The following is a 56,242-nucleotide window of genomic DNA, read 5'->3' as shown; positions in this document are numbered from 1 at the left end:
GCCGGTCAGCACGAGCAAGCGCGGATGACGCTCGACAAACGTGTGCAGCGCGTCGAGCGCGGTCGGCTCGACACAAGCGGATGAGGGGTCGTGCAAGGCTTGATCGTTCATGTTGGCAACGCGTGAGCGGGCGCGCCGGCCAGCCGTGCGACCGCACGAGCGGCCCGCGCGCCAGCACATGATACAGAACGTCGCGCGATCCGGCCGGCGGCCCGCACGATAAACCCGCGCACAAAAAAAGACGCCCATCAGCCGCTCGGCGATGGGCGCTTCAACAATTGATCCATCGGGGTAGTGGATCAACTGACAGCACAATATTGCGGTGTCCGCCGCGCCGAGAATGGCGAACGCTTCCCCTGGACTACGCGTGTTCCGCGATGCCGCACGCATCGTTGCGCCACCGGCTTTCCCGTGCGATCAGGTTCTTCGGGCCCGTCACGCCCACGCAATGCGCGGCGCGCGAACGCATCCGCCGCACGACGACTCGCGTTGCGCCGCGAAATGACGATCCGGGATCCAGGCCGGGGCCATCCGCATGCATTCGCGGTTCATCCCCGACGGGCCGACCGGCACCGGTCGGCCTCGTGCGTCACGCATGCACGCCGTCGTTCGGAACGAACCCGATTGCCCGGATGGAACGGAAAGCCGCGCGCTCACGTCGCCGCGATCAACGGCGAAGCGAATACCCTGGCAGGTCGGCGATTCATATTTGCAACATGACACGTTGCGGTTCGGTCTCTTTTCATTCTCTTGTCCCCGTATTCGATACGTCCGACCCACTGAAGCGATCGCCGGGCCCGACTGCGCCTGCGATCGCGCTCACGGCACGCACAGATATGCAAGGAGCGCACCATGCTTCATGCCGCAAGGCCGCGCGGGCGGATGCAAGGCCGTCGACAGGGATCGCGCACCGGCGAGGAACGCGAACGTTTCGAAACTGAAACGCCCACCGGATCGACGACGGGCGGCCTTGCCTGCCGGCTTGCCACACCGGCCCGGGCTGGCATCGCGGCGTTGTTCCTGCGCGCCGCCAGCAGTCGCCTTACAATCGCCCGACAGCGGCGGTGCACGCATGACAGGACGCGAGCCCTTCGGACGGCTCTCCGCCGCCTGACCGGAAACCCATCCTCGACGCATGCCTGACGCAAAAGACTGGCTGGATATCGACTACCGCACGCTGTTCTACAGCACCGACAGCGACAACCGCGCATCGCAACGCGTGGCGTCACGCCTGGGCCTCGCGCTGCGCGGCATGACGCTGCGGATCGCGTAGCGCCGTGCTCGGCCCGGGCCGCCCCGCTCCTGCCTGGCGCAAACACGCTAGCATTCGGACACGGAACGCCGCGCGTTCGCCTTGCACCGCCTCCAGGGATTCGACATGACCACGCAAGCCCTCGCCCGCGCCGACGTCGCACGCCGCGTCTTTTCGGCCGGGCAGTTGTCGATCGGCCTCACGCTGCCGCTGCTTCGCAGCGGCAATATCGTCGCCGACTTCAACGAACAGCTCGAACTCGCGGCGCTTGCCGATACGCTCGGCTTTCGCGCGCTGTGGATTCGCGACGTGCCGCTGAACAGCGCCGACTATCCCGACCCGGTCGGCCACCTCGACCCGTGGGTGCTGCTCGGTGCACTGGCGTCGCGCACGCGCCGGATCGCGCTCGCCAGCGGCGCGATCGTGCTGCCGCTGCGTCATCCGCTGCATATCGCGAAAGGCGCGCTGTCGGTCGCGACGCTGTCGGGCGGACGCTTCATTCTCGGGCTCGGCTCCGGCGACCGGCCGCCTGAATACGCGGCGTTCGGCGTCGATGCGGAAACGCGGCGCGACCGCTATCGCGCACACTGGGACGTCGTCGCGGCCGCGCTCGGTCTGCCGTCGCGCGTGCTGCCCGACGAAGCGCCGCCCGACGCGCCTGAATTCACGCTGCTGCCGCGCGGCGACGACGCGGCGCCGATGCTCGCGGTCGGCTCGGGCGGACAAAGCGTCGACTGGATCGCGCGGCACTCGATCGGCTGGATGACGTACCACCGCGATCCGGACACGCAGCGCGCCCGTTATTCGATGTGGCGCGCGGCGGTCGACCGGCTCGCATCGCCGGCCTTTCGCGCGTTCGGCGTGTCGATGCGGCTCGACCTCGCCGCGCATCCCGATGCGCCGGCTACCGCGCTGTCGCTCGGTTATGCCACCGGGCGCCGCGCATTGGTCGACGTCCTGCGGGACATGCGCGCGGCGGGCACGCATCACGTCACGCTGAATCCGGGAGCGGACCGGCCCGTGCGCGAGGTCATCGAAGAACTCGCCGAGCATGTGCTGCCGGTTTTCCACGACGGGCCGGCGTGATTCATCAGGAATGCGAAGCCATCACATACGACATGCGTGTCGCGATGATCGTCGTTTGTTCACGATCGGGCGAACGCTCGCGTAACGACGCGCCATTCGCGTTCAAAAACCGTTCCCGGTTCACATCCGCACGCCGGGGCACCAACAAGTACGCGTTACAGGACGCTTACGATTCGATAAAAAAGACGTGTCCGCATATCGGACTGTCTATAGGCACGAACAAGCCGCAAACGCCCGCGCCGCCTCGCGTATGCCCGATTCAAATATTCGTCGATGGAACTATTCGGTTCCGATCGCGATCATGTTAACTTCCGTCCATCGTTCAGCTCCGCGGGCCGCGCGCCGATGCGCGCCCGCATGCCTACCCATGCGACATTTCCTCCTCGGCTGGCTACTCGCCGCCGTCGTCTCGGCCGCGCATGCGGCCGCTCCCGCACCGGCCGCCGCATCGGCCGCTTCCGGCACCGCGCCCGCGCTGACGCCGCAACAGGCCCGGCAGGCACTCGACGTGCTCGAAAACCCGCGCGATCGCGCCCAGGTCGAAACGACGCTGCGTGCGATCGCGGCCGTCGGCGCATTGAGCGCGCCCGCGGTCACGGCAAGCGAAGCGGCTGCGGCCAGCGGCGCGTCGGCTGCCTCCGCGCCTGCCGCGCTCACGTCGAACGGGCTCGCGTCGATGCTCGTCCGCCAGGGGGCGCGCTGGACCACCGAAATCGGCAGCGCGCTGAAGGAATCGCTGCGCTCGCTGCTCGATGTCGGCTCGGTCGGAAGCTGGTGGCATGACAAGCTGGTGCGCGCCGACGAGCGCGCCGATCTCGCGCACGCGATCTGGCTCATCGTCGCCGTGCTCGTGCCCGCGTTCCTGTTCGAATGGTTCGCGAAGCGGCTGCTGCGGCGCGCGCTGGCCGCGCTGGCCGCACGGCGAGCCGACTCGTCGCGCAGCACCGCGCCCGATGCCGTCACGTCCGACGACGACAACGCGCCGCCGCCGGAATCATCCGCTCCGCCCGACGCCGCCCACGCTCGCGACACCGCACCCACCTCATCGCAAGGCCGCGGCGACGCGCAGCGCCACACCACGCTGCTGCACCGGATGCCGCGCGCGCTCGTCAGCCTCGCGCTGCGCGCGGCGCCGCTGCTCGTGTTCGTCGGCGTCGCGAGCCTGACGATGTCGATGACCGGCGACGCAGGCACGCCGATCGAATCCGCGCTCGAATCGCTGATCGACATCTACGTGATCGGCCGGCTCGTCACGATCGTCAGCCGGCTGTTCTTCCAGCCCGATGCGCGGCAATTGCGGCTGCTGCACATCAGCGATGCATGGGCCGACTTCGCGCAACGCTCGATCGCGCGGATCGTGATCGTGGTCGGCGTGTGCACGGCCGCGGTCGAGATCGCCGCGAACATCGGCCTCAGCGAGGCCGGTCACGTCGCGCTGCTGAAAGCGGTCGCGCTCGTCGGGCACGTGATGATCGCGGCGCTGATCCTGCAGTGCCGCCGGCCGGTCGCCGTGCGGATCCGCGCAGCCGGCGCGGACCGGCCGACCTTTGCGGTAATCGGCAACGCGCTCGCGGACGCTTGGGCGCCCGTGTCGGTATTCATCGTGATGGCGCTGTGGTTCGTGTGGGCGCTCGACGTCCACAACGGCTACCGCGTGCTGATCACGCTCGGCGGCCGTTCGATCGCCGCGATGATCGGCATGCGGATCGTGTCGATCGTCGTGTTCGGCGCGCTCGCGCGGCTGTTCCAGCGCCGCGACGAAGACCGCACGCTCGTCCATCTGCATGCGTACCGCTACTACCCGCTGCTGCGCCGGATCGTATCGGGCGCGCTCGGCATCGTGACCGTCGTGCTGTTGCTGCAGATCTGGGGCGTGCCGATCTTCAGCGCGTTCGAGACCGGCACGATCGGCCACCGACTCGCGTCGGCGCTGGTGACGATCGCGATCGCGACCATCGTCGCGCTCGTCGTATGGGAAGCCGCGAACATCGCGATCGAGCGCCGCCTGCAGCGCTGGACCCGCGAAGGCAATCTCGTGCGCGCGGCGCGACTGCGCACGCTGCTGCCGATGCTGCGCTCGCTGCTGTTCGTGATGATCGCGCTGGTCGTCGTGCTGACGGGGCTCAGCGAACTCGGCGTAAACGTCGGCCCGCTGCTGGCCGGCGCCAGCATCTTCGGCGTCGCGCTCGGCTTCGGCTCGCAGAAGCTCGTGCAGGATTTCATCACCGGGATCTTCCTGCTGATGGAAAACGCGATGCAGGTCGGCGACTGGGTCACGCTCGCCGGCGTGTCGGGCACGGTCGAATACCTGTCGATCCGCACCGTGCGGCTGCGCGCGGGCGACGGATCGCTGTACACGATTCCGTTCAGCTCGGTGACGACCGTCAACAATACGAATCGCGGGCTCGGCAACGCGGCCGTCAAGGTCAGCATCGCGTACGGCGAGGACATCGATCGCGCGATCGCGACGCTCAAGGAGATCGGCACCGCATTGCGCGACGATCCGCAGTACCACGACGGCATCCTGTCCGACTTCAGCTACTGGGGCATCGACCAGGTCGACGGCGCGGCCGTTGCGCTCGCGGGGCAAATGCAGTGCACGGACTCGACGCGCTGGAGCGTGCAGCGTGAATTCAACCGGCGGATCGCGGAGACGTTCCGCGAACGCGGCATCCGGATCGCCAATCCGCAACGCAGCCTCGTCGCGTACGCGGATGGATCGCGGCCGGAAGGCAACGGCGAAAGCGAGGACGAAGGCGAAAGCGGCCGCAGCACCCGCAACGGCAATGCCGCCGCAACGGCGGCCCGGCCGCCGTCGGCCGGCGAACCGGAGCGCAAGCCGAGCTGACCGGCAACGGCTAACGGCGCGCCGCGCTCAACGCGCGGCGGGCTTCTTCACGCGCCGCGTGCTTGCCGCCGCGGGCGTCGACGCACCCGGCTTCGCCGTGCGTTTCGCCGCAGCACGCTGCCCGCGCTTCGCACCGGCTTCAGCAGCGGCACACGCGTCGCGCTGCGCATGCCATTGTTCGAGCAGCACGCGCGTCTGGTCGGCGATCGTCTCGATCAGCAGCACCGCGCGCTCGCCGTCGAACGCTTCCCATTCGAGCAGTTGAAGCGCCGAACGCTGCGCGATGTGGAATACCGTGATCTGCCCGAACAGGCTCAGCGCGCGCAACCGCGTGACGGGATCGTCGGCCGGCCGCCCCGAGATGCGGCCTATCAGTTCGGCGCTCACGTCGTTGAGCGGCTTGCGCATGCGCTTCATCAGGATTTCGCTCGCACTCGCCGGCTCCTGGCCGCCCTGCTCGCGTGCGAAGAACATCCGCTGGTTCATCGTCTTCGGCGCCGTGAACATCCGGTCCGACAGCGCGCGCAGCAGCGCGACGAACGCGTCGATCAGCACGTCGACGTCAGCGTCCGCATCGAGCATCGCCCACGCATGGCCGACCGCCGGCGCGAACACCTCCCAGCCGTGCTCGGCGATCGTCTCCACGCACGCGCGGTAAACGCCTTCCTTGTTCTCGAAGTAGTACTGGAGCGCCGGCGCGTTCACGCCGGCCATCGCGGCGATCTCGCGCGTCGACGCACCCGCGAACCCGCGTTCGCCGAACAGCTCGATCGCCGCCTCGATGATCCGCTGGCGCGTCTCGTCGCCGCGCGCGTAGCCGCCCGCCGACGTGCGGCGCAGCTTCTTCGCTTCGTTCATGCCTTCCTCGTCATCCGATCGACCGACATTCTACTTGACACAATTTTATCAACTGGAATAATTCTTCCACCCGGAATAAATTGGATGCCCGCATGTCGACGTTGCAAGATCCGCCACAGAAAGCAAATCGTCAGGAAACCGGAACAACACCGCGCAGCGGAACCAGCGGATCGAAGCGACGCATCCTGCTCGTCGTCGCCGTGCTCGCTGCCTTCGGCGCCGCCGTCTGGCTCGGCCGCTGGTGGACGGTCGGCCGCTTCATCGAAAGCACCAACGACGCTTATTTGCAGGCGGACAGCATGACTGCCGCGCCGAAGGTCGCCGGTTACGTCACCGACGTCTACGTCCGCGACAACCAGGCCGTGAAGGCCGGCGATCCGCTCGTGCGGCTCGACGTCCGCCAGTACCAGGTTGCGCTCGCGCAATCGCTCGCGACCGTCGACGCGCGCCGCGCCGATATCGCGCGCGCCGAAGCCGACATCAACCAGCAGCACGCGAATCTCGACCAGGCCGATGCGCAGGCGAAGGTGTCGCAGATCAATGCACGTCACGCAAGCGACGAATACGCGCGCTATGCGCCGCTCGCGGCGACCGGTGCCGAAACGCACGAACGCGTCGCCGACCTGAAGAGCACGCGCGACCAGGCAGCCGCGACGCTCGCCGCGAACAATGCGTCGATCGCCGCCGCACGCACGCAGATCGCGTCGTTCACCGCGCAACTCCAGCAGGCACGCGCGCAGCTCGAGGCCGCGCAGGCCAGCGCCGCGCAGGCGCAGCTCGACCTCGACAACACGGTCGTGCGCAGCACGCTCGACGGCCGCGTCGGCGATCGCACGGTGCGCGTCGGTCAATATGTGCAGCCCGGCACGCGCCTGCTGACCGTCGTGCCGGTCGACGCGATCTATCTCGTCGCGAACTTCAAGGAAACGCAGATCGGCCAGATGCGCATCGGCCAGCCTGTCGCACTGCACGTCGACGCGCTGCCGGACGGCGTGCTGTCCGGCGTCGTCGACAGCTTCGCGCCCGGCACCGGCGCGCAGTTCGCGTTGCTGCCGCCCGAGAACGCGACCGGCAACTTCACGAAGATCGTCCAGCGCGTGCCGGTGCGCATCCGCCTCGCCGCGGATGCCCGCGCGCAGCGCATGCTGCTGCCGGGACTGTCGGTGACGGTCGACGTCGATACGCGCTCGGCCCGCGACGAGAAGCGCCATGGCTGACACGCCCGCGACGACACCCGCGCCGCCGCACGAAGGCCGCGCGAGCGTGACCGACTGGATCGCGGTCGCGGCCGGCGCGCTCGGCGCACTGATGGCGACGCTCGACATCTCGATCACGAACTCCGCGCTGCCGCAGATCCAGGGCGAAATCGGCGCGACCGGCACCGAAGGCACGTGGATCTCGACCGGCTACCTGATGTCGGAAATCGTGATGATCCCGCTTGCCGCGTGGCTCACGCGCGTGTTCGGGCTGCGCAATTTCCTGCTGACGAACTCCGCGCTCTTCATCGCGTTCTCGATGATGTGCGGCTGGTCGCATTCGCTGCCGATGATGATCGCCGGCCGGATCGGCCAGGGCTTCACGGGCGGCGCACTGATCCCGACCGCGCAGACCATCATCCGCACGCGGCTGCCGCTGTCGCAGCTACCGGTCGGGATGACGTTGTTCGGCCTGATCGTGCTGCTCGGGCCGCTGTTCGGCCCCGTGCTCGGCGGCTGGCTCGCGGAGAACGTGAACTGGAGCTGGTGCTTCTTCCTGAACCTGCCCGTGTGCCTGCTGCTGATGGCGCTGCTGTGGTTCGGGCTGCCGTCGGACCGCCCGCAATGGACTACGTTCTTCAACGCGGACTGGCTCGGGATCGCCGGCCTCGCGATCGGGCTGAGTTCGCTCACCGTCGTGCTCGAGGAGGGCCAGCGCGAACGCTGGTTCGAATCGCAGATGATCGTCACGCTGAGCGCCGTGTCGCTCGCCGGGATGATCCTGATCGCGCTGTCGCAGCGCTTCGCGAAGCGGCCGATCATGCGGCTGTCGCTGATGCGCAACCCGCGCTACGCGAGCGTGATCGTGATCGTGTCCGCGGTCGGCGCCGGACTGTACGGCGTGTCCTACCTGCTGCCGCAGTTCCTCGCGATCGTCGCCGGCTACAACGCGGAGCAGGCCGGCGCGATCATGCTGCTGTCGGGGCTGCCGGCCTTTCTCGTGATGCCGATCCTGCCGCGCCTGCTCGGCAAGGTCGATTTCCGCATCCTCGTGATCTCGGGGCTGCTGCTGTTCTGCCTGAGCTGCATGCTCGACATCGGCCTGACCGCGCAGAGCGTCGGCCACGACTTCGTATGGTCGCAGCTGATCCGCGGCGTCGCACAGATGCTCGCGATGATGCCGCTCAACCAGGCGTCGATGGCGGCCGTCGCACGTGAGGACTCGGGCGACGCGGCCGGGCTCTACAACATGGCGCGCAATCTCGGCGGCTCGATCGGGCTCGCGATCATCGGCACCGTGATCGACCGGCGCACGACCTTCCATACGGCCGCGCTCCGCGAATCGGTGAGCGCGAACTCGCTGATCGGGCAGGACCGGTTGTCGGCCTACGCGGCCAACTGGCTCGCTCACACCGGCGATCTCGCGTATTCGAACATGCGTGCGCTCGGACAGCTTGCGCAGCAGATCCAGATCCAGGCGGTCGTGATGACCTATTCCGAAACCTTTTATCTGCTGGGCCTCGCGCTGCTCGCGTGCGTGCCGCTCGCGCTGCTGCTGAGAACGCCACGCGGCCCGCAGCCGATGTCGTCCGGCCATTGAACCGTCTTACGCGATGAAATCCTTCTCCCCGCCCCGCCGCCCTGCACTCACGCTGTGCGCGGCCGCGTGCCTGCTCGCCGGCTGCACGGTCGGCCCCGACTACCGCGGCGCGCCCGCCGCGCCGGATGCGCCGACCTTCGTGCGCGCGCCGGCATCCGGCGTCGACACCGCCGCACCCGCACCGAGCGCGTGGTGGCACGCGCTGAACGATCGCCAGCTCGACGACCTGATCACCGCCGCGCTCGTGTACAACCCCGATCTGCACGCCGCGCAGGCACGTTTGCGCGCAGCGCGTGCGCAGCTCTCGCAACAGCGCGCGGCCCAATTGCCGAAATCGTCGGCCACCGTTGCGGCCATCCGCATGCGCGAACCGGACGTCAGCGCGCTCGGCTCGCTGCTGCCGTCGAACGGCTCGAACCAGTCAAGCGGCGCATCGCCGTCGCTTGGCGGCTCCGGACCACTGCAACTCTATTCGGCCGGCTTCGACGCGACCTGGGAAATCGACCTGTTCGGCGGCACACGCCGTGCGGTTGAAGCCGCATCCGCGCAGGCAGAGGCCGTCGACGCCGATCTCTCTGACACCCAGGTGTCGATCGCCGCCGAAGTCGCGACCGCATACGTCGACCTGCGCGACCGGCAGCAGCGTCTCACGCTGTCGCAGCGCACGGCCGAACTGCAGCAGCAGATGCTCGAACTCACGCAGCAGCGCCGCGCGCGCGGCGTCGCGGCCGATGTGGACATCGAACGCCTGACGACGCTGGTCGAGAACACGCGTGCATCGCTGATCCCGCTCGACGCGCAGGTAACGGAATCGCTCGACCGGCTCGCGATCCTGACGGGCCGCGCGCCGGGCGCGCTCGACGCCGCGCTGTCGACACCGGACACCCCGCTGCCGACGCTGCCCGGCAGCGTCGCAATCGGCGATCCGGCCGCACTGCTGAAGCAGCGCCCCGACATTCGCGCGGCCGAGCGTCGGCTCGCGTCGAGCCATGCGCAGATCGGCGAGCATGTCGCCGACTATTTCCCGAAGGTGACGCTGCTCGGCGATCTCGGCTTCAGTGCGACGGACCCCGGCCATCTGTTGCGCAAGCAGAACTTCACGTGGGTCGGTGCGCCGTACCTGCAATGGAACATTCTCGACTTCGGACGCACACGCGGCGCGGTGCGCGCGGCCGAAGCGTCGCGCGACGAAGCGGAAGCGAATTACCAGAAGGCGGTGCTCGGCGCGTTGCAGGATGCGAACACCGCACTGCAGCGCTATGGGCACCAGCGCGAACACGTCGTTGCGCTCACCAAGGTGCAAACGTCGGCCGTGCATTCCCGATCGCTGATGGACGAACGCTATCGCGCGGGCGTCGCGTCGATGATCGACCTGCTCGACACGCAACGCGAAGCGCTGTCCGCGCAGCAGAACGTGATTGCCGGGCAAGCCGAACTGATCAAGGATTACGTGTCGCTGCAGAAGAGCCTCGGGCTCGGATGGCAGGCGGACGTGGGTTGACGGCGGGTTGATCGTTGTCGCGCGGCTGCTTCGGCGGGCGGCCGTCTCGCGCGATGACCGGTAACCATGCCGACCGGTATCGATGCTTGAAATGCAGTTCGTCAAGCACATGAAGGCATCGCGCGTTCGATCGTCCGCAGCATCGCCTGAGCGATACATGCACGATAGCGTCGCCATACGCACTACTACGAAATCAGCGTGGGGCGCGCAGTGACCGTGCCGGCGACGATGTCGAGCACTTCCTCGATAACGCTCGGCCCATTACAGAACGAATCGGAAATGATTGGCGAATCGCCTCCGGCATTACCTGCGAAGGCGACCTCTAAAATTACAAAATACTGCCGATCTTTTCAAAAACATTGCACGTTATTCGATTTAATTTTGTTTCATATAATCAAAAAAAGTTTGACACTCCGCTTTCGTTCTTGATACCGTCCGATTCAAGCAATTGGACGAATTGTTCACCACGCAATCGATTCCGCTCTACGTTTTTTCGCTTCCGCCGCACCGAAGTGCTCGCCGCCGGCCGTGTCGTTCGCGCACCGGCGCATGCAATATCCCGATGCATCTCATTGGACGACTGCCATCCGGCAGCGGGCCGAAGGATCGAATGAAATGAGCAGGATACCGAAGCTGTTGCTCTAGCAATCCCGCCCGCGCCATGTCCGCGCGGCTGCCCCGCATCGCGGCGCAGCCCTTCCGCTACCGCGTTTTCCGTATTTCGCCCCCGGGGAGAAACCACCTTTCCGGATCGGGCGAAAGGCCCTGTCGCGTCCGCGCCAACCGCGCGAGCGCGACAGAATGCGGCGATGCACGACCCGCACCGCCGTCGACCGTTGTTGTTCGTGCCGTTCGATGTTCAACCGGAGGGGTAATTCAAATGAATCAGGTTGCAGACAAGAAACAAAAGCACATTCGCATCGTCAAGCTCGCATGCGCCGCCGCGGCCGCTTCGTTCGGTATGGCGACCGCCCACGCCGCGCCGGCAACCGGCTGGACGGAAACGCGCACCAAAGGGTTCCTGCCGCTCGTGCAGCAGAGCGAAGCCGGCGCGCCTGCCGCGAGCACAGCCGCGGCCATCGACATGGCGCCCGGCGAATCGGTGGACATCGTGCTCGGGCTGAACCTGCGCAACGAAGCGCAACTCGACAAGTACCTGCGCGACCTGCATACGCCCGGCTCGCCGCACTACCGGCAGTTCCTCACGCCCGCGCAGTTCGCCGCGCAATATGCGCCGACCGACCAGCAGGTCGCGTCCGTCGTCGCGCACCTGCGCAAGGAAGGTTTCGTGAACATCGTGGTCGCGCCGAACCGGCTGCTGGTGTCCGCATCCGGCACCGCGGCGACCATCGAGTCGGCGTTCCGCACGACGCTCAAGCGCTTCACGCGCAACGGCCGCAGCGTCTATGCGAATACCGACGCCGCACAAGTGCCGAACGCGATCGGCGGCATCGTGGGCGCGGTGCTCGGCCTGCAGAACGTCGAGCTGATGCATACCGGCGCGGGCAGCAAGCCGCAAGGCAATACCAGCAACCTGACGATCCCGGCCGGCGCGTCGGCGGTGCCGCACAACCCGACCGAATTCTCGTCGCTCTACGGCGGCGACGGCACGCCGACGGCCTCGCAAACCACGGTCGGCATCATCTCCGAAGGCGACCTGTCGCAGACGGTGAGCGACCTCAATACGTTCGCCGCGAACAACGGCCTCGGCACGATCAGCAGCAGCATCGTGCAGACGGGCCCGGCAGGCAGTTCGTATACCGATACGTCCGGCACCGTCGAGTGGAACCTCGACAGCCAGTCGATCGTCGGCGCCGCCGGCGGCAGCGTGAAGCAGGTCGTGTTCTACGCGGCGCCGTCGATGACGCTCACGGCGATCACGGCGGCGTACAACAAGGTGGTGACGGACAACGTCGCGAAGGTGATCAACGTGTCGCTCGGCGTGTGCGAATCGTCCGCAAACAGCACCGGCTCGCAGGCGACCGACGACACCATCTTCAAGCAGGCGGTCGCTCAAGGGCAAACCTTCTCCGTATCCGCGGGCGACCATGGCGCGTACGAATGCGCGAGCGGCACGCCGTCGCGCTCGACCTACACGGTGAGCGAACCGGCGACGTCGCCGTACGTGATCGCCGTGGGCGGCACGACGCTGTTCACCAACACGTCGACCAACGCGTACAACAGCGAAATCGTCTGGAACGATCCGAGCTGGCAGCCGGGCACCGTGTGGTCGACGGGCGGCGGATACAGCAAGTACGAGGCCGCGCCGTCGTGGCAATCGTCGAGCCTCACCGGGTCGACCAAGCGCGCGCTGCCGGACGTCGGCTTCGACGCCGACCTGCGCACCGGCGCGATTCTGGTGGTGAGCGGCCAGACGTCCGACACGCTGTGGGGCTCGGGTTACCTGAACAACGAAGGCGGCACGAGCCTCGCCGCGCCGATCTTCACGGGCATCTGGGCGCGGCTGCAGTCGGCGAACAACAATGCGCTCGGGTTCCCCGCGTCGAGCATCTACAAGTACTTCCCGACCAACGCGGCGCTGCTGCACGACGTCACGTCCGGCAACAACGGCAGCGGCACCTACGGCTACAAGGCGAAGGCCGGCTGGGACGCGACGACGGGCTTCGGCAGCGTGAACATCTCGAAGCTGAACGCGTTCATCCAGAGCACGTCGGATTTCGCGCGCTGATGGATCGATGACCGACGCCGTTCCGGGTGCGCGCCGTTTCGCGCACCCGGAAGCGCATGCAACTGCGTAAAAAACCCGCGAAGCCTCGCGGGTTTTCTGCGAAACATCCCGATCTTGCCGCGATACTCAATCGGCCCAGTTCCGGACGTAGTCCGGCACGGGCACGCTGCCGCTCCCGTCGGCATGAACCGGCGTACCGCGCGTCGTCTTCAGCGGCAGAATTCCCGTCCACACGGCGAGCGCGAGGTCTTCTTCCTTGTCGGACGGCAGCGAATCGCTGACCTTCACGGCCGCTTCCTCAAGGGAAATCCGCAGCACGCTGGTTGCGTTGAGTTCCTTCGAATTGCCCGGTCGCGCTTCATGCTTGCGGCCCGCGGCGATCTTGTCCATGAAGGCATCCAGCGCCGCGAGTTTTTCCGCAGTACCCTCCACCATGTCGAACTGCCCGTAGATCACCGCCGATCGATAATTCATCGAATGACTGAAGGCCGACTTGGCCAACACGAGACCATCCAGCAACGTAATCGCCACGGATGCCTGCGCGCCCGCAGAAAGCGCCTTGATCATCCGGCTTCCGTTGGATCCGTGAATATAGAGATCATCGCCCATTCTCCAGTGCGCGGTCGGGATGCAGTGCGTGTCCTGTCCGTCGCTGAACGCAATGTGACAGACGTACGCATCGTCCACTATGCGGTAGAGCATCGTGCGATCGTGATTCGCCAGTTCGGGCAGGCGGCGAATGGTGGTACGGGATGCGGAAGAGATGAGGGTATGGTCTTTCATGTCTGGTTTTCCTGTTCGTGCGCCACCTGGCGCGCATCGAGCGGTCCGCGTTTCGGCAACACGCGGAATTCGATCGAAAACATCTATGCACTGCGAAATGAATCGAATCGGAATCGTGCAGCATCCACGCTCGAACGACGGGTCGATCGACTTATCGACAGTCGCGCGCCGAATCGATCAAAATACGCGATTGCAACGATCGTCCGACGTACCGGCAATCCGCCGCGAATCGCCCGGCACGGGACTGCGCCGCGAGAACGCGAACAATACGATGTGCGTTGATTCTTAAAAAGAACCAGCCCAAGGAAAAATTCTGGAACCAGCCTATGGATCTCGCGCTGCTCATCTCGTCGCTTTCCAGACAGGACGGCACGACAAGACACAGCCAGCAGGAAGCCCTGTACCGGAGCCTGCGCAACATGCTGCTGGACGGGCAGATTCCGCCCCGCACGCGGCTCGTGTCGACGCGCGTGCTCGCAGCGGAGCTGGGCATCGCGCGCAACTCCGCGGTCTATGCGTACGAGCGTCTTGCCGAGGAAGGCTTCGTGGCGGCCACGCGCAACGGCACGATCACGCTGTGGGACGGATGCGGCCGTTCGAGCGCCGGGAATGACGACAGCCCGGCCCCGGTTCGCCTGGCCGAGCGCGTGCACGGCCTGGAGAACGCCCATCCCGAGCCCGAATGCATGCTGCCGTTCGTCCCCGGCCTTCCTTCGCTCGACGAATTCCCGGTCGCCCAGTGGCGCCGTTGCATCGAGCGCGCATGGAAAGCCGTCAAGCCCGCCCAGCTCGCGTATGGCCCGGTCGAAGGGCTGCCAGAATTGCGGCGCGCCGTAGCCGCCTACATCCAGGTTTCGCGAGGCGTGCGCTGCGAAGCTGGCCAGGTATTCATCACCGACGGCACGCAGGGCAGCCTCGAGTTGTGCGCGCGCATGCTGGCCGATCCCGGCGAATTCGGCTGGCTCGAAAACCCTTGCTATAACGGCGCCAGGACGGCATTCCGCTCGACCGGCCTGAATATCGTGCCGATCGAGGTCGACCACGAAGGCATGGCGCCGACCGACGAACAGTGGCGCGCCCACCCGCCCCGGCTGATCTATACGACGCCGTCGCACCAATACCCGCTCGGCGCGCTGATGAGCCCGCGGCGACGTGCGGCGCTCGTCGAGCATGCGCGCGCATGCGGCGCGTGGATCATCGAGGACGACTACGACAGCGAGTTCCGACATGGCGGCCAGCCGCTCCCGGCGATCCAGGGCCTCGATGCCGACGCGCCCGTCTGCTATCTCGGCACGTTCAGCAAGACGATGTTTCCCGCGCTCCGGCTCGGCTTCATGGTGGTGCCGCCGGTGCTGGTCGACCGCTTCACCAGGACGCTGCGCGAACTCGTCCATCGCGGCCATTCGGCCGATCAACTGGCGATGGCCGAATTCATCGACACCGGCCTCTTTGCGCGGCACCTGCGCCGCATGCGGACGCTGTATGCCGCGCGGCGCAGCAGCCTCGAAGCGGCACTCGCCCGCCATCTAGGCACATCGTTGCGCGTTCGGGAAAGCCCGGGCGGCATGCATCTGTCGGCGGATCTCGCGCTGCCGCTGCACGATACCGAAGTCGCGCGCGCGGCGGACGCGCATGGCTTGCTGCTTCAGCCGCTGAGCAGCTACGGCGTCGGCGACGGCCGCCGGTACAACGGCTTCGTGCTCGGATATTCCGGGCTAAGCGACGCGACGATCGAAACAGCGACGAGGCAGTTCGCGGACGTCATTGAGCAGTACAGCCGATCGCGGTGCTGAGCCCAGCACGACGCATCGCCGCTCAGAGTTGCGACTCGATCGGAAACAGCCCGAGAAACCAGACTTCCATCCGGCGCGCAGCCGACACTTCCGGTTCGTGATCGAGCTCGACGACCTTGCCGTCCGAATCGGTCTGAACCCACTTGAGCTGCCCTTTGCCCGTCGGATCGGTCCTCGGCTCGACACGCCACGCGATACGGTCGAGTCGCGATTCCAGGTCGTTTGCAACCTGCGACGCAATCGCCGGACTCTCGCAGTAAGCGCCGATCTCCGTATTGAGGTTCAGCGAGCGCGGATCGAGGTTCATCGACCCGATGAAAATGCTCTTGTGGTCGAACACGTAGGTCTTCGCATGCAGCGACGCTCGCGACGACCCGATGATGACCTGCTTCGAAATGCTCTTGTCGCCCGACGGCCGCCGCTCGTAAAGCCGCACGCCGGACGCCACGAGATCGCTTCGGTAGCGCCGGTAGCCGGCATGCACGGCCGCCACGTCGGTCGACGCGAGCGAATTGGTCAGCACCGTCACGCGCACGCCGCGCGCCGCGAGCGCGCGCAGCCGCTCGACGACGGCCTCGCCCGGCACGAAATACGGCGACACGATCAGCAGGTCATGTTCGGGCTGCAATGCGAGCGCGCGCAACTGCGGCATCAGATGCCCGTCGCTGTCCTTCGGCGAATGCGCGATCTTCGACGGATCGTCGTACAGCACCGTCGCGCGCCCCCACGACAGTTCCGTGCCCTGCCCATGAACGATCCGGTCGAGCCGTTGCCTCGCTTCGAGCACGTAAGGATTGTCCTCCATCGCCCTCAGGTAGTCGCGCAACCGTTCGCGCTCGCGGTCCAACCCGCCCGGCGCCGCGTCGTGCCCGACCAGCGCGTCGATCGGATACGCATACGGGGAATTCCAGAACGTATCGAATTCCGTCGAGATGTCCTTCACGACCGGACCATGGACAACGACATCGAGATCGCCGAACTCCAGCATCGACGATGCGCCGAAGTATTCGTCTCCGATATTGCGGCCGCCGACGATCGCCGCCTGGTTGTCCGCGATCATCGCCTTGTTGTGCATGCGCCGGTTGACGCGCGAGAACTCGAACACCGTGCCGATCTTCTTGAACGTACGCGTGGCAACCGGGTTGAACAGCCGGATCTCGATGTTCGGGTGCGAGCTGATCTCGAGCAGCTTGCGGTCGTCCGCGTTCGTGCCGAGATCGTCGAGCAGCGCGCGGACGCGCACGCCGCGATCGGCCGCGCGAATGATCGCGTCGGCCAGTTCGTGCCCGGTCAGGTCGTCGTGCCAGATGTAGTACTGAAGGTCCAGCGACCGGTCCGCGCGGTCCGCAAGCAGCACGCGCGCATCCAGCGCATCGACCGGATCCGTCAGCAGATGAAACGCGTCCTGCCCCGGATGCATGCCGGCCTGCTGGCGGAACGCAACGCCCAGCCGCGTGTTTTCCGTGTCGGCGAACGCATGCGTCGGCGCGCGGTCGGCCTGCGGCGGCAGGCTGGCGCACGCGACGAGCGCCAGCAACGAAAGAATCGCACCCCACGAACGCAGCATGATCATGATTACCGTCGCCACTCCCGGGCGAAGCATGTTTATTCCGGCCGCCGGATGGATCTCGGGGCTCGACGGCTGCCCGGGCGCCCGACAGGCATCGCGCGCGGACCGTGCCGCGCCACAGCATACTTCGATTGCCATCGGGACGGCACACTCCCATGTTTTCCCGGTGGTGGTGTTCCGAAGATGCGCGACATGCCGCCGACGCAGTGTTCGCGATAACGCCACGCCTGCGGGCAGCGCGCTGCTCAAGTTGCCGAAGCCGGCACATACGACGCCCCGGGCGGCGCGTAATCGGATGAAGACCAACCGTCCGGCACCGAACAGACATGCGGAGCGAATAGCCGCATTGGTGAGAAGCGAGCCGGCCCTGTCAGTCAGACCAACACTGCCGCCACACGTCTATTCCCCGCCGAATCCTCCAGGAGATCCCTCATGAAAACATCCGCGTCCTTAATGCGCGCTTTCCTTCTAAGTGCCACGTTAGTCGGAATCGCCCCGGTCGCAGCCGACGACAACCTTCCTCCGATACAGCACACCGATCAGGTTACCTATATGTCGGGTGGCATCGGACTCGATCAATCGGTCGCCATCAAGGGTGCCATGCGCGACTACGCACTCGTGCTCACCTTCGTCCGCCGGGCCCGAAGCGGGAACGAATATTTATCCGACGTACTTGTGACTATCACGGACATGAAAGGCAATACGGTCCTGGAAACGCCGTCGGACGGCCCGTTCATGCTGGCCAATCTGAAGAACGGACGTTATGCGATCAACGCGAGCTACAACGGCCAATCGGAGCGGTACATCGTGGACATTTCGGCATCCCGGCACGCGCGTCATACGTTCATCTGGTTCATGTAGACATGAGCCCCCGCCCCTCTGCGCACAGTCGGCTTTCGGCGCAACGGCCTCTCGAGCCGGCAGGACGCCGTCAGTCCGCCCTGTATAGCGTCCGGCTGCAGTACCGGTAAAGCGACATTCCCCACTGCGATTGCGGAATCAGCGGCCAATACGCGCTGTCGAAGCCTGCATCGTCGGCTTCACATCACGTCTCCCCGGGAATGTTCCAGTCGATTCGTTATCCTGATCCGCGTCGACCCGACAGCCCCATGTCCGATCCGGCACACACTTTGTACGCTTTCGTACCGCGTCGGCAGTCCGTTGCCAGTATCGTGAAAGCATGCCGGAATCCGTCACGACGAAATATCAGACTGTGGCACCACGAGCATGAACGGGATCGGTACGAATCGCTCGGCATCCACGGGCGAGCGACTGGACGCCACCGCACGGCACGCGGTTCAGCCGGATCATCGACATGCCGCGCATCGATCTGACGAGAACATCATGCTACGAAGCATCAAGGAATTGCACGGAAGCGCGGTCCGCGCGAAGGACGGCGACATCGGACACGTCATTCAAGCCTACTTCGACGACGACAACTGGTGCATCCGCTACCTCGTCGTCAAGACGGGCGACTGGCTGCATGAGAGGCGGGTGCTCATCTCGCCCTACTCCGTCAAGCACACCGACTCCCGATCCAGCACGCTGCATGTCGACCTGACGCGCCATCAAGTAGGAGACAGCCCGAATCTGGACACACGCAAGCCGCTATCCCGTCAACACGAGGTCGAATACCTGCGGTACTACCATTACCCGCCCTACTGGGGTGGCCCGAACCTGTGGGGCATGGGCGCATACCCTGCGTTCCATTCTGCCGCCCTGTCGCAAGATTTCGAGGCTGGAAGTCCGCTGCCCACTCGCGCAACGCCGGCCGACGCGGGGGCCGACGCGCCCGCAGACACACCGACGGATACGCATCTGCGCGGCACCGGCCGGGTCAAGGATTATCGGCTCGAAACCACGGCCGGACGCATCGGCCGCGTGTCCGACTTCATCTATGACGATGAAGCCTGGGTGATCCGCTATCTCGCAATCAGTACGCGGAACTGGTGGTTGACCAACAAGGCAGTCCTGATCGCGACGCACTGGCTCGACCGGGTGGACTGGGCCAGGGAAACGGTATCAACCGCGCTCAACCGCGACTCGATTCGCCAGAGCCCCGAATACGACGATTCGCAGCCAGTCTATCGAAGCGACGAGATTGTTCTGCATCAGTTCTACGGCAAGCACGGCTACTGGTTGAATACCGAATTGTCCACGGCCCGCGGTACGCTTTGATGCCGCGGCCTCTGACTGCGTGAAACCCTGCGACGCTCACGCTTGCCCGTCCTGAACGCTTTATCAGTTCGTACCGGAGAAGATCCATGTCTGCTTTCATGCCCGTGATCTCGGCCACGCAATTCATCGAACTGGTCAATCAGCGTCTGCCCTCGCATCACGTATTCAAAGCCGGAATGCGCGTGTTTCTCGTGAGGCCGGCATCCGCCGACGCCGATGCGACCGAGTTCGACTATTCACCGAGGACGCGCCGGGCGAGCGGCGTGGTCATCTATGTCGTCGATCATGTGAAATCCCAATTCCTGGTCGAGCCGAACCTGAGGCTGGCCGGGCCCGGATAGCGCCGTTCGATGCGGCCGCCGGTCGAAGCCGACCCAGATTCCATCTCGTCCGTTGACCCGCTGCCTCCGAGCGCTTCCATCAACTCCACCGCGTCGCCCATCCTCTCCGCCTGCCCGCTCAATACCGACAGCGGAACCGTCGGCGCCGCTTGCGTCAGTACGACCACAATCTGAAGCCAGAACAGGCAGTGCAGTTGAAGGAGTTGCTGGCCGCCAATCAGTCGCTGTTATGCGTCTACGTGCTACGCGACGAGCTCAAACGGCTCTGGTTCTACCGAAAGCCAGCCTGGGCGGACAAGGCTTGGGGGCAATGGTTCGAACAGGCTCAGCAAAGCGGGATCGCCGCCTTGCAAAAGTTCGCCGAGCGATTGCAGGGCTACTGGCACGGGATCGTGACCCGCTGCCGCCATCCGCTCAATACCAGCGTTGTTGAAGGCATCAACAACACCATCAAGGTCATCAAGCGCAGGGCTTACGGGTACCGCGACGAGGAGTACTTCTTCCTAAAGAGCCGCGTCGCCTTCCCCGGAATTTCGCGTTGAATCAATAAAAAACCCGCGAAGCCTTGCGGCTATCGCGGGTTTGCGGCAATCCATGAAACACCGTAGAAGCGAATCTGGTGGGCCCGGCGGGGTTCGAACCCGCGACCAATCGATTATGAGTCGACTGCTCTAACCGCTGAGCTACAAGCCCTGATGAGATACGACGCGTGCTACACGCAGCCCCGGCAAGGAAGCCGGGCCGGCATTGTAACAACAAAGGAGACGAACGCCACCGGCATCACGCAGATGCCGGCGGCGTTCGCGGGAGAAACGCTGGAAATCAGTTCCCTTCGAGGAACGACTTCAGCTTGTCGGAACGGCTCGGGTGACGCAGCTTGCGCAGCGCCTTGGCCTCGATCTGACGGATCCGCTCGCGCGTGACGTCGAACTGCTTGCCGACTTCCTCGAGCGTGTGGTCCGTGCTCATCTCGATGCCGAAGCGCATCCGCAGCACCTTCGCCTCGCGCGGCGTCAGCGAATCGAGCACGTCCTTCACGACGTCGCGCATGCTTGCATGCAGCGCGGCATCCGCCGGCGCGACCGTGTTGGTGTCCTCGATGAAGTCGCCGAGATGGGAATCGTCGTCGTCACCGATCGGCGTTTCCATCGAGATCGGCTCCTTCGCGATCTTCATGATCTTGCGGATCTTGTCTTCCGGCATTTCCATCTTCTCGGCGAGCGTTGCCGGATCCGGCTCGAGACCGGTTTCCTGCAGGATCTGCCGCGAGATGCGGTTCATCTTGTTGATCGTCTCGATCATGTGAACCGGAATACGGATCGTGCGCGCCTGGTCGGCGATCGAGCGCGTGATGGCCTGACGGATCCACCACGTCGCATAGGTCGAGAACTTGTAGCCGCGACGGTATTCGAACTTGTCCACCGCCTTCATCAGGCCGATGTTGCCTTCCTGGATCAGGTCGAGGAACTGCAGGCCGCGGTTCGTGTACTTCTTCGCGATCGAGATCACGAGACGCAGGTTGGCCTCGGTCATTTCGCGCTTCGCCTGGCGTGCCTTCAGTTCGCCGGCCGCCATCTGGCGGTTGGTTTCCTTCAGGTCCTTCAGCGGCAGCACGACGCGCGCCTGCAGGTCGAGCAGGCGCTGCTGCTGTTCGCGGATCGCCGGAACGTTACGCGACAGTACCGCGCTGTACGAATGGCCTTCGGCCATGATCTTCTCGGCCCAGTCGAGGTCGGTTTCGTTGCCCGGGAAGCGCGCGATGAATTCCGAACGCGGCATGCCGCACTTGTCGACGACGATGTGCAAGATCTGGCGCTCGACCTGACGCACTTCGTCCACCTGAGCACGCAGCGTGTCGCACAGGCGTTCGACGGTACGCGCGGTGAAGCGGATCGTCATCAGTTCGGTCTGGATCGTTTCCTGCGCCTTCAGGTAGGCCTTCGACTTGTAGCCTTCCTTTTCGAACGCGCGGCGCATCTTGTCGAACCACTCGCTGATCTGCGAGAACTTCTCGAGCGATGCGCGCTTGAGGGCTTCGAGCTGGGCGGCGTTGGCCGATGCCTGTGCGGCACCGTCATCCTCCTCCTCTTCCTCTTCTTCCTCTTCCTCTTCGGCTTCCTCGTCCTCGTTCTCGATGGCTTCCGCTTCCTTCGCGGAGAAGCCGTCCGTATCGGCGGAGTCCGAAGCATTCGGATCGAGCAGGCCGTCGACGAGCTCGTCGACGCGGATCTCTTCGTTCGCGACGCGCTCGGCCATCGCGAGGATGTCGGCGATCGTCGTCGGGCACGCGGAAATCGCCATCACCATGTGGCGCAGGCCGTCCTCGATCCGCTTCGCGATCTCGATTTCGCCTTCGCGCGTGAGCAGCTCGACCGTGCCCATTTCGCGCATGTACATCCGGACCGGATCGGTCGTGCGGCCGAATTCCGAATCGACGGTGGACAGCGCGACTTCCGCTTCCTCTTCGACTTCATCGTCCGACGACGCGGCCGGCGCGTTGTCGTTCAGGAGCAGCGTTTCCGCGTCCGGCGCCTGCTCGTAGACCGCCACGCCCATGTCGTTGAACGTGCCGATGATGCCTTCGAGGGCTTCGGTCTCGGTGAAGTTGTCCGGCAGGTGATCGTTGATTTCGGCGTACGTAAGGAAGCCGCGCTCCTTGCCGAGCTTGATCAGCGCGCGCAGCTTCACGCGGCGCTCTTCGAGCTCCTCGGCCGTGCCCGGCGTGCTCGTCGCGAACGCTTCCTTCAGCAGCGCCTTTTCCTTGGCGCGACGATCGCGCACCTTGGATTTGCCCGGTGCAGCCGCGGCTGCGGGCTGCTCGTCGCTCTGATTTGCGTCGTCGTCGACGGATACTTCGTTCAGCTTTTTGGTCATGGAGTTCGCCGTACCGGCTATATCGACTCGCGGCTGCTGGACGACAGCCGGTTGAACCGTGGGTGCATGAGTAGTACGTACTGCCGTTTCGTCCGCGGCGGCAGTCGTGTCCCTTGCGCTTTTCGCACTTGCCCGCTTCGCCGCCGGCTTGGCCGGCCCGGAGTCGGGTCTGGCGGCAGCCCGTGTTCTGGCTGCCGGCGCCGGCGCAGCCTGAGCAGTGCCGGCCGCGGTTTTCTTTCCCGCAGGGGCTGACGATGCTGAAGACGTTGTCCTGGTGGAAGAAGCAGACTTGGCCGCTGTGACCTTCTTGGTCGGCTCCGTCGAGCCCTTGCCTGTTGCTTTCTTTCCGCCTGTCGTCTTTGCCATCGCGATTCTCGCCTCTGCTTGGAAAACAAACCGCTGGAAACCTTATATTATAGCACGCTGGGGAACCCTCTCTAAGCGCCCCGGCCGCCTACAGCCCGAGCCGACGCTTCATGTCGGTTCGCTGCTGGTTCAATTCCGTCAATTCGGCCAATTCCTCGGGTGTGAAGGTGGATTGCCGCGCCAGCCGATCGAGCCGGTCGCAGCAGGCGTCATAGCGCATCTTGAGCACCGCCGCCTGCAACTCCTCCCCCGCGATCCGTTCCTGTTCACGCTGCCGCTCGGGCACCGTCTCGTCTTCCGGATTCTGTAACAGCAAATCGCGGACGTTTTCATCATAGTCCAGAATTTCGCGGAAGATTTCCTCGTAAGTCGCCCCGTTCGAGGACGTCCTCAGGACATCCGACAGCAGCCGGAACTCCGCGCCGTCGCCCAGCGCACGCGCATGATCGACGACTTCGGCGAACAGCTCGCCGATGCGCGGCAACGCGCGCAGGGTCGCAATCTGTTCGTCGTCGAGCTGCGATGCGATACGCGGATGCATCACCAGCGTGCGCAACGCACGCTTTTCGCTGTCCGTCACGCGGCGCCGCTCGCTGCGCGCGGGCGCCTGGCGCGGCGGCGCTGCGATCCGCGCGTCGACGTCGGACAAACCCGCGACCTCTTCGAACGGGATATCGAGGCGGTCCGCGAACATGTGCATGATCTGCGCGCGCAACGCGTTCGCGGGCAGTGCCTGCAGCAGCGGCTTCGCGTCGAACAGCGCCTTCGCGCGGCCTTCCGGCTGATCGAGCGCCTTGCCGGCAATTGCTTCGTTGAGCAGAAATTGCGACAGCGGCATCGCTCGCTCGACCTGCTCGGAAAACGCATCCGCGCCGAACTCGCGCACATAGCTGTCCGGATCATGCTCGGCCGGCAGAAAAAGGAACCGGATCGTGCGGTTGTCCGCCGCATGCGGCAGGCACGCCTCGAGCGCGCGCCGGGCCGCACGCCGCCCGGCCGAGTCGCCGTCGAAACTGAAAATGACCGTGTCGGTCTGGCGCAGCAACTTCTGCACGTGAATCGGCGTGCACGCGGTGCCGAGCGTCGCGACCGCGTTCGGAAAACCCAGTTGCGCGAGCGCGACGACGTCCATGTAGCCTTCGACGACCAGCACGTACTTGCGCTCGCGAATCGCGAGCCGCGCCTCGAACAGCCCGTACAGCTCGCTGCCCTTGTTGAACAGCGGCGTTTCGGGCGAGTTCAGGTATTTCGGCTCGCCGCTGCCTAGCACGCGGCCGCCGAAGCCGATCACCTGCCCCTTCACGTTGCGGATCGGGAACATGATCCGCTCACGGAACCGGTCGTAGCGGCGCGCGACACCCTGCGCATCGGTTTTCTCGCTGACGATCACGAGCCCCGACTCGACGAGCGACTCGTCGCGATAGTCGGGGAACGCGGTTTCGAGGTTCTGCCAACCGTCCGGCGCATAACCGAGACCGAAGCGCGCGGCGATCTCGCCGGTCAGGCCCCGGTTCTTCAGGTACTGGATCGCGACGGTCGCGCCGCGCAACTGCTTGCGGTAGTAATCGCACGCGGCAGTCATCGCATCGGACAGCGCGGTCGCGACGGATTTCGACACCGGCGCCGGATAATCGCCGCCCCCGCCTCCACCGCCGCCGCGCATCGACGGCTCGTGCGGGACGGTCAGTCCGACGGACTGCGCGAGCTCCTGCACGGCTTCCGGGAACGTGAGCCCCGCATGCTCCATCAGGAAGCCGATCGCCGTGCCGTGCGCGCCGCAGCCGAAGCAGTGATAGAACTGCTTGGTCGGGCTGACGGTAAACGACGGGCTCTTCTCGTTATGGAACGGGCACAGCCCCATGAAGTTGGCGCCGCCCTTCTTGAGCTGCACGTACCGACCCACCACGTCGACGATATCGACGCGGTTCAGCAAGTCCTGCAGGAACGAATGCGGAATCACCGTGGGATCGAGCGAAAAAAGACAATACGACGCCCGGCGGACGCAACGCCGCGCGCGCCGGGAACGGGTTTTACTTCGTGAGCGCGGCCTTGACCTGCGCGGAAACGGCCGTCATGTCGGCACGGCCGGCGAGCTTGCCCTTCAGCACGCCCATCACCTTGCCCATGTCCTGCGGGCCGGCTGCGCCGGTTTGCGCGACCGCCGCCTGGACTTCGGCCGCCACTTCGGCATCCGACAGTTGCGCGGGCATGTAGCCGCCCAGCACGGTCAACTCGGCCTGCTCCTTCGCGACGAGGTCGTCGCGGCCGGCGGCCTGGAACTGGCTGATCGAATCCTTGCGCTGCTTGATCATCTTGTCGATCACGGCCGTGATGCCCGCGTCATCGAGCGTGACCCGATCATCGACCTCGCGCTGCTTGATCGCGGCCATCAGCAGGCGAATCGTCGCCAGGCGCTCGCTTTCCTTCGCGCGCATCGCGGCCTTCATGTCTTCGCTGATCTGCTCTTTCAAACTCATCTTTCACCCGGGATGGAAACGTGAATCCGACGCCCGCGAACGGGCGTCAACACAAAAACCCGCTTGGGACAGTGTCTCAAGCGGGTTGCTCGAATCCGGCATCGGCGACTCGCCGCCTGATCGGCTGCGCGATCACCCGATCGCACGGAGTCGCCGGTGCGCCGCTCAGCGAACCGCGCGGCGCCCAATCGTTCAGTACAGCTTCTTCGGCAGCGTCTGGCTGCGGATACGCTTGTAATGACGCTTCACCGCAGCAGCCTTCTTGCGCTTGCGCTCCGCGGTCGGCTTCTCGTAAAACTCGCGCGCACGAAGTTCGGTCAACAGACCATTCTTCTCGATCGTGCGCTTGAAGCGACGCATTGCAACTTCGAACGGCTCGTTCTCTTTAACGCGAATGATCGTCATGATCCGACACGAATAAAGGTTTGCAGGGAAAGACTACCGAGTATAGCAGAGCGATTGTTCAAAGGCACGGGGCCTGGTCCCGCTAAAACGGGGCTTGCCCGGCCCGTCAGGCGCCGCGCGCATACTCCGCCGCGGCCTGCCCGGCCGCCGTGCCGGACGCCCACGCCCACTGGAAGTTGTAGCCGCCGAGCCAGCCCGTCACGTCCACGGCCTCGCCGACGAAGAACAGCCCCGGCACGCGCGCGCTCATCATCGTCGCCGACGACAGCTCCCGCGTATCGATCCCGCCCTTCGTCACCTCGGCCTTCTTGTAGCCTTCGGTGCCGTTCGGCGTCAGCGTCCAGCCGGCGAGCGCGTCGCCGATCTGGCGCAGCGTCTTGTCGGGCAGGTCCGCGAGCCGTGCGTCGGCCGCGACGCGATGCGTGTCGAGCCATGCGTGCGCGAGGCGCGACGGCACCCAGTCCGCCAGCAGCGAACCGATCTGGCGCTTCGACGAGCGCTTCGCGTCGAGCAGGTCGGCCACCGTGTCACGCTGCGGCAGCAGGTCGACGCGAATCGGGTCGCCGGGTTGCCAATAGCTCGAGATCTGCAGGATGCCGGGCCCCGACAGGCCGCGATGGGTCAGCAGCAGGTCCTCGACGAATTCGCCGCCGCGCTTCTTGTCGCCGGTCGATACGCGCACTTCGAGCGACACGCCGGAGAGCGCCGCGAACGGCTCCCAGTCGTGCTGCGCGAACGTGAGCGGCACGAGCGCGGGCCGCGTATCGATGAGCTTGTGGCCGAACTGCTTCGCGAGCCGGTAGCCGAAGTCGGTCGCGCCGATCTTCGGGATCGACAGGCCGCCCGTCGCGACAATCAGTGCGCGCGCACCGATCGGCCCGGCCTGCTGCGTATCGAGCGTGAAGCCGTTGGCCGGCGCGTGGCGCACCGCGTCGACGATGACGGGCCGGCGCCACGCGATGCCGCCCGCGTCGCATTCGTGCTTCAGCACGTCGATGATCGTGTCGCTGCCGTGGTCGCAAAAGAGCTGGCCCTTGTGCTTTTCGTGCCAGGTCACATGATGGTGCCTGAGCAGCCCGAGGAAGTCGCGCGGCGTATAGCGCGCCAGCGCCGAACGCGCGAAATGCGGATTCGCCGACAGGTAATTGTCGGGGCCTGCGTACAGGTTCGTGAAGTTGCAGCGGCCGCCGCCCGAGATGCGGATTTTTTCGGCGAGCCGCGGTGCGTGATCGATCAGCACGACGCGGCGGCCGAGCTGCCCGGCGACCGCGGCGCTCATCATCCCGGCGGCGCCCGCGCCGATCACGGCGATGTCAAAAGTTTCCATGGCGCGGATTGTACCTGCCCGGCATCGGGCCCGGGCCGCCGCCAGCGGCGGCCGGCCCTCGCCTGCTATACTTTCGGGTTACGTTTACCTTCCTTCGGCGCGCCCGATACGGCGCGCCCCGCCCGCACCCATGCTCGTTCTCGGCATCGAAAGCTCCTGTGACGAAACCGGCCTCGCGCTCTACGACACGCAGCGCGGCCTGCTCGCGCACGCGCTCCATTCGCAGATCGCGATGCACCGCGAATACGGCGGCGTCGTGCCCGAGCTCGCGTCGCGCGACCACATCCGCCGCGCGCTGCCGCTGCTCGAGGAAGTGATGGCGCAAAGCGGCACGCGCCGCGACGACATCGACGCGATTGCGTTCACGCAAGGCCCCGGCCTCGCCGGGGCGCTGCTGGTCGGTGCGAGCATCGCGAATGCGCTCGCACTTGCATGGAACAAGCCGACCGTCGGCATCCATCACCTCGAAGGCCACCTGCTGTCGCCGCTGCTCGTCGCCGAGCCGCCGCCGTTCCCGTTCGTCGCGCTGCTGGTTTCCGGCGGCCATACGCAACTGATGCGCGTGACCGACGTCGGCGTGTACGAGACGCTCGGCGAAACGCTCGACGACGCGGCCGGCGAAGCGTTCGACAAGACGGCAAAACTGATCGGCCTCGGCTACCCGGGCGGCCCGGAAGTGTCGAAGCTCGCCGAAACGGGCACGCCGGGCGCGGTCGTGCTGCCGCGCCCGATGCTGCATTCGGGCGACCTCGATTTCAGCTTCAGCGGCCTGAAGACGGCCGTGCTCACGCAGATGAAGAAGTTCGAGGCGGCGAAGCTGGCGGGCGACGCGCTCGAACGCGCGAAAGCCGACCTCGCGCGCGGTTTCGTCGATGCAGCCGTCGACGTGCTCGTCGCGAAGTCGCTCGCCGCGCTGAAGAAGACGAAGCTCAAGCGCCTCGTGGTCGCGGGTGGCGTCGGCGCGAACCGCCAGTTGCGCGAGGCGCTGTCGGCCGCCGCGGCCAAGCGCGGCTTCGACGTGCACTACCCCGATCTCGCGCTCTGCACCGACAACGGCGCGATGATCGCGCTCGCGGGCGCGCTGCGGCTCGGCCGCTGGCCCGAGCAGGCGAACGCCGACTACGCTTTCACGGTGAAGCCGCGCTGGGATCTCGCGTCGCTCGCACGCTGAACCACGACGTCCCGGACAAGAAAACGAAAAGGCCGCTCAAAAACGAGCGGCCTTTTTCATCGACGCGGCAAAACGACGCAGTGTTATGCCGCCTGCCGCTTGTCGCGCTCGATCAGCGCATACGCGCTGTGATTGTGGATCGACTCGAAGTTCTCGGCTTCGAGCACATACGCAATCACACGCTCGTCCGCATCGAGACGCTGCGCGACGTCGCGCACGAGATCCTCGACGAACTTCGGGTTCTCGTACGCGCGCTCGGTGACGAACTTCTCGTCCGGGCGCTTCAGCAGGCCCCACAGTTCGCACGACGCCTCTTCCTCGGCGATGCGGATCAGCGCCTCGACCGGCAGGTCGGCCGCGAGTTCGGCATCGATCGTCACGTGCGAGCGCTGGTTGTGCGCGCCGTACTGCGAGATCTTCTTCGAGCACGGGCACAGGCTCGTCACGGGCACGAGCACCTTCAGGAACAGGCGCGTGTCGCCGTTGCGGCTTTCGCCTGCAAGCGTCACTTCGTAGTCGAGCAGGCTCTGCACGCCGGACACCGGCGCCGTCTTGTTCACGAAGTACGGGAACGTGACCTCGATGCGGCCGGCCTCGGCTTCGAGCTTCTCGAGCATCGACGCGAGCATCGCGCGGAAACGCTCGACCGTCAGCGGCGCGCGGTTCTCTTCGAGCAGCGCGACGAAGCGCGACATATGCGTGCCCTTCTGGTCGGCCGGCAGGCGCACGTCGAGATTCCAGACACCGACGCTCGGCTGCACGTCGCCGCTTTCGGTACGCACCGTCAACGGATGCCGGACCGCCTTCACGCCCACGCGCTGAATCGGGATCTGACGGGTATCCACCGTGCTCTGCACGTCGGGCATCACGAAGGCGGGATTCATCTGGTTCATCTTGTTCAATCCTTGTAAGCCGCGCGTTCGACGACGCGCACGCCGCATCATGCGGCAGCCGGAAAAGCAACATGGGCCCGCAGGCCCATGTTTTCCGCATCAATGAAGACCGGTTGCGCCAGTCGCACCAGCGCCGCCCGCGGGCGGCGCCAGCTTATGCGACGCGCTTCGCCTGACCGGCGACATCGGCCGCCGGGTTCAGGAAGCGTTCGCGAATCGATTTCGCGATGCCCGCGCCGTCGAGGCCGCATAGCGACAGCAGCTTTGCATGGTCGCCGTGATCGACGAACTGGTCAGGGAGGCCCAATTGTAGTACGGGTCGGATAACCCCACTCTCCATCAGGGCTTCCACGCAGGCCGAGCCCGCGCCGCCCATCACGCAGCCTTCCTCGATCGTGACGAGGTAGTCGTGCGTCTCGGCGAGTTCGCGCACGAGCGCGGCGTCGACCGGCTTCACGAAGCGCATGTTCGCGACGGTTGCGTCGAGCTCCTCGGCCGCGGCGAGCGACGGTGCGACCATCGTGCCGAATGCGAGGATCGCGACACGCTTGCCTTCCGGCTGCGCCGTGTGACGACGCACTTCACCCTTGCCGAGCGGGATCTCGGTGAATTCCTTCACCGTCGGCACGCCCGCGCCCGCGCCGCGCGGATAGCGCACAGCGGTCGGGTTCGGCTGCTGCAGCGCGGTGTGCAGCATCTGGCGGCATTCGTTCTCGTCGGATGCGGCCATGATCGTCATGTTCGGGATGCAGCGCATGAACGCGAGATCGTACGCGCCCGCGTGCGTCGCGCCGTCCGCGCCGACGAGGCCCGCGCGGTCGATCGCGAACACGACCGGCAGGTTCTGCAGCGCGACGTCGTGGATCAGCTGATCGTAAGCACGCTGCAGGAACGTCGAGTAGATCGCGACGACCGGCTTCAGCCCTTCGGTCGCGAGGCCGCCCGCGAACGTCACCGCGTGCTGCTCGGCGATGCCGACGTCGTAGTAGCGATCCTTGAAACGCTTCTCGAACTCGACCATGCCCGAGCCTTCGCGCATCGCGGGCGTGATGCCGACGACGCGCGTATCGCGCTCGGCTTCATCGCACAGCCACTCGCCGAACACCTGCGTGTACGTCTTCTTCGCGGGCGTGGTCGACGGCTTGATGCCTTCGGCCGGGTTGAACTTGCCGGGGCCGTGATAGAGCACGGGATCGGCTTCGGCGAGCTTGTAGCCCTGGCCTTTCTTCGTCACCACGTGCAGGAACTGCGGGCCGCGCAGTTCGCGGATGTTCTGCAGCGTCGGGATCAGCGAATCGAGATCGTGACCGTCGATCGGGCCGATGTAGTTGAAGCCGAACTCCTCGAACAGCGTGGCCGGCACGACCATGCCCTTCGCGTGCTCCTCGAGCTTGCGTGCGAGCTCGAGCACCGGCGGCGCAACGCTCAGCACGCGCTCGACGCCCGCGCGCGCAGCCGCGTAGAAGCGGCCCGACATCAGGCGGGCGAGATGGCGATTCAGCGCGCCGACCGGCGGCGAGATCGACATGTCGTTGTCGTTCAGGATCACGAGCAGCTTCGCATCTTCCGACACGCCCGCGTTGTTCATCGCCTCGAACGCCATGCCGGCCGTCATCGCGCCGTCGCCGATCACGGCGATCGAAAAGCGGTCGTCGCCGTTCAGCTGGCTGCCGATCGCCATGCCGAGCGCGGCCGAGATCGACGTGCTCGAGTGCGCGGTGCCGAACGTGTCGTATTCGGATTCGCTGCGGCGCGGGAAGCCCGAGATGCCGTCGTACTGGCGCAGCGAATGCATCTGGTCGCGGCGGCCCGTGAGGATCTTGTGCGGGTAGGTCTGGTGGCCCACGTCCCAGACGATGCGATCGTTCGGCGTGTTGAACACGTAGTGCAACGCGATCGTCAGCTCGACCGTCCCGAGGTTGGACGACAAATGGCCGCCCGTCTTCGACACGCTGTCGAGCACGAACGCGCGCAGTTCATCCGCGAGCGGTTGCAGTTGGCGACGATCGAGGCGGCGCAGATCCGCCGGGTCGTCGATGGTTTTCAGCAAGTCGTACATCGTCGTTCCATTGTAGGAAATCAAACGCGCCCGCATTCTATTGCACGCACCGTAGCGTGTGCGCGGCGGCGGGCTTTCGCGTCAGCTGACCCGGTTCACTACCAGGTCGGCAAGTTCGGCGAGACGCTGTGCGCGTGCGCCGAACGGTTTCAGCGCGTCGTGCGCTTCGGCGCGCAGTTGCGCTGCGAGCTCGCGCGACGCCTCGAGGCCGAGGATCGAAACGTAGGTCGGCTTGTCGTTCGCCGCGTCCTTGCCAGCCGTCTTGCCAAGCGTCGCCGAATCGGTCGTGACGTCGAGAATATCGTCGACGACCTGGAAAGCCAGGCCCACGGCTCCCGCATAGACGTCGAGCGCGGCCATCGTTTCCGCCGACGGCGTCTCGCCGGCCAGTGCGCCCATCCGCACGGCCGCGCGCAGCAGTGCGCCAGTCTTCATCCGGTGCATCGTCTCGAGCTGCTCGCGCGTCAGCTTGAGGCCGACGCTCGCCAGGTCGATCGCCTGCCCGCCCGCCATGCCGAGCGAGCCGCTCGCAAGCGCAAGCTCGCGCACGAGCGCGGCCTGCTGCACCGGCGACAGCGCAGCGGCGTCGGTCAGCGCGACAAACGCCTGCGACTGCAGCGCATCGCCGACGAGCAGTGCCGTCGGCTCGTCGTACTGCACGTGCACGGTCGGCTTGCCGCGTCGCAGCGCGTCGTCGTCCATGCACGGCATGTCGTCGTGCACGAGCGAGTAGACGTGGATCATCTCCAGCGCCGCCGCCGCCGCATTGCGCGCCGCTTCCGTCGCGCCGGTCAGCTCGCCTGCTGCATGGCACAGCAGCGGGCGAACGCGCTTGCCGCCGCCGAGGACCGCATAGCGCATCGCCTCGTGGAGTTGCGCGGGCATCGCGGTTTCAGCGGGCAGATAGTGACCGAGTGCGTCCTCGACACGGTCAAGCACGGACCGCATCCATTGTTCGAATGTCATAGATCGTCGTCTTCGCCGTCCGTGGCGGCCGTTCCGGACGAAAGCGGCTTCAGCGTCGCGCCGTCGAGCACGCGAACCTGCTGCTCCACTTTCTCGAGCTGCTGTTGGCAAAATGCAACGAGGGTCGCACCGCGGCGGTACGCCGCCAGTGAATCCTCGAGGCTCAACGCGCCGCCTTCCATCCGGGCAACCAGCGTCTCGAGTTCCGCGAGCGCCATCTCATAATTGTCCGGCAACGGTTCGGTGCCATTGCCGGGCGGCGTGGCGCCTGGGGATGCGGTTTTCGCCATGGACGAGGGTGTCAAATTTCAAAACAAGTCGGACATTCTACGGCAAAAGAGAATTCTCCGATCTGCCGACTTGGGCACCTGGCACATATTCCGGCCCCATCTCCGGCACACAGTGTGCGCCTGGCGGTTGTCTCCCGACAAAAAATTGACACAAATCAGGCACTTAATCCTGGCCTTGCGAGGCGAACCGGGTATAATTCCCCGTTTCCCTAAATCGATTTTTCGATGGTTGGGTTGTTCACTGCTTTCACGCTAACACCGGGAGTGGGAATGTCCAATCTGAGCGATGCGCTTCAGTTGAAGTCGGCTCACAGCCAGCTTCCAGTCACTGCATATTTCGATGAGGCGCTACTCGAGCGCGAGATCGAAACCCTCTTCAAGAAAGGACCTCGTTACGTCGGGCACGAGTTGATGGTGCCCGAGGCGGGGGATTATTTTGCGCTGCCGTCCGAGAAGGAAGGCCGCGTGCTGGTCCGCAACCAGACGAACCAGATCGAACTGCTGTCGAACGTCTGCCGCCACCGGCAGGCGATCATGCTCAACGGGCGCGGCCACGCGCAGAACATCGTGTGCCCGCTGCACCGCTGGACGTACGACCTGGAAGGCGAGCTGCTCGGCGCGCCGCACTTCCCCGACAAGCCGTGCCTGAACCTCGGCAAGAGCCCGCTGCAGAACTGGCAGGGGCTGCTGTTCGAGGCCGAAGGCCGGAATGTCGCGCGCGACCTCGCCAATCTCGGCACGAAACATCACTTCGACTTCTCCGAGTACCACTTCGATCATGTCGAAGTGCACGAGTGCGATTACAACTGGAAGACCTTCATCGAGGTCTACCTCGAGGATTACCACGTCGTCCCGTTCCACCCGGGCCTCGGCAGCTTCGTGTCGTGCGACGACCTCAAGTGGGAATTCGGCGACTGGTACAGCGTGCAGACGGTCGGCGTGCACAACGCACTCGCGAAACCGGGCAGCGCGACTTACCAAAAATGGCACGAGCAGGTGCTGAAGTTCCGCAACGGCGTGCCGCCGGAGTTCGGCGCGATCTGGATGGTCTACTACCCGGGCCTGATGATCGAGTGGTATCCGCACGTGCTCGTCGTGTCGTGGCTGATCCCGCGCGGCCCGCAGAAGACGACCAACATCGTCGAGTTCTATTACCCCGAGGAAATCGCGCTGTTCGAACGCGAATTCGTCGAGGCCGAGCGCGCCGCCTATATGGAAACGGCCGTCGAGGACGACGAAATCGCGATGCGGATGGACGCAGGCCGCCATGCGCTGATGGCACGCGGCGAGTCGCAGGTCGGCCCGTACCAGAGCCCGATGGAAGACGGCATGCAGCACTTCCACGAGTTCCTGCGCCGCCACCTCGGCGACATCTGATGGCCGGTGCGGCGCTTTGACGCCGCACCGCATCCGGCAGACGAAAAGACGGGCTTCGGCCCGTCTTTTTTTGTTTAGACTTGGAATATCAGGCCATTCGCACTCCAGGGAGCCGTCATGCCGCACACTCATTACACCACGCTCATCTCCGCCGCCAATCTCGCCGAGCGCCTGGCCGCGGCGCCCGGCAGCGTCGTGCTGTTCGACTGCCGCTTCGACCTCGCCGATCCGGGCGCGGGCGAAGCCGCGTATGCAGCCGGCCACATCCCCGGCGCACAGTATCTTCATCTCGACCGCGACCTGTCGGGCCGCAAGACGGGCACCAACGGCCGCCATCCGCTGCCGACCCGCGATGCATTCGCCACGCTGCTCGCGAGCCGCGGTCTCAAGCAGGGCCAGCAGGTCGTCGCATACGACGCGCAAGGCGGCGCCTATGCGGCGCGCCTGTGGTGGCTGCTGCGCTGGCTCGGCCACGATTCGGTCGCCGTGCTCGACGGCGGCCTGCAGGCATGGGAAGCGGCCGGCCAGCCGCTGACGGCCGACGTGCCGCAACCGGCCGCCGGCGATTTCCGCGCGGGAGCGCCTCTTGAATCGACGGTCGACGCAGCAGCCGTGCTTGCGAACGTGACGTCGCACACGCGCGTCGTGATCGACGCACGCGCACCGGACCGCTATCGCGGCGAAAACGAAACGATCGATCGTGTGGGCGGCCACATCCCCGGCGCGCGCAACCGGTTCTTCAAGGACAACCTCAACACCGACGGCCGCTTCAAGACTGGTCACGAACTGCGCGAGACGTTTTCCACGCTGCTGGCGGGCACCGAACCGAATCTCGCGATCCTGCAGTGCGGCTCCGGCGTCACCGCCTGCCACAACGCGCTTGCGCTGGAGATCGCAGGGCTGCACGGCGCATCGCTGTATCCGGGCTCGTGGAGCGAATGGAGCGCCGATCCGTCGCGGCCGATCGCGACCGGCCCGAACCCGTAATCCGGCGCGCGGCGCACCGGTGAAGCGAAGCGGCGGCCATTCGGCCGCCGCGTTCCGTTTACATCACGCCGTACTTGTGGAACCACGCGATCGCGCGCTTCCAGCCGTCTTCGGCATCACCCTTTACATAGCTCGGCCGGTAGTCGGCGAAGAACGCGTGGCCGGCATCCGGATACACGACGATCTCCGATTCGCGCGCGAGCTTCGAGTCGCTCGTCTGGATCGCCTTGCGCATGTCCGCGAGCGAGGCCTGCGTGATGTTCGCATCCTTCTCGCCATACAGCCCGAGCACAGGCACCTTCAGCGACGCCGCATGATCGACCGGATTGAACGGCGTCATCTCGTCGGTCTTGCCTTCGACGAACCCGTACCACGCAACGGCCGCACGCACGTGCGGATTGTGCTCCGCATACAACCACGCCTGGCGGCCGCCCCAGCAGAACCCCGTCACGCCGAGACGCGCCGGGTCGCCGCCGTTCTTGCCGGCCCATGCGACCGTCGCATCGAGATCCTCGGTGACCTGCCGGTCCGGCACCTTGTTGATGATGTTGTCGAAAAGATCCTTCATCGTCGGATACTTCGCCGCGTTGCCCTGCCGCGCGAACAGGTCGGGCGCGATCGCGAGGTAGCCGAGCTTCGCGAAGCGGCGGCAGACGTCGGCGATATGCGCGTGCACACCGAAGATCTCGTGGATGAGGATGATGACCGGCAGATTCGTCTTGCCGGCCGGCTGCGCGCGATAGGCCGGCACGCTCGCGTCGCCGGAGCGGATCTCGACGGTGTCGACGTCCAGCCCGGCGCTGTCGGTCGTGACCGTCTGCGCCGAAACGGGCAGCACGGCCGCAGCGAAGGTGCCGCCCAGCGCGGCCTGCATGAACTTGCGGCGCGAGAACGGGACGTGGGGGACCAGGCTGTCTACTTCGGGTTTCAACATGAATGCACTCCTCGATAGGGCGCCGCCGTCACGATCGTGGATGCTGCATGACGGGGCATCGCGCCGGTGCACGGCGCGGATGTCGCGGCGGTTGGCACCCCGCCGCAAACGGAAACCCGGACAAGATGCCCAATAATCCGTTGTCGCGTCAACTGTCAGATGTGTAAGACTCGATTACGACTCATCGATCCAAAGCGCATCGATTGTGGCGTCGAAGCCCGCTGACGGTCCGCCGAATCGCGGCGCGGCCTGCGTGTATCGATCGCCGTTGCACGACCGGATGCTTGCGGATTGAAAAAAAACGCGTGTGCGACATCGCCCGGCCAGAACACGCGCAGCCGCCTCGCTGCCCGCAAACACAACGGGCGGAGAACACGCACGACGTACGCACTCCCCGCCCGCTCCCCGCGCGAACGCGAGGTGTCAGTGCAGCTTGACGCGCGGCAACGTCGTACGCCGCAGCCAGTGCGCGACCGTGTCGAGCATCATCCGCGGATAGCCGTGCAACGCCGCGATGTGCAGCCGGTACAGCGACATGTACATGAAGCGCGCAAACAGCCCTTCGATCAGCATGTTGCCGCCGATCAGCCCGCCCATCAGGTTGCCGACCGCGCTGAAATGGCCGAGCGACACGAGCGAACCGAAATCGCGATACGTGAATTCGGGCAGCGGACGCCCTTCGAGCCGGCAGCCGATCGCCTTCAGCAGGAAGCTCGCCTGCTGGTGCGCGGCCTGCGCGCGCGGCGGCACGTTGCGTTCGTTGCCGGGCCACGCGCATGCCGCACAATCGCCGAGCGCGAACACGTTGTCGTCGGTGAAGGTCTGCAGCGTGCGACGCACGTCGAGCTGGCCAAGCTTGTTGACCTGGAGGCCGTCGAGATGCGAGAGCACGGACGGCGCCTTGATGCCGGCCGCCCAGACCGTCAGGTCCGCGCGCACCGTCTTCCCGCTCGCGGTATGCACGAATCCCGGCGCGACCTCGGTCACGCGTTCGCTGAGCATCAGCCGCACGCCGAGCTTTTCGAGCAGTTCGGCCGTCGCCGTCGACACGCGCTCCTGCAGCGCCGGCAGAATCCGCGGCCCCGATTCGATCAGCACGATGCCGACGTCGTGGCGCGGGTCGAGCTTGTGCAGCCCATACGCGGACAGCACCTGCGCCGTGTTGCGCAGCTCCGCGGACAACTCGACACCCGTCGCGCCGCCACCGACGATCACGACCTGGATGCGCGGCTCGGGCGCGTCGCCCGGCGCGGTCGGCGCCGGCGCCTGGTGCTCGGCACGCATGCACGCGGCGATCAGCCGCTTGCGGAAGCGCTCGGCCTCGCCAACCGTATCGAGCGCGATCGCGTTTTCCGGCGCGCCCTGCACGCCGAAGAAGTGGGTCGTGCTGCCGATCGCGATCACGAGCGTGTCGTATTCCAGTTCGCGCTCCGGCAGCAGTTCCGCGCCGTCGCTGTCGTTGATGGGTGACAGCGTGATGCGCTTCGCGGCGCGGTCGAGGCCGGTCAGTCCGCCCTGCTGGAACTCGAAGCCGTGCCAGCGCGCCTGCGCTGCATATTCGAGCTCCTGCGTGAATGGGTCCATGCTGCCAGCCGCAACCTCGTGCAGCAGCGGTTTCCAGATGTGCGTCGGATTGCGGTCGACGAGCGTGACGAGCGCACGCGCGGGACGATTGCCGCGCGCGCCGTAACGGTCGCCGAGCCGCGTCGCCAGTTCCAGGCCGCCCGCGCCTCCGCCTACGATGATGATCCGATGCATCCGATTCCCCCTTTGCGATTCGAAACTGCTGCCGCCGGACGAAGCGAACGCGATGCATTCGCGCCGCCCGGTGGATTAACCGGTTCGGACATCATCGATGTGCAGTTCGAAGCACTTCGATGCGCCGGCCCCGGAACGCGGGGCGCGCCGGCCCCGCGTCAATGACATGACTGACATGCATTGTCCGGGAGCTTGCGCGTTGACCACAAGCAAACCATCTCGATATTCAGCATCCCTGCAACAATATGCCGCAGGAATCGGGAACCGCGCAGCGGTGCGTCAGTGTGCCTCTTCCCAGTTCGCGCCGGCGCCCACTTCGGCGACGAGGGGCACCTTCAGCTTCGCGACGCCGCACATCATTTCCGGCAGTTTCTCGCGCACGAGCGACAGTTCCCCGCCGGGCACCTCGAGCACCAGTTCATCGTGCACCTGCATGATCATCCGCGATGCAAGCCTGTCGCGCGTGAGCCAATCGTCCACCGCGATCATCGACAGCTTGATCAGATCGGCCGCGGTGCCCTGCATCGGCGCATTGATGGCCGCGCGCTCGGCCGCCTGGCGGCGCGGGCCGTTGCCGCCGTTGATCTCCGGCAGCCACAGACGGCGACCGAAAACGGTTTCGACGTAGCCCTTCTCCTTTGCGATCGCGCGCGTGTCTTCCATGTACTGCGCGACGCCCGGATAGCGGGCGAAATAGCGGTCGATATAGAGCTTCGCCGCGTCGCGCGTGATGCCGAGGTTCGACGCGAGCCCGAACGCGCTCATCCCGTAGATCAGCCCGAAGTTGATCACCTTCGCGATCCGGCGCTGGTCGGAATTGACCTCCAGCGGCGTCACGCCGAACACCTCGGCGGCCGTCGCGCGGTGGATGTCCTCGCCCTGCGAGAACGCGCGCAGCAGCGACGCGTCGCCCGAGATGTGCGCCATGATCCGCAGTTCGATCTGCGAATAGTCGGCCGACACGATCCGGTGGCCCGGCGACGCGATGAACGCCTCGCGGATCCGCCGGCCTTCGGCCGTGCGCACCGGAATGTTCTGAAGATTCGGGTCATTCGACGCGAGGCGGCCCGTCACCGCGACGGCCTGCGCATAGTTCGTGTGCACGCGGCCCGTGGCGGGGTTCACCATGCGCGGCAGCTTGTCGGTATAGGTCGACTTCAGCTTCGACAGCCCGCGATGCTCGAGCAGCAGCTTCGGCAGCGGGTAATCCTCGGCCAGCTTCTGCAGCACTTCTTCGTCGGTCGACGGCGCGCCGCTCGGCGTCTTCTTCACGACCGGCAACTGCAGCTTCTCGAAGAAGATCTGCCCGATCTGCTTAGGTGAGCCAAGATTGAATTCGCCGCCCGCCAGTTCATACGCCTGCGCCTCGAGCTCGATCAGACGCGTTGCGATTTCGGTGCTCTGCGCGTGCAGGAGCGCGTCGTCGATCAGCACGCCCGTGCGTTCCATCTTGCGCAGCACGAGCGATACGGGCATCTCGATCTCGCGGTACACGCGCTCGAGGCCCGGTTCGCGCGCGACCTGCGGATACAGCGCGTGATGAAGCTGCAGCGTGATGTCGGCATCCTCGGCCGCGTATTCGGCAGCCTGCGCGAGTGCCACTTCGTCGAAACCGATCTGCTTCGCGCCCTTGCCGGCGACGTCTTCGTACTTGATCGTCTTGACGCCCAGATGACGCAGCGCGAGGCTGTCCATGTCGTGCGTGCGGTGCGATTCGAGTACGTACGATTCGAGCAGCGTGTCGTGCTCGATGCCGTTCAGCGCGATGTCGTAGTTCGCGAGCACCTGCGCGTCGTACTTCAGGTGCTGGCCGACCTTCTTGCGATCGGCCGATTCGAGCCACGGCTTCAAGCGTGCGAGCACTTCGTCGATCGGAAGCTGTTCGGGCATGTCGGGGCCGCGGTGCGCGACCGGCAGGTACGCGGCCTTGCCCGGCTCGACCGAGAACGACAGGCCGACGAGCCGCGCGAGCATCGGGTCGAGTGCGGTCGTCTCGGTGTCGAACGCGGTCAGCGCGGCCGCGTCGATCTTCGCGAACCACGCGTCGAACTGCTCCCAGGTCTGGATCGTGTCGTATTCGCGAACGATGTCGGCCGCCACCACCGGTGCCGGCTCGCCATCCGGCGCATCGGCGTCGCCGCCTTCCGCCGGTGCGCTGTCGACTTCGCGCAGCCACGTCTTGAAGCCGTAGCGCGCGAAGATGTCGCGCAGCAGATCGCGCGCCTCGCCGTCGGTCTTCAGCGATGCTTCGATCGATTCGAGATGCGGCGCGAGATCGCAGGCCGTGTCGACCGTCACGAGCGTGCGGCCGAGCGGCAGGAAGTCGAGCGCGCGGCGCAGGTTGTCGCCGACCACGCCCTTGATGTCGCCCGCGTGCGCGATGACGCCGTCGAGGCTGTCGTATTGCGACAGCCATTTCACGGCCGTCTTCGGCCCGCACTTCTCGACGCCCGGCACGTTGTCGACGGTGTCGCCGATCAATGCCAGGTAGTCGATGATCCGCTCGGGCGGCACGCCGAACTTCGCGATCACGCCGTCGCGGTCGAGCGTCTCGTTGGTCATCGTGTTGACGAGCGTGACGTGGTCGGTCACGAGCTGCGCAAGATCCTTGTCGCCCGTCGACACGATCACGTTCATCCCGTGCCGTTCGGCTTCGCGCGCGAGCGTGCCGATCACATCGTCGGCCTCGACGCCTTCGACCATCAGCAGCGGCCAGCCGAGTGCACGCACCGCGCCGTGGATCGGTTCGACCTGCAATGCGAGGTCGGGCGGCATCGACGGGCGGTTTGCCTTATAGTCGGCATAAAGGTCGTCGCGGAACGTCTTGCCCTTTGCATCGAACACGCAAGCGCTATACTCTGCACTGACTTCCTTGCGCATACGGCGCAGCATGTTGATGATTCCGTAGAGCGCTCCGGTCGGCTCCCCGCCAGGGCCACGCAAATCAGGCATCGCATGGTAAGCCCGATACAGATAGCTCGAACCGTCAACCAATAGCAGGGTCTTACCTTCCAGATTTCGTTCTTCAGGCATTATGAACAAGAGAAAAGTGATTCCGAGTCTGCGTTCGCTCGCAGATCAAGAACGCGCGACGGCCAAGAAGGCCCGCGCATCGTGGCAGATGTTCACGATTATGGCAGAGTTTATCGAGGCGACCGAGTACCTGTCGGAGATCCGCCCGGCTGTCAGCATCTACGGTTCTGCCCGCCTCAAACCCGACACGCCGCACTACAAGCTGGCCGCGCAGATCGCGCGCAAGCTGTCCGACGCCGGCTTCGCCGTGATCTCCGGCGGCGGCCCCGGCATCATGGAAGCCGCGAACAAGGGCGCGCACGCCGGCAAGGCGCCGTCGGTCGGCCTGAACATCGAGCTGCCGCACGAGCAGGCCGGCAACCACTACCAGGACATCTCGCTGCGCTTCCGCCACTTCTTCACGCGCAAGGTCACGTTCGTGAAGAATTCGGATGCGGTGATCGTGATGCCGGGCGGTTTCGGCACGCTCGACGAACTGTCCGAAGTGCTCACGCTGATCCAGACGAAGAAGTCGCGCCTCGTGCCGATCATCCTCGTCGGCAGCACGTTCTGGCAGGGCTTGCTGCAGTGGTTCCGCGACCAGCTGATTCCGATGGGCCTCATCAATCCGGAAGACATGGATCTGATGCAGGTGATCGACGATCCCGACCAGGTGCTCGACGCAGTGCTCGCGTTCTACGAGGACAGCGGCGAGGAAGAAGGCGAAGGTTCGGAAGGGCAACCGCCGCGGCCGGAAGAAGACCGCATGTTCTATCTGTAACCCGTCCGTGACGACCGCCGGCCCGACGGCCGGCGTACCGCTTCCCGCGCGGCAGGCATGGCGATCAGGCCACCTGCCGCGCGCTACTTTGTAACGCGCTGTTAATCCCGCTTCGCGGCCGCACGCCGTCCAATGTCAAATTCGCGCGGCCGGCGCTGCGCGATGCGGCATGATCGCCCGCACCCGCGGCCCGCCATTGTCAAATGTGCGGCCCAATGCCCGCATCCCGCGCCTGCGAGCCGCCAACCCGCGGTAACAAACCGGCCTCGCCTTTTCCGTCGCGTGCCAGCACACTGCATTGTGTCGGCGCGGCGTTCCCCCGGTGGAACGATCCCCCCTCGCTTCCATCGCGTCGCGCCGGCCTATTCATAACGACCTCACGGAAAAGAACATGCAACGTTCGCTGATCGCCCTCGCCTTCGCCGGCCTCGGCCTTTCGCTGTCCGGCCTCGCTCATGCCGTCAACGTCGACGTCAACATCGGCACGCCCGCGCCGGTCGTCGTCGCGCCCGCGCCCGTCGTGGTCGCTCCGGCGCCCGCGGTCATCATCGGCTGGCATGGCGACCGCTACTGGGACGGCCGCCGTTATTGGGAACGCCGCGAGTGGGAACGTCATCATGGTTACGACGATCGTCGCGGCTACCACTGCCCGCCGGGACACGCGAAGAAGGGTGAGTGCTGAGCGACACCGCGCGGCCGCTCGACGTACGCAAGGCCGCCCGCGCGCTTCGGCGCCGGGCGGCCTTGCCGTTTTCGGCGGCGCATTCCATGCGACCGCTGTCTTCCAACGGCAACGCGAACGGCAACCCCGACCGTCGCGCATTCCGCCTGCCGGTAGATTCGCCGGTGCATCGGACGCTTGCGACAAAGGCAGATGTGCCCCGTCAGAAGGCGCGTCGCACATGGTGATGCGCACCGCCGCCGGGGCCGGTGTTCACATCACTGAAACGCCACTTCCGCAAAGCTCCGCAGCTTGCGGCTATGCAGCTTGTCGAGCCCGTTCGTGCGCAGGATCTCCATCGCCTTCACGCCGATCTGCAAATGCTGATCGACCTGCCCGCGATAGAACGTGTCGGCCATGCCCGGCAACTTCAGCTCGCCGTGCAGCGGCTTGTCCGATACGCACAGCAGCGTGCCGTACGGCACGCGGAAGCGGAAGCCGTTCGCGGCGATCGTCGCGCTTTCCATGTCGAGCGCGATCGCGCGGCTCTGCGACAGCCGCTGCACCGGCTCGCGATGGTCGCGCAACTCCCAGTTGCGGTTGTCGACGCTCGCGACCGTGCCGGTGCGCATCACGCGCTTCAGTTCGACGCCCTCGAGCCGCGTGACGTCGGCCACCGCGCGCTCGAGCGCGAGTTGCACTTCGGCGAGCGCCGGGATCGGCACCCACAGCGGCAGGTCGGCGTCGAGCACGTGATCCTCGCGCACGTAACCGTGCGCGAGCACGTAGTCGCCGAGACGCTGCGTGTTGCGCAGCCCCGCGCAGTGACCGAGCATCACCCATGCGTGCGGACGCAGCACCGCGATGTGATCGGTGATCGTCTTCGCGTTCGACGGACCGACGCCGATGTTGACCATCGTGATCCCGCTGCCGTCCGCGCGCTTCAGGTGATACGCGGGCATCTGCGGCAGGCGCGGCGGCGCGGCGCCCTCGGCCGGCTCGCTGCCGAGGTTCGCGTTGTACGTGACGACATCGCCCGGCTCGACGAACGAGCCGTACTGGCTGCGGTACGCGCGCACCTCGGGATCGTCGCTCTCCGTCATCAGCGTGCGGCCGAGCTTCACGAACTCGTCGATGTAGAACTGGTAGTTCGTGTAGAGCACGTAGTTCTGGAAATGCGTGGGCGACGTCGCCGTGTAGTGACGCAGCCGGTGCAGCGAGAAGTCGACGCGCGCGGCCGTGAACAACGCGAGCGGATGCGGTTCGCCCGGCGCCGGCTCGAACGTGCCGTTGACGATGCGGTCGTCAAGATACGACAGGTCGGGCGTGTCGAAGATGTCGCGCATCGCGAGCAGGCGGTCGCGGTCGAGTTCGCCTTCGAGATGGATGCCTTCCGGAAATGCGAAATGGACCGGAATCGGCTGCGACGACACGCCGATCTCGATCTTGACATGGTGGTTCTTCGACAGCAGGCGCAGTTGCTCGCGATAGTAGTTCGCGAAGAGATCGGGGCGCGTGACCGTCGTCTCGAACACGCCAGGGCCGGCGACGAAACCGTACGAGCGGCGCGAATCGACGTGCGTGTTGACGTCGGTGCGGATCCGCACGAACGGGTAGCACGCGCGCACGTGCTCGATAATCGGTTCGTGGCGGCGATAGCGCGCGAATGCGTCGCGCAGGAAGCCCGTATTCGTGTCGTAAATGGCGGACAGCCGCGCGACGGCGGCGATCGGATCGTCGAAAGCCTCGACCGACGGGCTTTCGGGCGTCAGCACACGGTGCCGGCGGCTCAAGTCGTTCTTCATTTGTATCACCTCGTCTGATCCGACGACATTACCACGGAACCCTGTCACCCTCGTGGCCGCCCATACGCACGCCAGGGCCGGATGACGCGCAGTATTTGCTAAAATCAGTGAGTTCACTGGAGACTCATCATGAAGCCGCTCATTCTCGTCGCCGCTGCCGCCGCGTTTGCCGCCGCCAGCGTCGCTTACGCCGCCGGCGCCACGCCTGACGCCGACGCGCAGGCGCGGGCCGAGGCCAACGAAGCCGCCGGCCTGCCCGATCTCCGCAAGATCAACCGGCCTGGCGCCGAAGTCACGTCGAAAGTCGACTTCGCCGACATTCGACGCACGCCGAGCTTCCATGAAAAGAGCAAGAACGGCACCGAGGTCACCGAGTACCGCGACCGCGGCAAGCCGGTCGAGATCGACGTGAAGTCGAACTTCGGCACGCGCTACCAGATGAGCTCGACGCCCGACACGTCGCCGAAGCCGCACGACGCGGGCATCCCGATCACGCGCCTGCCGTCGCTGAACCTGCGCTACTGATTCCGTCGCGCGCCGCATCGATTGCGGCGCGCCGCCTCCCTTCACCTGCTGTCGCGACGCATGCCGCCCGCGTGCCGACACCCTGACCTGACGCATCCCGCATGGCCGTTTTCACTGCTGTTTCCGACTCCGATCTCGCGCAATGGATGCGCCACTACGAACTGGGCGACGTGCTTGCGTTTCGCGGCATTCCGTCCGGTATCGAAAACAGCAATTTCTTCCTGACGACGACGCGCGGCGAATACGTCCTCACGATCTTCGAAAAGCTGACCGCACAACAGCTGCCGTTCTACCTCGACCTGATGCGCCACCTGGCCAGCCACGGCGTGCCGGTGCCGGATCCAATTCCGCGCGACGACGGCGCGCTGTTCGGCGAGTTGCACGGCAAGCCGGCCGCGATCGTCACGAAGCTCGACGGCGCGGCCGAACTCGCGCCGGGGGTCGAACACTGCATCGAGGTTGGGCAGATGCTCGCGCGCCTGCACCTCGCGGGGCGCGACTATCCGCGCAACCAGCCGAACCTGCGCAGCCTGCCGTGGTGGCAAGAGAACGTACCGGCAATCGTGCCGTTCATCACGGACGCGCAACGCACGCTGCTCGAAGGCGAGCTCGCGCACCAGGCCGCGTTCTTCGCGTCGGACGACTACGCGGCGCTGCCGGCCGGGCCGTGCCATTGCGACCTGTTCCGCGACAACGTGCTGTTCGCGCACGCGGCGCCCGGCACCGGCCACGACGTGCGGCTCGGCGGCTTCTTCGACTTCTATTTCGCCGGCTGCGACAAATGGCTGTTCGACGTCGCGGTGACCGTCAACGACTGGTGCGTCGACCTCGCGACCGGCGTGCTCGACGTCGCGCGCGCCGATGCGCTGCTGCGCGCGTACCAGACCGTGCGGCCGTTCACGGCCGAGGAACGCCGCCACTGGAGCGACATGCTGCGCGCGGGCGCGTACCGCTTCTGGGTGTCGCGCCTGTACGACTTCTACCTGCCGCGCGCGGCCGAGATGCTCAAGCCGCACGACCCCGGTCATTTCGAACGCATCCTGCGTGAGCGTATCGCGCATACGCCCGCGCTTCCCGAGATCCAAACCGCATGCAACTGATCGAAGTGCCCGCGAAAACGGGCTATGTCTGGTTCCGTCAAGGCGTCTGGCTGTTCCGCCGGAACCCGCTCGCGTTCATCACGCTGTTCTTCACGTACCTGCTGGCGATCACGCTGGTGTCGATGGTGCCCGTGATCGGCTCGGCGCTGCCGCTGGTGCTCATTCCCGGCATCGCGGTCGGCTTCATGGCCGCGTGCCGCGACACGGTGGCCGGCAAGCCGGTGATGCCGACGATCCTGATCGACGGCTTCCGCTCGTACGGCACCGTCACGACCCAGCGGCTGCTCGTGCTCGGCGTGATCTACGTCGCGTCGATGGTGCTCGTGTTCGCCGCTTCGTCGTTCGTGGACGGCGGCGCGCTGTTCCACGTGATGATGGGCGCGGCCGACGAAGCGAGCACGACGCCGGAAACGCTCGCCGCGCAAGGCACGTTCGGCGCGCTGATGTTCGCGACACTGCTGTATCTGCCGATCGCGATGCTGTTCTGGTTCGCGCCGGTGCTCGTCGCATGGCATGACGTCCCGCCCGCGAAGGCGCTGTTCTTCAGCATCGTCAGCTGCTGGCGCAATCGCGGCGCGTTCGCCGTGTACGGCGTGCTGTGGTTCGGCGTCGCGCTCGGCACGTCGCTCGCGCTGTCGCTGCTGCTGCAGGCGCTCGGCGCCGGCGCCTATGCGCTGACGATCATGATGCCGGTGACGATCATCATCGTCACGATGCTGTACTGCTCGTTCTACGCGACCTATCGCGGCTGCTTCGGCGTGCAGGAGCCGGGCGCGCCGACGACCACGTCGGGCCGCTGAAGCCCCCCCGGCCGGCGCGCGTCGCCGGCCGTCACGCTATTCTCCGCGCCGGGTTGCGTCCCGGCGCCCCTCCCTGTCTTGCGCCGCTCCGCGCACCCTTCGCCCGCCGCCCCTGGCCGGGCGCCCCTAGCCGGGCGCCCCTGTTCAACCCGATCTTTTGCGCGCAAAATAATTTGCGTACAAATTGTTCGCGCGTCCACCGCGCCTCCCGAATCATGGACCGCCCACCCCCGCTCCCCCAGACGCTCGACGAGCAACTATGCTTCGCGCTCTACTCGACTTCGCACGCGATGACGAAAGCGTACAAGCCGCTGCTCGACAAGCTGTCGCTGACCTATCCCCAATATCTCGCGATGCTCGTGCTGTGGGAGCGCGACGACATCGCGGTAAAGGACATCGCTGCGCGGCTCGACCTCGACCCGGCCACGGTCACGCCGCTGCTCAAGCGGCTGGAAGCGCTCGGCTACGTCGAGCGCGTGCGCAGCGCGGCCGACGAACGCGTCGTGAACGTACGCGTGACGCCGGAAGGCCGGGCGCTGAAGAACCGCGCGCGCTCCGTGCCCGCCGATCTCTTCTGCGCGATGCAGCAAACGCCCGAGTTCCTGATCAGGCTGCGCGCCGATCTCCAGCAGTTGCGCGACGCGCTGTCGGCCGCTAACGAACGCTGACGAACCGAGCATCGGCCGACCGGCCCGGCACCGCCGGGTTTTTTCTTCAAAATTTCATTTGCACACCAATGATTTGTGTTCTATATTTTATTCGTGGCCGGCGACATTCCATTCGACCGGGCCGCCTTTCTCCCCTTTTCCCGACAGGAGCTGCACGATGAACATTCTGTACAAGACGAGCGCCACGAGCACGGGCGGCCGCGACGGCCGCGCGGTATCCGCCGACAACAAGCTGGAAGTGAAGCTGGCCGCGCCGCGCGAACTCGGCGGCACGGGCGCGGAAGGCACGAATCCGGAGCAGCTGTTTGCCGCAGGTTACTCGGCGTGCTTCCTGAGCGCGATGAAATTCGTCGCCGGCCAGAACAAGCAGGCGCTGCCGGCCGATACGCAGGTTACTGCGGAAGTAGGCATCGGCCCGAACGACGCAGGCGGCTTCGGGCTCGACATCGAGCTGCGCGTGTCGCTGCCGGGGCTCGACAAGGCCGACGCGCAGGCGCTGGTCGAAAAGGCGCACCACGTATGCCCGTATTCGAACGCAACGCGCAACAACGTGCCGGTGCGCCTGACGGTCGTCTGACGCGACGCAGGACGACGAATGCAAAAAGGGCGCGTGCGGCATCAAGCCGCACGCGCCCTTTTGCGTGACTCGCCGAAACGGCGGGCCGGCCGGCCCGCCTTGCGCTGCTTAACGCGCGCCGAACGAATACGGGCGGTTCATCGACGCTTCGCGATCGATCTTGCGCATACGGAATTCGAGATCGTAGATGTCGGTCGCTTCGGACAGGTACGCCTCGGCGCGCTCTTTACGGGCCGTTTCAGCGTTCTTGGTCAGCATCAGGAAGAGGTGGCTCAGCAGGTACATGTTCGATCTCGCAATCCAAAGGGTCTTTGACTAGGGTTTTCCCGAATTATAGGGAAAACCCTAGTTTTTGGCCAGCGTCGATCAGACGATGCGTCGTTCGGTCGCCACAGTGCGCCGATATGCTTCGAAAAAGGCCCAGATCATCGCGCTCGCATCGGGGCCGACGGCCGCATGAAACGGCACGGCTTCGTCGCCGCCGGCCCACGCGTGATCGAGCCCTTTCACATGGCAGAGCCGCACGACCGGTTCGCCGTCGCGGCAGACATCGGTGATCTGTGCACCCGCGCCGCGCGTCTCGACACGTTCGCCGCCGCGCAGCGCGCCGCGGCTGTCGGCGAGCCCGTTCAGCCGCATGAACTGCACCGTCAGCTGGTCGGCGTTCTTCGGCGCGACGACGTGGTCGCCGTCGCCCTGGACGATCAGCGCCGGCATGCCTGGATACCCGCTGGCGTCGACCAGCGCATCGACGGCTGCGGCCGGGTTCTGGCGCACGCCGCGCCGCATCACGTCCATCGCGGTGATGCCGGAGTTCGCCTCCCCGAGCGCGGGGCCCGAGTGCAGCGCGACCGCGGCGAAGCGGTCCGGATGGTGCAGTGCAAGAAGCGACGCGAGGCCCGCACCGGCCGACAGCCCCGCGACATAGACGCGCGACGCGTCGAAGCCGCGTTCGTCGACAAGCGCGTCGACCAGCGACGCAACCGCGTTCGCCTCGCCGCGGCCCGCGCGGTCGGTGTCTTCATACCAGTGCCAGCAGCCGTGCGCGTGCGCGCGCAGCGACTGTTCCGGATACAGCACCGCGAAACCGTGCTTGTCGGCCAGCAGGTTCATCCGCGTGCCCTGCACGAATTCGTCGACGGACTGCTGGCAGCCGTGCAGCATCACGACGAGCGGCATCGCGCCGCGCCGGCGGCCGGGCGGCACGTAGAGGCCGTATGCGAGATTCTGGACGAGACGCCCGAGCGCGGGCGCCATCGGATGTTCGCCGCGCGTCCACTCGCCCGCCGCCCACGCGGCCGCGCGCGGCCGCACCCGCGATTCGCGCGGCGGGGACAGATCGGATACGGCGGGAGAGGCGGCGGCCTCGAGTGCGTCGCGTGTGATGCGCTGCGCATCGCGCGCCGCGCGTTTGGCGGCCGGAGACAGCATGCGTTTCATGCCGCCCAGCCACACCTTGGTCAGACTTTTGGTCATCGATCGGGCTCGCAGTCAGGAAAAATAGGGGCGCAACAAGGGCGCCGCAACGGATGCATCGTTCGACTTTGTGCAATGCACCATAACATTGTTTCTGGGATTTTTCCTGCGCGCGGTGAGTTCCCGACGGCGCAAAAAACGGGGCTCGTGCGCACGCGGCGCTATACTGGGGTTTCGCCGCTTGTATCCGTTGTAGTCGTTCTTCCCGGCTCGCGCGTTGATTTAAGCATCCTCCCCGCCTCTGTTCGCCCCTTCCCGATGTTCGACCTGCCGTCTCACCTGTGGATCATGATCACCGCGTTCGGCGGCGCCGGCCTGACCTTGCCGCTCGCGATCACGATCGCCGTCTGGCTCGCGCTCGGCTACTCGTGGCAGCGTGCGGCCGCATGGCTCGGCGTGCTCGCAGCCGCGATCGGCGTGGTCGCGCTCACGAAGATCGCGTTCCTCGGCTGGGGCATCGGCATCCGTGCGTGGGATTTCACGGGCTTCAGCGGCCACGCGATGCTGTCGACGTCGGTCTATCCGGTCGCGATCTTCCTGATGTTGATCCGCATGCGCACGCCGGCGCGGATCGCCGGCATCGCGCTCGGGCTCGCGGCCGGCATCGCGGTCGGCGTGTCGCGCGTCGCGCTCGATGCGCATTCGCCGTCCGAATCGATCACCGGCTGCATCGTCGGCGCGATCGCTGCGCTCGCGTTCATCGCCGGCTCATGGCGCGCGGTGCCGCACCGCTGGTCGGCACCCGCGGTCATCGTGAGCCTCGCACTCGTCACCGTCGCGCTACACGGCATCACGGTGCCGTCGCATCGCTGGGTCACGAAGGTTGCGCTGCAACTGTCGGGCCACGAGCGCCCGTTCGTCCGCGCGCGCTGGAAGGCCAACCCGAACTACCGCCCCGCGTCGCAGCCGTCGTCGCTGCAGCGCACCGAATCGTCGACGCACACGCTGCACGCGTGACGGGGCGTCCTGCCGTCACGCCCGCCGTTCTTCAGGTCTGACCATTTCATGCGCCCCCTCGCATGAGCGGTATGCCAAGCGTTATAACCCGCCCTATATTACGATTACGGTTTCCACCCATTCCAACGAATCCGTCATGCGCTCAATCGTCCGTCCGCTTCGCCGCACCCTGCTCCGCCTGCTGCCGATCGCCGCGCTTGCCGCCGGTGTCGCGTTCAGCGCGCCCGCTTCCGCCGACGAACTGGTCGTGTCGGCGGCCGCCAGCCTGACGAACGCGTTCAAGGCCGTCGGCGACGCGTACCAGAAACAGCATCCCGATACCAAGGTGCTGTTCAACTTCGGCGCGTCGGACGTGCTGATGCAGCAGATCGCCAAGGGCGCGCCGGCCGACGTGTTCGCGTCGGCCGACCAGAAGGCGATGGATCGCGCGGCCGACGAAAAGGTGATCGTGCCCGGCACGCGCCGCGATTTCGCGGCGAACTCGCTCGTGCTGATCGTTCCGGCGGACAGCCACGCGGCCGCGCCGACGTCGCTGAACGACCTGACGGCGCCCGGCGTGAAGCGCATCGCGTACGGCGACCCGGCATCGGTGCCGGTCGGCCGCTACACCGAAGGCGCGCTGCGCGCGGCCGGCGTGTGGGATGCCGTCAGCGCGAAGGGCGTGCTGGCCGCCAACGTGCGCCAGAGCCTCGACTACGTCGCGCGCGGCGAGGTCGACGCGGGCTTCGTGTTCGGCACCGACGCCGCGATCATGCCCGGCCGCGTGAAGGTCGCGCTGACGGTGCCGACGAAGACGGCCATCACCTATCCGATCGCCGTGGTCAAGGACAGCCGCCACACCGCGCAGGCGCAGTCGTTCGTCGACTTCGTCTCGTCGCCGCAGGGCCAGGCCGTGCTGTCGACGTTCGGCTTCAAGCCCGCGGGCAAGTGAGCGTATCGCGATGCAAGATGCCTGGGTACCGCTGCTGCTGTCGCTGAAGGTCGCCGGCTGGGCGACCGCGCTCGACATCGTGCTCGGCGTCGCGGCCGCGTTCGTGCTCGCGCGCTGGCGCTCGCCGCTGCGCGACGTCGTCGATTCGCTGCTGACGCTGCCGCTCGTGCTGCCGCCGACGGTGCTCGGCTATTACCTGCTCGTGCTGCTCGGCCGGCGCGGCGTGTTCGGCGCATGGCTCGACAAGCTCGGCATCGAGCTCGTCTTCACGTGGCAAGGCGCAGTGATCGCATCGATGGTCGTCGCGTTTCCGCTGATCCTGAAGTCGGCGCGTGCCGCGTTCGAGGGCGTCGATCCGCATCTCGAGCGCGCCGCGCGCACGCTCGGGCTCGGCGAAGCCGCGGTGTTCTTCCGCGTGACGCTGCCGCTCGCCACGCGCGGGATCCTCGCGGGTGCGCTGCTCGCGTTCGCGCGTGCGCTCGGCGAGTTCGGCGCAACGCTGATGATCGCGGGCAACCTGCCCGGCCGTACGCAGACGCTGTCGGTTGCGATCTATGCGGCCGTGCAGGCCGGCGACGACAACACGGCCAACTTCCTCGTGCTGGTGACGTCGATCACCTGCGTGCTCGTGCTGCTCGCGACCGGCTGGCTCGTGCCGTCGCGCGCCCGGCGGAGCCAGTTGACATGAAGCGCCTGCCTCGTCCGTATCGCCTGTCTCGTGCGGCGGCCGGCTTGCTTCGGCGGAGGCCCGCATGAGCCTCGTCGTCGATATCCGCAAGACCTACGCGAACGCCGAGCGCCGTTTCACGCTCGACGTGTCGTTCACGGCGGCGACGCAGCGCGTCGTGCTGTTCGGGCCGTCCGGCGCGGGCAAGAGCATGACGCTGCAGGCAATCGCCGGCCTGCTGTCGCCCGACGCAGGCACGATCACGCTGAACGGCAAGCCGCTGTTCGACGCCGCGCGCCGCATCGACGTGCCGACCCGGGAACGGCGCGTCGCGTACCTGTTCCAGGACTACGCGCTGTTTCCGCATCTGAACGTGCGCCAGAACATCGCGTTCGGGCTCACGTCGGGCCTGCGCAACCCGCGCGCGAAGACGGTGCCGCCAGAAGTCGCGTATTGGCTGCACGCGTTCGACCTCGAAGCGCTCGCGGGGCAGTATCCGTCGCAACTGTCGGGCGGGCAGAAGCAGCGCGTCGCGCTTGCGCGCGCACTGGTCGCGCAACCGCGGATCCTGCTGCTCGACGAACCGTTCGCGGCACTGGACGCCGCGATGCGCCAGCGCATGCGCCACGAGCTCGCCGAGTTGCAGGCGCGGCTCGACATCCCGATGGTGCTGATCTCGCACGACCCCGACGACGTCGCCGCGTTCGGCGACCAGGTCGTGCAATTGAGCGAAGGACGCGTGCAGGCGGCACCGCCGCACGCCGAGTGGCCGACGCGCGTCGCGTGAGCGCGCGAGGCCGGGGTCGTGGCGCTGGCAGCCACGCTGGAGCCTGAGAGAAGCCGCACGCTGCGGCATAAGCTGGAAACGGAAACGAAGCCGGCGCCATGCGGACGACGTCCGGCGCCGGCTTCGCCCCCGTCCGTCACACGATCGCCGCAGCACGCACGCGCTGCCGTGCCTGCGCCGTCAGCCCGTCACCGCGAGAATCACGCTCGATGCCTTGAACAGCGCGATCGCCGGCCGGCCGGCGTCGAGCTGCAGCGCATCGACGCTTTCGTTGGTGACGACGGCCGTCAGCGTCCCGCCGCCGTGGAGCGCCAGCGTCACTTCGCTGTTCACCGCGCCCGCCGCGACGGATTCGACGCTGCCGCGCAGCCGGTTCCGCGCGGACACCTTCAGCTCGGGCCCGCCATCGTCGACCGCCAGCACGACCCACGACGCCTTCACCAGCGCGCAGGCGTCCGCACCCTCCCGCAGGCCGAGCGCATCGGCGCTTTCGTGCGTCAGCACGGCGACGATCGGCTGCCCGCCCGGCAGCGTGAGCGTCACTTCGTCGTTGACCGTGCCGCGCACGATCGATGCGACCTTGCCGAACAACTGGTTGCGCGCGCTGGTCTTCATGCCGATCCGGCCGATCAACGCCCAGTCGACGTCGAACCCGGCAACGGCCGCGCTCGCGGCGTCGATGAAACGGCGATGCTCGCGCTCGATCGTGCGGAACGCGGCGATCAGCGACGTCGCGCGCGGCGTCAGCGTCGTGCCGCCGCCGCCCTTGCCGCCCGTCGAACGCGCGACGAGCGGTTCGCCGGCGAGATTATTCATCGTGTCGACCGCATCCCATGCAGCCTTGTAGCTGAGGCCGACGGCCTTCGCCGCGCGCGTGATCGAACCGGTGTCGCCGATCGCCGCGAGCAGCGCGATGCGCGTGGCGCCGCCGAGCGTCTGCTCGCCCGCGCGCAGCCACAGCTCGCCGCCCAGTTCGAGCGGCTCGGAAGACGGGGAAGAATGCGGTACGTCGGTCATCGGCATGGGTGCGGGAAACGGGCGGCCATTATATTCAGCGCGCGCCGCTCAGCCCGGCTTGCCGTCGAGCTTCGGCGGGCGCAGGCTGGCCAGCAGCGTCTCGGCGTCGCGCGCCGCGCGCTGTTCGAGCGCCGCGCCGTAGCCGCGCACGAAACCGAGCTGGTACGGCGGCGCCGTCAGTTGCTCGAGATGTTGCAGCGCGACCATCGTGTCGTTCGATTCGCCGAGCACGGTCTGCACGCGCGCGAGCGTCTTGACCGTCTCGTTGCGCGTGCGGCGCGATGCCAGCGACGCGAAGAATTCGAGCGCATAGCGCAGCCGCTTCGCGTCGATCCGCACCCGATGGCGCGCAGCCGTATCGAGCGACGTGAGCGACGGCGATGCGTAAAGATGGCCGAACAGCCGCCGCACGCGCTTCGTCGCGTGACGCCGCAGCGACGGCGCGTCGCCGCCTTCGGCAGGCGGCAGCGCGAGCGTGCTCAGCCATTCGAGCCAGCCGAGCGTCAGCCGCGCATAGCGGGCCGAATGCAGCGCCTGCCGCAGTTCGACGCGCGCGGCCATGGACTGCGCACGCGCGGCGTCGAGCGTGCCGTCCCAGTCGGCGCCGCCGCCGTCGGCCGCGATCAGCGCGGGCAGGGTTTCGGTCGAGAACACATCCCAGTCGCGTACCGTGCCGAGCAGTGCGGCGAGCCAGTGCAGGTCGGCGCCGAACGCGTCCTTCCATTGGCGGTCGGCAAAGCTCGGAAAGAAGCGCATCAGCGTGCGCAGGCGGCGCAGCGCGACGCGCATCTGATGCACGAATTCGGGATCGTCGCGATCGAGCACGCCGCCCTCGTTGCCGAGCCATTGTGCGGCGATGTCGCCGGACAGAGCGAACAGCGCGGCGCGCTGCGTGCGGATGCCGGTCAGGTCGACGAGCCGCGCCTTGACCGGCCCGGCGGCGGCCGGCTCGCCCGCACAGGCGCGGTCGATCACGCTCGTCAGTTGCACGAATGCGGGCCACGCGCCGCTCAGTTCGCGCGCCGCGGCAAACAGCGCGTGCAGCGCGGCCGCGCGCGCGGCAGAGGTTTCCCAGTCGGGCGCGGCGAGACGCAGTTCGACGTAGCGGCGCGGCTGCTCGCCACCGCCGTGCAGCGTGACGTCGTCGAGCGTCATCTCGACCACGACGCCGCTGTCGTCGGCCCACCGCCCGCGCCGCCGTTCGCTGACGAGGCACATCGCCGTCGATTCCGGCGGCGCGCCGGCGGCGGAGCGCTCGGTGGCGTCCGGCGCGACACCGTCGACTTCGTCGACGTCGCCCGTCGGCGCATCGGCATCAACCGCGGCGCCTGTTGCGGGCACGGGCAGCGGCATCGCGACGACGATGCCCGCATGATCCGCGTCGAACAGTTCGCGCTGCGTGACGCCGGGCGCGAACGCTTTCGTGCGAGACGCGACGACCCGCCTGCCATGCGCGTTCGACTCGACCCAGGTCCACCAGCTCGCGCCGGGGCTCGGCTCGGCCTCCTCGACCTGGCACGGCTCGATCGTCACGCGCTCATGGCCGCGCCGCATCCGGACCTGCGGGCAGATCCGCCATGCGCGCACGAGCTCGGCGCCGAAATCGCGCTGCGTGCCGCGAGCGCGACTCCCAGCCTTGACCGGCCAGCCTTCCAGCGACAACGACAACACGATTTCCAGCACGCGCGACATGGAAGCTCCTGCACATGAAGAATCGCCGGCGCATCGTCCGCGCCGGCGTCGTCCGTGAAGCAACTTCCATAGTACACGCCGTCAAAACGCGCAGGCGACGATCCGGCCCTGTCGCGCTGTCGCACATCAAACGGCGTATTGCGCGATGCCGTTGCCGAACGACCAGTCCTCCTTCAGCACCTCGACAAGACTGATGAATACGTCCTGCTGCCGCACGCCGGGCTGCTGCGCGAGGTTCTCCGCGATCGTCCGGTACAGCGCCCGCTTCTGCTCGAGCGTGCGCGTGTTGTTCGCGGTGATCTGGATCATCACGAGATCGTCGCTGCGTTCGATGTCGAGGTAATGGCGGCCGTACACGAAGTTCTCGGCCGCATGCTCGGTGACGACCATGAAGATGTCGTCCTCGGGCACGTTGAACGTGTGCATCAGCGCGCGATGCACGCCGTCGACGAGCGCCGCACGGTATGCGGCCGGTTTGCCTTCGCGCACTGCGATACGGGTGAATGGCATGGTCCTGCTCCTGTCGGTGACGTTGAAGAACGGAAACACGGCATCAGGTTAGCCCCGCCGAACTATAATGAACAGTCATCAATGAATATTTCATTCATTTTCATTTGAAATGAAAGTACTCGACCTCGATGCCGTGCGCGCGTTCGTGCTGGTCGCCGATCTCGCCAGCTTCACGCGCGCCGCCGACGCGCTCGGCACCACGCAATCGGCCGTCAGCCTGAAACTGAAGCGGCTGGAGGCACACCTCGGCAAGCCGCTGCTCGCGCGCACGCCGCGCGTGGTCAAGCTGGCCGCAGACGGCGAAAACTTCCTGCCGGCCGCCCGTGCGCTGCTCGACGCGCACGACCACGCGCTCGGCGCGATCTCGGCCGGCACGCACCGCCTGTCGCTCGGCGTCAGCGAGCACGTCGCGGTACCCGACCTGCCGGCCGTGCTCACGAGCCTGCATCGGCAGGATCCGGGGCTGTCGCTGGAAATGCATCTCGGGATGTCGGCGGGCCTGCTCGCGCAATACGACGAACGCCGGCTCGACGCGGCGATCGTGCGGCACGAGCCCGGCGAAGACCCGCCGCGCGACGACGGCACGCTGCTGTTTGCCGAACCGCTGGCCTGGCTCGCCGCGCCGGACTGGGCGCCGCGCGCGGGCGAGCCGCTGCCGCTCGCGGTGCTGGCCGGCCCGTGCCGGTCGCTTATACAC

The 56,242-nt window shown here is 66.3% G+C and carries 50 protein-coding genes and 1 tRNA gene (1 of these 51 cut by a window edge); 28 read left to right on the top strand and 23 right to left on the bottom strand.

All coding sequences use genetic code 11. The annotated features are described in order from the left end of the window. Positions 1 to 111: the 5' end (the start) of an NAD-dependent protein deacetylase gene (locus ACNQQL_RS18445; protein WP_347065003.1), read on the bottom strand. The gene continues 786 nt to the left of window position 1, outside the view; the window shows 111 of its 897 coding nt (coding positions 1-111); it begins with the start codon at positions 109 to 111; its stop codon lies off the left edge, out of view. Between the two features lie 1,024 nt (positions 112 to 1,135). Here ACNQQL_RS18445 and ACNQQL_RS18440 point away from each other — a divergent pair. The 3 genes from ACNQQL_RS18440 (at position 1,136) to ACNQQL_RS18430 (ending at position 5,186) form a co-directional block, all read left to right on the top strand. Then, positions 1,136 to 1,273 carry a hypothetical protein gene (locus ACNQQL_RS18440; RefSeq protein WP_244137168.1) on the top strand — a complete coding sequence of 46 codons (138 nt, stop codon included), beginning with the start codon at positions 1,136 to 1,138 and terminating at the stop codon, positions 1,271 to 1,273. 105 nt (positions 1,274 to 1,378) lie between these two features. Then, positions 1,379 to 2,338: an LLM class oxidoreductase gene (locus tag ACNQQL_RS18435; protein ID WP_347065002.1), complete on the top strand. Its 960-nt coding sequence runs from the start codon at positions 1,379 to 1,381 to the stop codon at positions 2,336 to 2,338. A 367-nt stretch (positions 2,339 to 2,705) separates the two neighbouring features. Then, positions 2,706 to 5,186 carry a mechanosensitive ion channel family protein gene (locus ACNQQL_RS18430; RefSeq protein WP_347065001.1) on the top strand — a complete coding sequence of 827 codons (2,481 nt, stop codon included), beginning with the start codon at positions 2,706 to 2,708 and terminating at the stop codon, positions 5,184 to 5,186. A gap of 27 nt (positions 5,187 to 5,213) precedes the next feature. Here ACNQQL_RS18430 and ACNQQL_RS18425 read toward each other — a convergent pair whose 3' ends face one another. Further along, on the bottom strand, positions 5,214 to 6,044 hold the full coding sequence (locus ACNQQL_RS18425; RefSeq protein ID WP_072439450.1) for a CerR family C-terminal domain-containing protein: 831 nt from the start codon (positions 6,042 to 6,044) through the stop codon (positions 5,214 to 5,216). Positions 6,045 to 6,136: 92 nt separating this feature from the next. Between ACNQQL_RS18425 and ACNQQL_RS18420 the strand changes: the two genes are divergently transcribed. From ACNQQL_RS18420 to ACNQQL_RS18405, 4 genes are all read left to right on the top strand, one after another. Further along, entirely contained in the window at positions 6,137 to 7,261 is a 1,125-nt protein-coding gene (locus ACNQQL_RS18420; RefSeq protein WP_347065000.1) for an HlyD family secretion protein, read from the top strand. Beyond that, positions 7,254 to 8,840 carry an MDR family MFS transporter gene (locus tag ACNQQL_RS18415; protein WP_347064999.1) on the top strand — a complete coding sequence of 529 codons (1,587 nt, stop codon included), beginning with the start codon at positions 7,254 to 7,256 and terminating at the stop codon, positions 8,838 to 8,840. Before ACNQQL_RS18420 ends, ACNQQL_RS18415 begins: the two co-directional genes overlap by 8 nt. A 13-nt stretch (positions 8,841 to 8,853) precedes the next feature. Next, positions 8,854 to 10,341: an efflux transporter outer membrane subunit gene (locus tag ACNQQL_RS18410; RefSeq protein WP_347064998.1), complete on the top strand. Its 1,488-nt coding sequence runs from the start codon at positions 8,854 to 8,856 to the stop codon at positions 10,339 to 10,341. A gap of 880 nt (positions 10,342 to 11,221) precedes the next feature. After that, positions 11,222 to 13,030, top strand: a complete 1,809-nt coding sequence (locus tag ACNQQL_RS18405; RefSeq protein WP_347064997.1) for a S53 family peptidase — start codon at positions 11,222 to 11,224, stop codon at positions 13,028 to 13,030. Between the two features lie 126 nt (positions 13,031 to 13,156). On the opposite strand, the gene ACNQQL_RS18400 is transcribed toward ACNQQL_RS18405, so the two are convergent. Further along, the gene (locus ACNQQL_RS18400) at positions 13,157 to 13,813 is read right to left on the bottom strand and encodes a pyridoxamine 5'-phosphate oxidase family protein (RefSeq protein WP_347064996.1); all 657 of its coding nucleotides are present in this window, start codon (positions 13,811 to 13,813) and stop codon (positions 13,157 to 13,159) included. A gap of 326 nt (positions 13,814 to 14,139) precedes the next feature. On the opposite strand from ACNQQL_RS18400, the gene ACNQQL_RS18395 reads away from it, so the two are divergent. Further along, positions 14,140 to 15,606, top strand: coding sequence for a PLP-dependent aminotransferase family protein (locus tag ACNQQL_RS18395; RefSeq protein WP_347064995.1), 1,467 nt, complete (start codon positions 14,140 to 14,142; stop codon positions 15,604 to 15,606). Positions 15,607 to 15,628: 22 nt separating this feature from the next. On the opposite strand, the gene ACNQQL_RS18390 is transcribed toward ACNQQL_RS18395, so the two are convergent. Further along, a complete protein-coding gene (locus ACNQQL_RS18390) occupies positions 15,629 to 17,179 on the bottom strand; it encodes a phospholipase D family protein (RefSeq protein ID WP_347064994.1) in 1,551 nt (516 codons plus the stop codon). A gap of 429 nt (positions 17,180 to 17,608) precedes the next feature. On the opposite strand from ACNQQL_RS18390, the gene ACNQQL_RS18385 reads away from it, so the two are divergent. From ACNQQL_RS18385 to ACNQQL_RS18370, 4 genes are all read left to right on the top strand, one after another. Then, on the top strand, positions 17,609 to 18,037 hold the full coding sequence (locus ACNQQL_RS18385) for a carboxypeptidase regulatory-like domain-containing protein (RefSeq protein ID WP_347064993.1): 429 nt from the start codon (positions 17,609 to 17,611) through the stop codon (positions 18,035 to 18,037). Positions 18,038 to 18,520: 483 nt separating this feature from the next. After that, positions 18,521 to 19,354: a PRC-barrel domain-containing protein gene (locus tag ACNQQL_RS18380; RefSeq protein WP_347064992.1), complete on the top strand. Its 834-nt coding sequence runs from the start codon at positions 18,521 to 18,523 to the stop codon at positions 19,352 to 19,354. An 86-nt stretch (positions 19,355 to 19,440) separates the two neighbouring features. Beyond that, the gene (locus ACNQQL_RS18375; RefSeq protein ID WP_347064991.1) at positions 19,441 to 19,695 is read left to right on the top strand and encodes a hypothetical protein; all 255 of its coding nucleotides are present in this window, start codon (positions 19,441 to 19,443) and stop codon (positions 19,693 to 19,695) included. Positions 19,696 to 19,805: 110 nt separating this feature from the next. Next, a complete protein-coding gene (locus ACNQQL_RS18370) occupies positions 19,806 to 20,237 on the top strand; it encodes a transposase (RefSeq protein WP_347065038.1) in 432 nt (143 codons plus the stop codon). A gap of 75 nt (positions 20,238 to 20,312) precedes the next feature. On the opposite strand, the gene ACNQQL_RS18365 is transcribed toward ACNQQL_RS18370, so the two are convergent. The 6 genes from ACNQQL_RS18365 to ACNQQL_RS18340 form a co-directional block, all read right to left on the bottom strand. After that, positions 20,313 to 20,388: transfer RNA gene (locus ACNQQL_RS18365), tRNA-Ile, on the bottom strand. 129 nt (positions 20,389 to 20,517) lie between these two features. Then, entirely contained in the window at positions 20,518 to 22,935 is a 2,418-nt protein-coding gene (gene rpoD / locus ACNQQL_RS18360; protein ID WP_072439428.1) for an RNA polymerase sigma factor RpoD, read from the bottom strand. Positions 22,936 to 23,023: 88 nt separating this feature from the next. After that, complete coding sequence (dnaG, locus tag ACNQQL_RS18355) at positions 23,024 to 24,895, bottom strand: DNA primase (protein ID WP_347064990.1); 1,872 nt, start codon at positions 24,893 to 24,895, stop codon at positions 23,024 to 23,026. Positions 24,896 to 24,965: 70 nt separating this feature from the next. Next, positions 24,966 to 25,412: a GatB/YqeY domain-containing protein gene (locus ACNQQL_RS18350; protein ID WP_006479409.1), complete on the bottom strand. Its 447-nt coding sequence runs from the start codon at positions 25,410 to 25,412 to the stop codon at positions 24,966 to 24,968. 192 nt (positions 25,413 to 25,604) lie between these two features. After that, entirely contained in the window at positions 25,605 to 25,817 is a 213-nt protein-coding gene (gene rpsU, locus ACNQQL_RS18345; protein ID WP_006479415.1) for a 30S ribosomal protein S21, read from the bottom strand. A 106-nt stretch (positions 25,818 to 25,923) separates the two neighbouring features. Then, positions 25,924 to 27,144 (bottom strand): NAD(P)/FAD-dependent oxidoreductase, encoded by a 1,221-nt coding sequence (locus ACNQQL_RS18340; protein ID WP_347064989.1) that lies wholly within the window; start codon positions 27,142 to 27,144, stop codon positions 25,924 to 25,926. A 130-nt stretch (positions 27,145 to 27,274) separates the two neighbouring features. Between ACNQQL_RS18340 and tsaD the strand changes: the two genes are divergently transcribed. Continuing rightward, positions 27,275 to 28,315 (top strand): tRNA (adenosine(37)-N6)-threonylcarbamoyltransferase complex transferase subunit TsaD, encoded by a 1,041-nt coding sequence (gene tsaD, locus ACNQQL_RS18335; RefSeq protein WP_347064988.1) that lies wholly within the window; start codon positions 27,275 to 27,277, stop codon positions 28,313 to 28,315. An 83-nt stretch (positions 28,316 to 28,398) separates the two neighbouring features. On the opposite strand, the gene folE2 is transcribed toward tsaD, so the two are convergent. The 4 genes from folE2 to ACNQQL_RS18315 all read right to left on the bottom strand — a co-directional run bounded on the left by folE2 (position 28,399) and on the right by ACNQQL_RS18315 (position 32,523). Continuing rightward, positions 28,399 to 29,208, bottom strand: a complete 810-nt coding sequence (folE2, locus tag ACNQQL_RS18330; RefSeq protein ID WP_072439515.1) for a GTP cyclohydrolase FolE2 — start codon at positions 29,206 to 29,208, stop codon at positions 28,399 to 28,401. Positions 29,209 to 29,362: 154 nt separating this feature from the next. Further along, complete coding sequence (dxs, locus tag ACNQQL_RS18325; protein ID WP_347064987.1) at positions 29,363 to 31,267, bottom strand: 1-deoxy-D-xylulose-5-phosphate synthase; 1,905 nt, start codon at positions 31,265 to 31,267, stop codon at positions 29,363 to 29,365. An 81-nt stretch (positions 31,268 to 31,348) separates the two neighbouring features. Further along, on the bottom strand, positions 31,349 to 32,233 hold the full coding sequence (locus ACNQQL_RS18320; protein ID WP_034185197.1) for a polyprenyl synthetase family protein: 885 nt from the start codon (positions 32,231 to 32,233) through the stop codon (positions 31,349 to 31,351). Then, positions 32,230 to 32,523 carry an exodeoxyribonuclease VII small subunit gene (locus tag ACNQQL_RS18315; RefSeq protein WP_006479428.1) on the bottom strand — a complete coding sequence of 98 codons (294 nt, stop codon included), beginning with the start codon at positions 32,521 to 32,523 and terminating at the stop codon, positions 32,230 to 32,232. Before ACNQQL_RS18315 ends, ACNQQL_RS18320 begins: the two co-directional genes overlap by 4 nt. 270 nt (positions 32,524 to 32,793) lie before the next feature. Here ACNQQL_RS18315 and ACNQQL_RS18310 point away from each other — a divergent pair, with 270 nt between their 5' ends. Further along, complete coding sequence (locus ACNQQL_RS18310; RefSeq protein WP_034185196.1) at positions 32,794 to 33,900, top strand: aromatic ring-hydroxylating oxygenase subunit alpha; 1,107 nt, start codon at positions 32,794 to 32,796, stop codon at positions 33,898 to 33,900. 117 nt (positions 33,901 to 34,017) lie between these two features. Continuing rightward, positions 34,018 to 34,887, top strand: a complete 870-nt coding sequence (locus ACNQQL_RS18305; protein WP_347064986.1) for a sulfurtransferase — start codon at positions 34,018 to 34,020, stop codon at positions 34,885 to 34,887. A gap of 58 nt (positions 34,888 to 34,945) precedes the next feature. Here ACNQQL_RS18305 and ACNQQL_RS18300 read toward each other — a convergent pair whose 3' ends face one another. The 3 genes from ACNQQL_RS18300 to polA form a co-directional block, all read right to left on the bottom strand. Further along, a complete protein-coding gene (locus ACNQQL_RS18300) occupies positions 34,946 to 35,821 on the bottom strand; it encodes a dienelactone hydrolase family protein (protein WP_347064985.1) in 876 nt (291 codons plus the stop codon). A 423-nt stretch (positions 35,822 to 36,244) separates the two neighbouring features. Beyond that, a complete protein-coding gene (locus tag ACNQQL_RS18295; RefSeq protein WP_347064984.1) occupies positions 36,245 to 37,579 on the bottom strand; it encodes an NAD(P)/FAD-dependent oxidoreductase in 1,335 nt (444 codons plus the stop codon). 279 nt (positions 37,580 to 37,858) lie between these two features. Beyond that, positions 37,859 to 40,612, bottom strand: coding sequence for a DNA polymerase I (gene polA, locus ACNQQL_RS18290; protein WP_347064983.1), 2,754 nt, complete (start codon positions 40,610 to 40,612; stop codon positions 37,859 to 37,861). Between the two features lies 1 nt (position 40,613). On the opposite strand from polA, the gene ACNQQL_RS18285 reads away from it, so the two are divergent. The 3 genes from ACNQQL_RS18285 to ACNQQL_RS18275 all read left to right on the top strand — a co-directional run bounded on the left by ACNQQL_RS18285 (position 40,614) and on the right by ACNQQL_RS18275 (position 42,281). Further along, a complete protein-coding gene (locus ACNQQL_RS18285) occupies positions 40,614 to 41,372 on the top strand; it encodes a TIGR00730 family Rossman fold protein (RefSeq protein ID WP_034185191.1) in 759 nt (252 codons plus the stop codon). A 391-nt stretch (positions 41,373 to 41,763) separates the two neighbouring features. Beyond that, positions 41,764 to 42,054, top strand: coding sequence for a hypothetical protein (locus ACNQQL_RS18280; RefSeq protein ID WP_072439408.1), 291 nt, complete (start codon positions 41,764 to 41,766; stop codon positions 42,052 to 42,054). Next, the gene (locus tag ACNQQL_RS18275; RefSeq protein WP_347064982.1) at positions 42,048 to 42,281 is read left to right on the top strand and encodes a hypothetical protein; all 234 of its coding nucleotides are present in this window, start codon (positions 42,048 to 42,050) and stop codon (positions 42,279 to 42,281) included. Before ACNQQL_RS18280 ends, ACNQQL_RS18275 begins: the two co-directional genes overlap by 7 nt. 30 nt (positions 42,282 to 42,311) lie before the next feature. Here the strand turns inward: ACNQQL_RS18275 and ACNQQL_RS18270 are convergent, their stop codons facing one another. Next, positions 42,312 to 43,838, bottom strand: coding sequence for an AMP nucleosidase (locus tag ACNQQL_RS18270; protein ID WP_347064981.1), 1,527 nt, complete (start codon positions 43,836 to 43,838; stop codon positions 42,312 to 42,314). Positions 43,839 to 43,967: 129 nt separating this feature from the next. Here ACNQQL_RS18270 and ACNQQL_RS18265 point away from each other — a divergent pair, with 129 nt between their 5' ends. The 5 genes from ACNQQL_RS18265 to ACNQQL_RS18245 all read left to right on the top strand — a co-directional run bounded on the left by ACNQQL_RS18265 (position 43,968) and on the right by ACNQQL_RS18245 (position 47,508). Then, the gene (locus ACNQQL_RS18265) at positions 43,968 to 44,363 is read left to right on the top strand and encodes a hypothetical protein (protein ID WP_034185188.1); all 396 of its coding nucleotides are present in this window, start codon (positions 43,968 to 43,970) and stop codon (positions 44,361 to 44,363) included. Between the two features lie 101 nt (positions 44,364 to 44,464). Beyond that, a complete protein-coding gene (locus tag ACNQQL_RS18260) occupies positions 44,465 to 45,463 on the top strand; it encodes a homoserine kinase (RefSeq protein ID WP_347064980.1) in 999 nt (332 codons plus the stop codon). Continuing rightward, entirely contained in the window at positions 45,454 to 46,263 is an 810-nt protein-coding gene (locus ACNQQL_RS18255) for a BPSS1780 family membrane protein (RefSeq protein ID WP_072439404.1), read from the top strand. The genes ACNQQL_RS18260 and ACNQQL_RS18255 overlap by 10 nt, the downstream gene beginning before the upstream one ends. Positions 46,264 to 46,478: 215 nt before the next feature. Further along, positions 46,479 to 46,931: a MarR family winged helix-turn-helix transcriptional regulator gene (locus tag ACNQQL_RS18250; RefSeq protein WP_072439402.1), complete on the top strand. Its 453-nt coding sequence runs from the start codon at positions 46,479 to 46,481 to the stop codon at positions 46,929 to 46,931. A gap of 157 nt (positions 46,932 to 47,088) precedes the next feature. Beyond that, on the top strand, positions 47,089 to 47,508 hold the full coding sequence (locus ACNQQL_RS18245; RefSeq protein ID WP_034185184.1) for an organic hydroperoxide resistance protein: 420 nt from the start codon (positions 47,089 to 47,091) through the stop codon (positions 47,506 to 47,508). 108 nt (positions 47,509 to 47,616) lie between these two features. On the opposite strand, the gene ACNQQL_RS18240 is transcribed toward ACNQQL_RS18245, so the two are convergent. Beyond that, positions 47,617 to 47,793: a DUF3563 family protein gene (locus ACNQQL_RS18240; RefSeq protein ID WP_065502568.1), complete on the bottom strand. Its 177-nt coding sequence runs from the start codon at positions 47,791 to 47,793 to the stop codon at positions 47,617 to 47,619. Positions 47,794 to 47,874: 81 nt separating this feature from the next. Beyond that, complete coding sequence (locus ACNQQL_RS18235) at positions 47,875 to 48,984, bottom strand: PHB depolymerase family esterase (protein WP_072439400.1); 1,110 nt, start codon at positions 48,982 to 48,984, stop codon at positions 47,875 to 47,877. A 258-nt stretch (positions 48,985 to 49,242) separates the two neighbouring features. Here ACNQQL_RS18235 and ACNQQL_RS18230 point away from each other — a divergent pair, with 258 nt between their 5' ends. The 4 genes from ACNQQL_RS18230 (at position 49,243) to ACNQQL_RS18215 (ending at position 52,326) form a co-directional block, all read left to right on the top strand. Then, on the top strand, positions 49,243 to 49,941 hold the full coding sequence (locus ACNQQL_RS18230) for a phosphatase PAP2 family protein (RefSeq protein WP_347064979.1): 699 nt from the start codon (positions 49,243 to 49,245) through the stop codon (positions 49,939 to 49,941). 136 nt (positions 49,942 to 50,077) lie between these two features. Next, positions 50,078 to 50,872, top strand: a complete 795-nt coding sequence (gene modA, locus ACNQQL_RS18225) for a molybdate ABC transporter substrate-binding protein (RefSeq protein WP_347064978.1) — start codon at positions 50,078 to 50,080, stop codon at positions 50,870 to 50,872. 10 nt (positions 50,873 to 50,882) lie between these two features. Further along, a complete protein-coding gene (modB, locus tag ACNQQL_RS18220; protein WP_072439394.1) occupies positions 50,883 to 51,560 on the top strand; it encodes a molybdate ABC transporter permease subunit in 678 nt (225 codons plus the stop codon). A 64-nt stretch (positions 51,561 to 51,624) separates the two neighbouring features. Then, positions 51,625 to 52,326, top strand: coding sequence for a sulfate/molybdate ABC transporter ATP-binding protein (locus tag ACNQQL_RS18215; protein WP_347064977.1), 702 nt, complete (start codon positions 51,625 to 51,627; stop codon positions 52,324 to 52,326). Between the two features lie 180 nt (positions 52,327 to 52,506). On the opposite strand, the gene ACNQQL_RS18210 is transcribed toward ACNQQL_RS18215, so the two are convergent. The 3 genes from ACNQQL_RS18210 to ACNQQL_RS18200 all read right to left on the bottom strand — a co-directional run bounded on the left by ACNQQL_RS18210 (position 52,507) and on the right by ACNQQL_RS18200 (position 55,545). Further along, a complete protein-coding gene (locus tag ACNQQL_RS18210) occupies positions 52,507 to 53,343 on the bottom strand; it encodes a TOBE domain-containing protein (RefSeq protein WP_347064976.1) in 837 nt (278 codons plus the stop codon). Between the two features lie 48 nt (positions 53,344 to 53,391). Continuing rightward, the gene (locus ACNQQL_RS18205; RefSeq protein WP_347064975.1) at positions 53,392 to 55,035 is read right to left on the bottom strand and encodes a CHAD domain-containing protein; all 1,644 of its coding nucleotides are present in this window, start codon (positions 55,033 to 55,035) and stop codon (positions 53,392 to 53,394) included. A 126-nt stretch (positions 55,036 to 55,161) separates the two neighbouring features. Further along, complete coding sequence (locus ACNQQL_RS18200) at positions 55,162 to 55,545, bottom strand: tautomerase family protein (RefSeq protein ID WP_204422540.1); 384 nt, start codon at positions 55,543 to 55,545, stop codon at positions 55,162 to 55,164. Between the two features lie 109 nt (positions 55,546 to 55,654). On the opposite strand from ACNQQL_RS18200, the gene ACNQQL_RS18195 reads away from it, so the two are divergent. Continuing rightward, positions 55,655 to 56,242, top strand: a 588-nt coding sequence (locus ACNQQL_RS18195) for a LysR family transcriptional regulator (RefSeq protein ID WP_347064974.1), incomplete at its 3' end; no start/stop codon positions are given.

It is taken from the genome of Burkholderia sp. LFS061 (assembly GCF_047978125.1).
In the GTDB taxonomy this organism is placed as follows: domain Bacteria; phylum Pseudomonadota; class Gammaproteobacteria; order Burkholderiales; family Burkholderiaceae; genus Burkholderia; species Burkholderia pyrrocinia_C.
The sequence above is the reverse complement of the archived record's forward strand: the minus strand, read 5'-3'. Positions and strand labels throughout refer to the sequence as shown.

What these genes read in the sequence shown, in the direction of transcription:
- ACNQQL_RS18440 (WP_244137168.1), top strand. Translation starts at nt 1,136, where the DNA reads ATGCCTGACGCAAAAGACTGGCTGGATATCGACTACCGCACGCTGTTC.
- ACNQQL_RS18435 (WP_347065002.1), top strand. Translation starts at nt 1,379, where the DNA reads ATGACCACGCAAGCCCTCGCCCGCGCCGACGTCGCACGCCGCGTCTTT.
- ACNQQL_RS18430 (WP_347065001.1), top strand. Translation starts at nt 2,706, where the DNA reads ATGCGACATTTCCTCCTCGGCTGGCTACTCGCCGCCGTCGTCTCGGCC.
- ACNQQL_RS18425 (WP_072439450.1), bottom strand. Translation starts at nt 6,044, where the DNA reads ATGAACGAAGCGAAGAAGCTGCGCCGCACGTCGGCGGGCGGCTACGCG.
- ACNQQL_RS18420 (WP_347065000.1), top strand. Translation starts at nt 6,137, where the DNA reads ATGTCGACGTTGCAAGATCCGCCACAGAAAGCAAATCGTCAGGAAACC.
- ACNQQL_RS18415 (WP_347064999.1), top strand. Translation starts at nt 7,254, where the DNA reads ATGGCTGACACGCCCGCGACGACACCCGCGCCGCCGCACGAAGGCCGC.
- ACNQQL_RS18410 (WP_347064998.1), top strand. Translation starts at nt 8,854, where the DNA reads ATGAAATCCTTCTCCCCGCCCCGCCGCCCTGCACTCACGCTGTGCGCG.
- ACNQQL_RS18405 (WP_347064997.1), top strand. Translation starts at nt 11,222, where the DNA reads ATGAATCAGGTTGCAGACAAGAAACAAAAGCACATTCGCATCGTCAAG.
- ACNQQL_RS18400 (WP_347064996.1), bottom strand. Translation starts at nt 13,813, where the DNA reads ATGAAAGACCATACCCTCATCTCTTCCGCATCCCGTACCACCATTCGC.
- ACNQQL_RS18395 (WP_347064995.1), top strand. Translation starts at nt 14,140, where the DNA reads ATGGATCTCGCGCTGCTCATCTCGTCGCTTTCCAGACAGGACGGCACG.
- ACNQQL_RS18390 (WP_347064994.1), bottom strand. Translation starts at nt 17,179, where the DNA reads ATGATCATGCTGCGTTCGTGGGGTGCGATTCTTTCGTTGCTGGCGCTC.
- ACNQQL_RS18385 (WP_347064993.1), top strand. Translation starts at nt 17,609, where the DNA reads ATGAAAACATCCGCGTCCTTAATGCGCGCTTTCCTTCTAAGTGCCACG.
- ACNQQL_RS18380 (WP_347064992.1), top strand. Translation starts at nt 18,521, where the DNA reads ATGCTACGAAGCATCAAGGAATTGCACGGAAGCGCGGTCCGCGCGAAG.
- ACNQQL_RS18375 (WP_347064991.1), top strand. Translation starts at nt 19,441, where the DNA reads ATGTCTGCTTTCATGCCCGTGATCTCGGCCACGCAATTCATCGAACTG.
- rpoD (WP_072439428.1), bottom strand. Translation starts at nt 22,935, where the DNA reads ATGGCAAAGACGACAGGCGGAAAGAAAGCAACAGGCAAGGGCTCGACG.
- ACNQQL_RS18350 (WP_006479409.1), bottom strand. Translation starts at nt 25,412, where the DNA reads ATGAGTTTGAAAGAGCAGATCAGCGAAGACATGAAGGCCGCGATGCGC.
- rpsU (WP_006479415.1), bottom strand. Translation starts at nt 25,817, where the DNA reads ATGACGATCATTCGCGTTAAAGAGAACGAGCCGTTCGAAGTTGCAATG.
- ACNQQL_RS18340 (WP_347064989.1), bottom strand. Translation starts at nt 27,144, where the DNA reads ATGGAAACTTTTGACATCGCCGTGATCGGCGCGGGCGCCGCCGGGATG.
- tsaD (WP_347064988.1), top strand. Translation starts at nt 27,275, where the DNA reads ATGCTCGTTCTCGGCATCGAAAGCTCCTGTGACGAAACCGGCCTCGCG.
- folE2 (WP_072439515.1), bottom strand. Translation starts at nt 29,208, where the DNA reads ATGAACCAGATGAATCCCGCCTTCGTGATGCCCGACGTGCAGAGCACG.
- dxs (WP_347064987.1), bottom strand. Translation starts at nt 31,267, where the DNA reads ATGTACGACTTGCTGAAAACCATCGACGACCCGGCGGATCTGCGCCGC.
- ACNQQL_RS18320 (WP_034185197.1), bottom strand. Translation starts at nt 32,233, where the DNA reads ATGACATTCGAACAATGGATGCGGTCCGTGCTTGACCGTGTCGAGGAC.
- ACNQQL_RS18315 (WP_006479428.1), bottom strand. Translation starts at nt 32,523, where the DNA reads ATGGCGAAAACCGCATCCCCAGGCGCCACGCCGCCCGGCAATGGCACC.
- ACNQQL_RS18310 (WP_034185196.1), top strand. Translation starts at nt 32,794, where the DNA reads ATGTCCAATCTGAGCGATGCGCTTCAGTTGAAGTCGGCTCACAGCCAG.
- ACNQQL_RS18305 (WP_347064986.1), top strand. Translation starts at nt 34,018, where the DNA reads ATGCCGCACACTCATTACACCACGCTCATCTCCGCCGCCAATCTCGCC.
- ACNQQL_RS18300 (WP_347064985.1), bottom strand. Translation starts at nt 35,821, where the DNA reads ATGTTGAAACCCGAAGTAGACAGCCTGGTCCCCCACGTCCCGTTCTCG.
- ACNQQL_RS18295 (WP_347064984.1), bottom strand. Translation starts at nt 37,579, where the DNA reads ATGCATCGGATCATCATCGTAGGCGGAGGCGCGGGCGGCCTGGAACTG.
- polA (WP_347064983.1), bottom strand. Translation starts at nt 40,612, where the DNA reads ATGCCTGAAGAACGAAATCTGGAAGGTAAGACCCTGCTATTGGTTGAC.
- ACNQQL_RS18285 (WP_034185191.1), top strand. Translation starts at nt 40,614, where the DNA reads ATGAACAAGAGAAAAGTGATTCCGAGTCTGCGTTCGCTCGCAGATCAA.
- ACNQQL_RS18280 (WP_072439408.1), top strand. Translation starts at nt 41,764, where the DNA reads ATGCAACGTTCGCTGATCGCCCTCGCCTTCGCCGGCCTCGGCCTTTCG.
- ACNQQL_RS18270 (WP_347064981.1), bottom strand. Translation starts at nt 43,838, where the DNA reads ATGAAGAACGACTTGAGCCGCCGGCACCGTGTGCTGACGCCCGAAAGC.
- ACNQQL_RS18265 (WP_034185188.1), top strand. Translation starts at nt 43,968, where the DNA reads ATGAAGCCGCTCATTCTCGTCGCCGCTGCCGCCGCGTTTGCCGCCGCC.
- ACNQQL_RS18260 (WP_347064980.1), top strand. Translation starts at nt 44,465, where the DNA reads ATGGCCGTTTTCACTGCTGTTTCCGACTCCGATCTCGCGCAATGGATG.
- ACNQQL_RS18255 (WP_072439404.1), top strand. Translation starts at nt 45,454, where the DNA reads ATGCAACTGATCGAAGTGCCCGCGAAAACGGGCTATGTCTGGTTCCGT.
- ACNQQL_RS18250 (WP_072439402.1), top strand. Translation starts at nt 46,479, where the DNA reads ATGGACCGCCCACCCCCGCTCCCCCAGACGCTCGACGAGCAACTATGC.
- ACNQQL_RS18245 (WP_034185184.1), top strand. Translation starts at nt 47,089, where the DNA reads ATGAACATTCTGTACAAGACGAGCGCCACGAGCACGGGCGGCCGCGAC.
- ACNQQL_RS18240 (WP_065502568.1), bottom strand. Translation starts at nt 47,793, where the DNA reads ATGTACCTGCTGAGCCACCTCTTCCTGATGCTGACCAAGAACGCTGAA.
- ACNQQL_RS18235 (WP_072439400.1), bottom strand. Translation starts at nt 48,984, where the DNA reads ATGACCAAAAGTCTGACCAAGGTGTGGCTGGGCGGCATGAAACGCATG.
- ACNQQL_RS18230 (WP_347064979.1), top strand. Translation starts at nt 49,243, where the DNA reads ATGTTCGACCTGCCGTCTCACCTGTGGATCATGATCACCGCGTTCGGC.
- modA (WP_347064978.1), top strand. Translation starts at nt 50,078, where the DNA reads ATGCGCTCAATCGTCCGTCCGCTTCGCCGCACCCTGCTCCGCCTGCTG.
- modB (WP_072439394.1), top strand. Translation starts at nt 50,883, where the DNA reads ATGCAAGATGCCTGGGTACCGCTGCTGCTGTCGCTGAAGGTCGCCGGC.
- ACNQQL_RS18215 (WP_347064977.1), top strand. Translation starts at nt 51,625, where the DNA reads ATGAGCCTCGTCGTCGATATCCGCAAGACCTACGCGAACGCCGAGCGC.
- ACNQQL_RS18210 (WP_347064976.1), bottom strand. Translation starts at nt 53,343, where the DNA reads ATGACCGACGTACCGCATTCTTCCCCGTCTTCCGAGCCGCTCGAACTG.
- ACNQQL_RS18205 (WP_347064975.1), bottom strand. Translation starts at nt 55,035, where the DNA reads ATGTCGCGCGTGCTGGAAATCGTGTTGTCGTTGTCGCTGGAAGGCTGG.
- ACNQQL_RS18200 (WP_204422540.1), bottom strand. Translation starts at nt 55,545, where the DNA reads ATGCCATTCACCCGTATCGCAGTGCGCGAAGGCAAACCGGCCGCATAC.